Below are 48,959 nucleotides of genomic sequence, written 5' to 3' on the forward strand. Positions count from 1 at the left end.
GCGTACTCGACGCGCGGCGGCACGACGGGGTGCACCGTCCGCTCGACCAGTCCGTTGCGCTCCAGCATCCGCAGGTTCTGGGTGAGCATCTTGTGGCTGATGCCCTCGATCTCGTCCCGCAGTTGGTTGAACCGCAGGGTCCGCTCCCCCAGCGCCTCGACGATCAGCAGCGCCCACTTGTTCGCCAGGTCCGTGAAGATCTCCCGCGCCAGAGAGTCCGCGCGCCGCAGGTCCACCTCGTCGGGCGAGCCCGTGAACTGCTTGGTCACCATGAGGTTCCCCAGTCACTCATAAGTACGTTCTTCCACGTCAGCGCACACTCTCCTACGGTTCCTGAGTAACCGCAAGAAACCACACGGCCGTACGGTCGGTGGCAGTGAAGCCCTTGTGCTCACAGGAACGAGGAGGCTGACAGCATGGCCGTCGCACTGGTGAACCCCAGCGGACTGCCCGAGGTCGACGTCTACCGGCAGGTGTCGGTCGCCACCGGGACGCGACTCGTCTTCGTCGCCGGGCAGGTGTCCTGGGACGCCGACGGCAACACGGTCGCCGAGGGCGACCTCACCGGCCAGGTCGAGCAGTGCTACGTCAACATCGCCACCGCGCTCGCCGGAGTCGGCGCCTCCTTCGACGACATCGCCAAACTGACCGTCCACGTCGTCGACTGGACCCCCGACAAGATGCCCCCGCTGCTGGAGGGCATCCGGCGCGCCTCCACCAGGCTGGGCGTCACCTCGACGCCACCGGCCACGCTGCTGGGCGTCGCGGCCCTGTCCGTACCCCAGCACTTGGTGGAGATCGAGGCGACCGCGGTCCTCGACTGAACCCTCACGATGCACGGAGGCGGGCAGGACGCGGGTTGCGAGTGGCGTGGGGCGGGGACTTGGCGGTGCGGCGCTACTGGAAGCTGAGCCGGTGCGGGTGCGCCGGGACTGCGGGGCAGGTGTGGATCCGCATATGGCCCCGGCCGAGGTACACGCCGACCGGGTCCACGACACCGGGGTCCACGGCGCCCGGGGCGCCGGCCGTGGGGCGGTCCTCGACCGGCAGCCAGCTGCGCGAGGCACCGTCGCACTCCCACGTGGCGACGGTGAGCAGGGGAGGCATCGGCGTCCCGCACACACCGCAGTCCACGGGGGCCGGGTCGGTCACGTGCCAGGTGGCGAAGCCACCGACCTTCCAGCCTGGCGCGATGGACAGATCGCTCATGTAGTCGACCTCGTCCCGCCGTTCCGTGCGGGCGGCGGTGGCCATGGCCGCCTCGTACTCCTCGTAGGACCCGTAACTCCGCCCCTCGTCGCCCCCGCCGTCCTCGCCGTCCTCGCCGTCCTCGTCGTCCTCGTCGTCCTCGTCGTCCTCGTCGAGAAGAGCCTCCTCCCACTCGGCGATCTCCTCCTGGAGCTCCTCGCTCAGCAGACCGAGGTATTCGTACTCCACGACCTGCTCCGGGTGCACGACGCACGGAGTGGGCACGCACTCCTCGCGGCCCGCGACCGGCGGCTCGGGCTGCGGTGCGAGTACGGCGCGGACATCCGCCGCCCGGCGCCACTTCAGGACCACGTCGATCGTGCGGTCAGGCCCGTGCACCTCGAAGGGACACCAGAACACCTGCAGCAGGTCGCACCCTTCGGGCCCGACGAGATCCGGGACGTCGCGCGCGTGGAGCTGGGCGACGGCCAGCAGGGGAAGCGGGTCCTCGTCCCTCAGCTCAGGGGCGTGGGCACCGGCAGTCATCCCGTCGAGGAGGCGCCGCTCCTCCCCGGTCAACTCGCGCCCGCGCGCCGCCTCCTGGATGCGGCGTCGCAGGCGTATGTCGGAGAGGCGGTGACCGGTGCCCTTCGGATGCACGGCGGTGCAGACGGGCCACGGCTCTCCGACCGGCCACAGCAGGGGCCCGGCCACCGAACTGTCCTCCACCTCCGGCACACCGCGGCGCGGATGCAGCCGCGTCGCCGTCCGGCGGTGCGCGGCGAGTGCGGGAAAGACCTCCTCGACATCGAGGGGGCGCGGGGGCGTGGTACGGGTCATAGGGGGTCCTCCTGGCCGTTCGACGCGCCGATCGTAGCCACGCCCCCAGACACCCGCCCCGATCGGCTCCCGGCCCGATCGGCTCCCCGGCCCCGCACCGCAGCCACGAGGAGCACGTGCCTCGCCGCGTGTGCCGCACCGTTCCCCTCAGTTCGCGTGACGCGCGGCCGCCTCCGAAGCACCTGCCCGTGACGCCGTGCCGCGCAGGGCTGCGGACGCGACGGCGGCCAGGGGCTTGACGGCCGCGGTGAGGCCGGGACCGCGCCCGGCGGGTCCCGACCGGTCGGGTGTCCGCTCCGGGGCAGCCACGCGGACCGGCCGGTCGCGGCGCTGCTCGGCGAGCCGCACGGGTCAGCCGGGGCTCTCGACCGCCCGGGCGATGTCGGCGAGGTCCTTGGCCAGCGCGCGTGCGACGGCTTTCGAGCCGAGAGGGGCGGCGAGCCTGCCGAGGAGCCCGAGCGGGCGGCCGGAGGCGGCGCGGGCGGAGAAGGCCATCCGCAGGGTGGTGCTCCGCGGGCCGGCGGGAGACAGGCGGATCTCGGAGGTGTAGTGCATGCCGTGCGACGCAGCGACCGTCACATACCGCTCGGGCGGCTCGCTTTCGGTCACGGTGATCTCCTCGGTCGCCTTCTTGCCGAGCATCCGGCGGGTCTCACGCCAGCGGGTGCCCACCCCGAAGGGGCCTTCGGTGAGGACCTCGACGCCGACCACTCCGGTGAGGAGGCGCGGCATGTCCGGCAGGTCCGTCACGGCTTCCCAGACACGGTCCTGCGACGCGGCGATCCGGCGCTCGACGACGACGGTCTGCTCGGCGGAGGCGGCCATGCCTCCATGGAAGCACCACGCCCCGCAACCCGCGCGCGCTCGCCCGCGTCTCCCCTGCCATGACGGCCCCGGCATGCCCCGACTGCGGGCACACGATGAGCCCCCTGCCCGTACACCACCTGCGCAACAACCGTCCCGGCCGGCCGTCCCCGGCCCGCCCCGAGCAGTGGTTCGCGTGCGGTGACGGCTGCGGCCGCGTCGCCTACCGGCGCTCCGACGACGGCCCGCTCGTCCCCATGAGCCGTCTGACGGGGCCCGGCGGTCTGTGTCCCTACTGCGGTGAGGAGGACGAAAGCGTGATCAGCAGGCCGCGGGAGCGAGACGGCCGCTGGGAGTGGTGGGACGTCTGCCTGGCCTGCGGCACCGGCACCCCCTGCCGCCGGCCCGACCCGCCCGAGTGGCGCTGAGCTGATGCCGCCGGCGGCAGGTGCACGCCGGCGTGCGGCCGCCACGACGGGCCACGGGCGTCGAGGCACCGCACAGGAGGGACGACCGGGGTCTCCTCCCCCGACCACCGGCCTGCCCGAACCGGCGCCGCCCTCTGGCCGGATGGAAAGAACCAGACCGGCCGGCCGACGGGCCGAGGGCGCCCGGAACCGGCCCGTTTCCGGGCCGGGTGAGCGCGCTCCCGTGCAGCCCGCCCGGCTGCGCGGCGGCCCTGCCGCGGGCCGTCGCCCGTGTCGCGCGGACCGGGTAGCCCGTGTCGCGCGGACCGGGTGGCCCGTATCGCGCGGGCCGGGTGGTCCGACCGAGACCGGGCCCGGTCGAACCGGCGTCACATACCGCTCGGCACCACGTGCACGCGGTCGGCGTCACCGGCGGCGGATAGGGTGCGTCGGGTCGTGGCGGTGAGGAGAGTCGAACGGGGGCGGCTGTCGGTGTTCGCAGCACTGGAGGCGGGAGACCCGCGCCAGGTGGGCCGGTACCGGATCGTGGCGCGGCTCGGCGCCGGCGGGATGGGGCAGGTGTTCCTCGGGCGCTCCCCCGGTGGGCGGAGTGTGGCCGTGAAGGTCGTCCGGGCGGAGTTGGCCCAGGACGCCGGGTTCCGGAAGCGGTTCGCCCGCGAGGTGGCGACCGCCCGTCGGGTCACGGGCTTCTTCACCGCGGGCGTGGTGGACGCGGACCCCGACGGCTCCCCCGCGTGGCTGGCGACCGAGTACGTCCCCGGCATGGCGCTCGGCGAGGCCGTCGAAGCCCACGGCCCGTGGCCGGGGCGGAGCGTGCTCGCGCTGGGGGCGGGGCTCGCGGAGGCACTGGAGGCGATCCACGCCGCCGGGGTGGTGCACCGCGACCTGAAGCCGTCGAACGTCCTCCTCGCGCCGGACGGGCCGCGCGTCATCGACTTCGGGATCTCCGTCGCAGCCGAGGGCAGTGTGCTCACGCAGACCGGCATGGTGATCGGCACGCCCGGATTCATGTCGCCGGAGCAGCTGGTGGGCAGCGGTCAGGTGGGGCCGGCAAGCGACGTGTTCGCGTTCGGCGCGGTCCTGGCGTACGCGGCTGTCGGCACCGGACCGTTCGGCGGTGGCGCCGCGCACGCGCTGAACTACCGCGTCGTGCACGAGCAGCCCGACCTCCGGGGCCTGCCCCCGGAGGTCCGGGACGTGGTCGCGCGGTGCCTGGCGAAGGAACCGGGGCGGCGGCCGACGGTGACGGCGCTCATGACGGAGCTCGCCCATGCCCCCGGCGACGACAACGGATGGCTGCCGGCCCCGGTGCTGGAGGCACTGCGGTCACGGAGTGGTACGGGGGCCTCGGCGCCCGCGCCCGCGATAGGCCCCGGCGGGGACGCGTCCGCGGCCGCCGCACCGCAGCCGGCAGCCCCCATGCGGGGTCCCGGCCCGGACAGCGAGGGCCCCGCAATCCGCGGGGACGCGCCGCCGACGACCCCCGCCGCCGGATCGCCCGCACGGCCGCCTCCCCGGCGGCGGCTCCTGCCCCAGCCGACAGCGTCGGGGAGGGTGGCCCCGACGCCCCCGGACGCCCGGGCGACGCCGCGCCGGCGCCGGCGCGCCGGCGCCGGGGCGGACGCTGCCGAAGATCCGGGCGACGCCGCCGCGCGGCAGGCCGCGTCCCCAGGCGTCCCGACCGCCTCGGGCGACCAGGCCGTCGCCCGCCCCGGCACCCAGGAGTCGGCGCGGCGCCCCGGCGCCCGTACGCCGACCCCGCGGCCGCACATCGTGCACGACCGGGACATCGGCGCCCTCACCACTGCCCCGACACCCCCTCCGCCTTCCTCCGCTCCCACCCGCCGCCGGGCTCTCACCGCCCTCGCCGGGCTGGCCGTGGCGGGCGCCGCCTTCACGGCGTACAGGATGAGCGACGCGGCCGACCGGAGCCCGCAAGCCCCGTCGGCGAACGGTGCGGGCACGGGCGCCCGCGAGAACGGCCGACCGGCCCCCGGCACGGAGCTGTGGGTACGCACCGACTTCCCCGCCATGACCGCCGCCTCCTACTCCAGCCCCGCGAAGGCGCTCCTCATCGGCGGTGCCGCCGGCGTCCACGCCGTCGACCCGCTCACCGGCGACGACCTCTGGACCTTCACCACCGACGCCGCCCGTCCCACGGCGCCGGTGCTCGACGCCGCCGGCGGCACCGCGTACTTCGCCGGCGGCGACGGCACGGTCCACGGCCTCGACATCGCCGCCCGCACGGTCGACTGGACGTACCGCATGGGCGGCCGGGGCTCCCGGGCGGTGGTCCCCTCGGATCCGGAGCGCAACCGCAGCACGCTGTACCTCACCGGCAGCGACAGCAAGCTCCACGCCGTGAGCACCGCCACGGGCGTACTCCGCTGGACGGCCCCGTGCCCGGCGCAGCGCTGGCGCTCCCGTGTCCGTCCGGTGGCGAGCCTCAGGCAGGTCCACGTCGGGGGCGCCGACGGCCGCATCCACACCTTCGACGACAGCGGGGAGCCCCTCTGGACGTACGACACGGGGCGCCCCGTCCAGACGACCCCGGCGCTCGGCGGCGGTGTCCTCTGCGTCGGCAGCCTGCGGCGGGAGGTGCTCGCGCTGGAGCCCTCGACGGGGCGGAAACTCTGGTCCTTCGCCACACAGGAGGAGCCGGGGGCTCCCGTCGTCGACGGCAGCACGGTGTACGTCCACGACTACGGCGGCGCCCTGCACGCGCTGGACACGTCGAGCGGCGAACCGCGCTGGTCGTACCGGCTCGGCTCGGCGGTCGTGGCGGACCCGCTGGTGGACCGTGGCGCCGTGTACGTCGGCGCCAAGGACGGCACGCTGCATGTGCTCGACGCGAAGTCGGGGAAGGCCCGTTGGAGCGTCCGTGCCGACGCGGAGATCGTGACGGCCCCGAGGGTCTTCGGAGCCGCGGTGTACTTCGGCGTCAAGGGCTCGGAGCCGGGGCAGGGGCGGTTGTACGCCGTGAGCGTCTGAGCGGCCGGCCGTCGCCGCACCGCGTCGTGCGGGCGAGCGGCCGCCTTGCTGCGTGCCCGCGGCAGCGCACGGCACAGGCGGGCGCGAGGTGAAGGGGCACGCCAGGGGCGTGGGCCAGGGGCGCACCGGACGGGCCGGTGCGCCCCTGGTGCGGGCGCTCGTCTACGCCGACCGCGGCGGTACGGTCACGCCGCGTCCCAGCGGTCCGTACGGTGCTCGGCGTCGGCGGGATGCCGCAGCCGGGCCTCCACACGGCCGTGGCGCACCCGGGTGTCGAACGCCGGCTGCGGAGCCGTCGCGGGTCCGCGCACGTTCCACCCGTCCTCCAGCCGGAACACGCTCCCGTGCCAGGGGCAGCGCACGCAGCCGTCGCGCAGTTCCCCTTCCGACAGCGGTCCTCCCATGTGGCTGCAGTGCTCCGCGAGGACGCGGACCTCGTCGTCGGGCTCCCGCACCACCATGACCGCCACGTCCCCGATGTGGCGCCGGACGGCGCTGCCCACGGGAAGGTCCGCGAGCTCGCCGACCGGCTGCCAGCCCTGCTCCACGAGGTGGGACACCTGCTCGGCGTGGTTGGCTCCGGACGCCTGCCGGTAGGCGAGGTGGCCGCCGAGCGCGCCGCCCACGGCGACAGCGGTCAGCCCGGCCAGCCCCAGTGCCTTGCCGCGTACCGTCTGCCTGCGCCGGCGAGCGACGTACGAGGCCGCGTACAGAGCCACGCCCGTCACGTTGGCCGCCGCGTGCACGAATCCGACGCGCTGCTGTTCGCGCGGCAGCTCCGCCCAGTCCACCCAGCCGGCCACCGCCGCGGGCCCCGCTGCCGCCAGGCCGACGCCGACGAGGGTGCGCGCCGCCCGCCGGTGGCCCGGCAGGGCGTCCAGCAGGGCGGCGGAGAGCCATGTGCCCACGGGTACCTGCACCATCAGCGGATGCAGGGGATGGCCCAGCCAGCGGCCGTGCAGCGCGTCGCGCCCCCGCCCCAACGGGGCTGCCTTGACCGCCTTGCGCACGGCGTCCATCAGTCTGTCCGCCCCGGACCACCGCTCCAGCCCGTCCGCGCCGCGCAGCACACGGCCGGGGCCCTCCCTGGAAGGCAGCAGACGTGTCGCCGCCGTGTCACTGAGTGTGTGGGACCGATTCATAGGCGCCGGGTACCCGGCTCTCCCGAACGAAACGGCCGGACTTGTCGGGGCTCGGTCAGCCCACGCCCCGAAACCCTTCCCTCCGGTCCCGGAACGCCGCGCAGCGTCCCTCATCCCGCCGATGCGCGGAGCGCTCCCGCCGCCCCTGCCTCCGGCGGACGGCAGGGGCGACGCACGGCCGGTGCCTGGCGCCGACGGCCCGCCGGTCCGACGATGCCGGGAGCGCGTGCCGCGGCGGGCCGGGCCGCGGTGGCGATCGGCCTCCGCCACGGCCGCCCGGCGCGGGCTTTCCGGCGCCCGACGCCCGGTGCCCGGCGGCGCAGCCCGTCCCGCGACCGCCCGGCGCGCGGCGGCAAAGCCCGTCCCGCTCAGCGCATCACGCCCGGCCCGGCGCCTCGCCGTGGCGCGGGAGGTCAGGACGGCGTCTCCTCCCCGGCGGTCACTGCTGCCGTGTCGCCGGCCGCGATGAGGCGGGGTGCGCCAGCAGCCCTGCCGCGGCCCGCTCATGCAGGGCTTCCAGTGCCTTCCCCTGCTGCCGGGCCCGGTGCAGCAGCTGCTCCAGCCGCTCCGCGTCCAGGCGGGCTTCCTGCGGTGCCGCGGCGAGCAGGGCCTGCCACAGCAGCGCCTTCCCCTGTGCTGCCATCCTCAGCGCTTCCAGCTCGACCAGCAAGGACAGTCCCGAGCGGCGCAGCAGCCGGCCGTTGGGTTTCACCCGCCCGATCTTCTCGCCCAGCCACGCCCCGTAGAGCTTGTACCGCTTGACCGGTATGCCGAGGTCCGCCACGACCCGGAACAGGGACTGCCGGTCCTGCGCGATCTCCGCCGCCAGCGCCTTCAGCTCGTCGCCGTAGGGCGAGTCGCCGTGCTCGCTCACCATGCGCCGGACGAGCCCCGCACCGGCCGTACTGCCGGCCAGGTGATCGTTCAAGTAGATGTCCAGCCGGCTCTGCCGCGTCCGCCTGCCGCCGGCGCCTTGCACTGTCCCGCTCATCATGCCCCTGGAGGTCTCGTAGCTGCCGGCCTCACCGAGTGCCCAGGCTGCGGTGGTCCATCCCCGTCCAGAGCGGATCGGCCCGGCCGCCGGGTGCCTCAGGCCCCGGTCATCAGGCCGCCCTCCTGCACCGCTGCCAGGGACCGGCTGTGTCGCCGACGCCGGAGCGCACCTGCCGGCCCGAGCCGACGGCCTGCTGCCGGGTGCGCCGGTGGCGCCCTGCTCGCAGGGTGCGGCTCGCGGCTCGCGCGGCTCGGCGGTGGCTCTCCCGTGCCGGCCTGCCGCTGCGTCACCGCCCCGGGGCCCTCGCCCTCGGCCGTGGAGAGGGCACAGGCGCAAGGGAGTAGCGCGCATGCCCGACAGAGCTGGAGCAGCAGGGAAGTTGACGAACCATCGGCAATCGGGAGCAAAGGGGGTGATTAATGCCGTACCTGACGGGCACCCGCGTCGTCGTCAAGGTGCACGACCGAGCGAAAGGAGCAGTCATGGCTGCGTCCAGGAACTCCGGCAACTTCGCTGACGACCCGCAGCGCGCCTCGGAGGCAGGCCGCAAGGGCGGACACGAAAGCGGAGGCAACTTCGCCAACGACCCCCAGCGCGCCTCCGAAGCAGGCCGCAAGGGCGGACACGAAAGCGGAGGCGGCAGCCGGTGACGCTGCCGGGGCTCCGAGCGGAGTGAGCAGTACGGGTGTGGGTCCGGTTCCCTTCTCCAGGGGCCGGGCCCACCTCGTGTGTCGCCGGCCGATGTGGCCGTATCGGGCACCCGGAGCCTGCATGCAACGGACCGACGGTGGGACCTGACCTGTCATGCGAGGAATGCAGGGAATAGCAGCGGCTGCCGGGCGTTCCGCCGCGGCGACGTGGCGGAGCGTGCGGCGGGCCGTACGGGAGCCGGGACGGGAACGGGACGTGCTGGCACAAGCGGTGAAGGGTGCCTTCGCCGCCTGCGTGGCGTGGGCGGTGGCCGGCTGGTGGCTCAACGCCCCCATGGCGTTCATGGCGCCGTGGGTGGCGATCGTGCTGGTGGAGTCGACGGTCTACCGGTCCGTCCGGCACGGTCTGCAGCAGCTGGCGGCCATCGCCGTCGGCACCGCGGTGGCCACCGGCTGCGGCATGGCGCTGGGCTCCTCGATGGCGGCGATGGTCCTCGTGCTGCCGGCCGTCATGCTGCTCGGCCAGTGGAAGCGGCTGGGCAGCCAGGGGATCTTCGCGGGCACCGCCGCCCTGTTCGTCCTGACGACCGGGCCGGTCACCGTCGCCGCTTCGGCTTCCCGACTCGCCGAGGCGGGCTTCGGTGCCCTGGTCGGCATCGCGGTCAACGCGCTGATCCGGCCGCCGGTCTACCTGCGCGACACGCGGGCCGCCCTGCAGGACGCCGCGCAGGGGGCGCAGGAACTCCTCCGTGAGATCGCCCGGCGGCTTCCCCAAGGGCAGCCGGACGCCGACACCGCCGCCGACTGGCACGACGCGGCTCTGCGCGTCCAGCGGCTGGTCGACCAGGCCCGCTCCGCCGCCGACTGGCACCGGGAGAGCCTGTCCGCCAACCCGCGCCGCCGCGGCGGCGCGGTCCCCCAGGCGGGCGAGGACTACGACGACGCCGTCACCGCCCTGGACTACATCGCGCTCCACATCACCGACGTCACCCGCACCATGCTGGAGGCCTCCACCAGCGCACGCAGGCCCACGTGGCTCAGCCCCGACACCGCCGCCCTTTACGCGCGCTTCGTCGACAGCACGGCCCGAGCCGTCCGCCTCTACGCCCGCGACCGTCTCACCCCCGGTGCCGCCGGCCGGGAAGCCGACGGGGAACGGGGCGCGGCAGCCCAGGAGCTCGCAGCCCGGCTGCGCGAACTGCGGCAGCAACTCGCGGGCGCGCCCCCGTACGACCCCGACGCACTGGCCACCTTCGGATCCCTCCTCAGCCAGGCCCACCGGCTCACCGACCGCCTCACGCGCAGCTGAGGCCTCGTGGACAGCCCGGATTACCCCGCGCGCACCGCCACCGGATCCCTCTCGCCCCGCAGGGAGCGCCCCTGCGCCCGTGCGGCCGCCTCTGACGGCCGGGCCGGCCGCCCCTGACGGCCGGGCGCGCCGCCGCGACGCTGACGAAAAAACCAACAGGACCACGGGGAAGGCGGGGCATTGCGCAGACTGCCCAGCCGAGAAGGCCGCAGGGACAGACGGATGCGGGACAACTGCCGAGCCGGAGGCCGCAGGGCCAAGCGCCTTCGCGAGGCTGCCGAGCCGAAGGCCGCAGGGACAGACGGATCCGGGACAACCGCCGAGCCGAAGGCCGCAGGGGCGGGCGGATTCAGGAGGCTGCCTTGCCGAGGGCTTCGATGAGCTGGTCCTTGTTCATCTTGGACCGGCCGGCGATACCGCGCTGGGTCGCCTGCTCGTACAGTTCGTCCTTGCTGAGCTGCTCCAGCCGCTCCACCGGACCTCCCGACCGCGCCGGAGACGGTGCTTCCGCGCCCTTCTTCCCTCTTCTCTTCTGCTGCTTCCCCTCCCCCTTGCCACCCGCCGGGAGCCGCTTGGGAGTTCCGCGCTCCGCGGACGGCTGCTCGCGGCTTCCGCGGGACTGCTCGACGCTGCGCTGGAGGAGATCCATCAGGCTGATGACGTTGGTGGGCTCGGGCGGCGCCTCTTCGCTGACGATGTGCCGGCCCTTCGCCTTGGCGTCGACCAGTTCCCTGACCCGTTCCTCGTAGGTGTCGTGGTAGTCCTCGGGGTTCCAGTCCACGGACAGGGCGTCGATCAGCCGGCGTGCCGTGTCCAGTTCCCGGCTGGTGGCCTTGCTGCCCTCCGGCAGCACCGGCAGCTCCTCATGGGGGTCGCGGACCTCGTCGGCCCAGTGCAGGGTGTGCAGTACGAGCACGTCCTCCTGCGCGCGCAGCGCCACGAGGTGCTGCTTGCCGCGCATCACGAAGCTGGCGATGCCGGTCTTGTTCTCCTGATCCAGCGCCGAGCGCAGCACGTCGTAGATCTTGGCGTACTCCTCGCCTTTGGGCGCGAGGTAGTAGGTGCGGTCGAAGTACACCGGCTCGACCTGTTCGAGGTCGACGAAGCCGGTGATCTCCACGACCTGCGATTTGCCGGGGGCGATCTCGTCGAGTTCGTCGGGGTCGACCAGGACGTGGTCGCCGCCCCCCAGGTCGTAGCCCTTGACGATGTCGTCGTAGGCCACCTCTTCGCCGGTTCTCTCGTTCACCCGCTTGTAGCGGACGCGGTCGGAGGTGCCGCGCTGCAGCTGGCGGAAGTGCACGGTGTGGTCCTCGGTGGCGGTGAACAGCTGCACCGGCAACGTGACCAGGCCGAAGGTCAGCACCCCGCTCCAGATCGCTCTCGCCATCGCTCCTCCATGCCCTCCGTGCGTCACGCCTCGCGCCGGCCGTCGCCGGCGAGCTCCCGGGCGTGCGCGGCGGCGTCCTTCGCCCGCCGTCGGGCTTCGCGCAGGTCCCGGTCGGCCCGCCGGGTATGGTCGCGGGCCTTGCGGGCCGCTTCCCGCGCCCGCCGCTTGTCGCTCTCGGCGTGCTTGAGCTGCCGGGACAGCTCGGTGACGCGCTCCTCGGCCTGCTGCCGGTCGCGCTCCGCACGGCTCTGCTTCTCCTCGGCACGGGCCAGCTCCTCCTGCCGGCCCTGAAGCGCGCGCTCCGCGTCCGCGGCCTGCTGCCGAGCCCGTGCCAGCCGCTCCTGCTGCTCCCGGCGCCGTGTGCGCGCGGTGTCCAGATCGGCCACCTCACCCGTGCCCGCGGCGGCACGCAGGGAAGCCGGCCGGGGTGCCGGCTGTCCGCCGGAGGGGGCGGGGAAACCGACCGGGGCGCTGAGCGGCTTCGCCAGTCGGCCCTTCGCCCATTCGGCGGCCGCCTCGGGGTCGGCCAGAACGGCGTGGAGGGTCTCCTGCACCTCCTGGCGGGCGCCCTCGCCGATACGGTGCCCGGCCTCGGCCGTGAGCTGATCGGCCTGCCGGGCCAGGGCGAAGGTGAGCTGGTTCTGCTGCGCCGACAGTGCCTTCAGCTGCCCGCCGTCCAGGTCACGGTGGGCCCGCCGCAGCGCCTCACCCAGCTGCAGCAGGCGCTCGGCCTCCTCGGGCCGCCGGCGCACGAGTAGGTTGCTCGCCCAGGCCGCGAGAGTGGGGCGGCGCAGACGGCGGATCCGCTCGGCCAGCTCACGGTCGCCTGCCGACCTGGCAGCCTTGGCCCGCTGGTCGCGGGTGGCGGTGAAGTCACCCGGCGGCAGTCCGTAGAGCTCATCGGTGACAGCGTCCAGATCCACCCTGCCTCCCACGCACTCCCTGAATGTCGATTTTCTCATGATTCACAGGGGTACGTGAGGTGGCGGCGGTGTCAGCCCACGGGAACGACGCTCGCGCACGGCACCACCGGAACCGACGCTCGCGCACGGCAGGCCCGCCTCGCGGGCGCCTCACCGGAAGAGCCGCCTGGGGCGTCGGTGGGGGTGGTGTCAGGTGGTTGCTGTGGCGGGGAGTTGTGGGGGTGTGGGTGGGTGGCCGGGGGCTTTGGGGAGGGCGAGGACCATGGTGAGGCCGCCGCCGGGGGTGTCTTCGGCGGTGAGGGTGCCGCCCATGGCTTCGGCGAAGCCGCGGGCGACGGCGAGGCCGAGGCCGACGCCGGCGCCGCGCGGGGCGTCGCCGTAGCGCTGGAAGGGGGCGAAGACGTGTTCCTTGGCCTCGTCGGGGATGCCGCGGCCGCGGTCGACGACCCGTAGTTCCACGCGGTCGCCGAGGGTGCTGGCCGCGACGATGACGGGGATGTCGGGCGGGCTGTACTTGACGGCGTTCTCCACGATGTTGGCGACGGCGCGTTCCAGCAGGCCCCGGTCGACTTCGATCATGGGCAGGCTTTCGGGGATGTCCGGTTCGACGCTGCCCTCGGGCACGCCGCCGAAGGGCGAGGGCGGCACATCCGGAGCGCCGAACGGCGAGGGCAGCACGTCCGGAGGCCGGGGGATCGCCTGGCCGCGAAGGCGCGGCCTGTGATGAGGGCGGCGTCGGACACCCGGCGACCCAGGCCGGCGAGCGCCCCGGCAGCAGCCCGCGGAAGGAGCCCGCCGAAGCTCGCACGGGTGCCCGTCAGCGCCCGGTCAGGCCGTGGAAGCCGCCGTCCCCGTAGCTCCCCATGACCGGTCAAGGCGCGAGGAGCACGGCCTTCGTCTCCACCCGGCCTTCCGGTGAGCGCCGGCTCGAAGCCCGCGCGAGGCAGCCGCGGGGCTGGACTCGCAGGTGGCTGACGTACCGGAGCCCGTGTCGGCGGGCTTCAGGAACACGTGCCGGCGGGCTTCAGGAGCGCGTTCCGCCGACCTGGTCGACGGCAAGGCCCCAGCGCGGTTCCGTCGTGGTCCGCTCCAGGGGGTCCGCGCCGCGGAGAGCGTCCGGGCCGGGCCCGCGCTTCGGGTGAGGCGCCCATCGGGAGGGCACGGTCACGGGACCGGCGTGACGCCCTTGACCGCCCGCGCGAAGGCGAGGGCGGCCGGGGGGACATGGGAGCGGTGCCAGATCAACCCCATCTCGGAGGGGGGCAGTCCGTCGACCGGGATGAAGGTGAGAGAGCTGCGCCGCCCGTGGTAGTCGGCCGTGGACCGGCACAGCAGCATCGCGCCCCGGTCCGCCGCCGTCAGACTCAGCCCCTCCTGGAGGGTGTTGACCAGGGGACCCGCCGGGATCGGCCGCAGCTGCGGGGTGCGGTCCGGGGTCTGCGCCAGGCGCCAGTACGCGGGCGCGGGGCCTGGCTCCCCGCCCGCTCCCATGCCGATGAGCCGGCAGTCGGCCAGTTCCTCCGCCGCCACCGACTCCCGGGCCGCGAACGGGTGGCGGACGGAGACGGCAAGGGTCTGCGGCTGCCGGGAGAAGACCGGCCCGAGCACCAGGTCGTCCTCCCGTACGGGCAGGAGCACCACCGCGCAGTCCACCTCCTGGCGGCGCACCGGCCCGAAGGGGTCCGACAGCGGGATCTCCGTCAGTTGCAGGACGCACCCGGGGCACTCCTCCTCGAACAGGGCCATCGCCTGGGCGAGGTAGTCGTCGACGGTGCCCTGGAAGCCGATCCGCAGCACCCCGCCCGCCTCCGCACGGGCGGCGGCCCGCGCCTCGTCCAGGGTGGCGCGCAGGCCGTCGTACGCGGGCCGCAGGCTGCCGACGAAGGACTCCCCGAGCGGGGTCAGCCGCACCCGGCGGCTCGTGCGCTCGACCAGCGGGGCGCCGATCCGTCCCTCCAGGGCGCGCAGCAGCTGGCTCACCCTGCTCTGGGAGACGTACAGTCGCTCGCCCGCCCGGCCGAAGTGCAGTTCCTCGGCGAGGACGAGGAACGCCTCCAACTCGCGGATCTCGATACCGCCCACGGAATCCCGGCCTCCTTCATCCGATCGATTAATCCACCTCATGGAAGGATGAGCGATCGGCCGTTGTTCCCGAACGCCCCTGCGGGTTGGCTGGTTGCATGGCACAGACAGAGGAAATCGCAGGCAGGGCGCCCGGAGAGGGGCAGTCCGCACAACGAGGGGGCTGGCCCGCGGTCGTCGCCGTCGCCGGGGCGACGTTCACGGTGGTCACCTCCGAGATGCTGCCGGTGGGGCTGCTCACCCCCATCGGCGACGCGCTCCATGTGAGCGAGGGGACCGCCGGGCTCACCCTCACCATCACGGGTCTGGTCGGCGCGGTCTCCTCGCCGCTGCTGACGCCGCTGCTCGGCCGGCTGCCCCGCCGGACGCTGCTGTGCTCCATGATGGCGCTGCTCGCGCTGGGCAACCTGCTCGCGGCGTGGGCCCCCGGCTTCGGGGTGATGGTGGTCGCCCGCGTCCTCGTCGGCATCGGCATGGGCGTGGTCTGGGCGGTCGCCGCCGGTCTCGCCGTACGGCTCGTGTCCGGCTCCGCCGTCGGCCCGGCCACGTCACTCATCTTCAGCGGCATCGCGGTGGCCTCGGTCCTGGGTGTCCCGGCCGGTACGTACATCGGTGAACTGGCCGACTGGAGGACGGCCTTCGTCGTCATCGCCGTCCTCGCCGCGTTGGTCATGATCGCGCTCGCGGCCCTGCTGCCACCGCTCCCCGCCGAGCAGGACATCCGGCTCGGGGGCGTGCTGAAGCTGCTCGGCAACCCGCGGGTGGCGACCGGGCTCGCCGTGGTGGCGCTCCTGGTCACCGGGCACTTCGCCGCCTACACCTACGTGCGGCCCGCGCTGGAGGACATCTCCGGGGTCAGCCCCACGATGATCGGCACCCTGTTCCTCCTCTACGGCGTCGCCGGCGTCCTCGGGAACTTCGCGGCCGGCGCCGGGGCGGGTCGCTCCCCGCGCGGCACGCTCCTGGTGATCGCCCTGGTCCTGTCCGCCACGGTGGGGCTGCTGCCGCTGCTCGGCGGGTCGGTGCTGACGGCCGGTGTGCTCCTCGCGGTGTGGGGCGTCTCGTACGGCGGTGTGTCGGTGAGCACCCAGACCTGGCTGCTGGCCGCCGCGCCGTCGGCCCGCGAGGCGGCGTCCTCCCTCTTCGTGGGTGTCTTCAACGGAGCGATCGCGCTGGGCGCCCTGGTCGGCGGTCTCACCGCGGACGGCGCCGGGATCGAGGCGGTGATGTGGCTGGGCGGCGGCCTGGCGCTGGCCGCCCTGGCGGTGGCCGCCCTCGGCCGGGCCCCGGAGAGCGGCCGGCTCGGCTGAACCGCCGGGCCGGCCGCCCTCGCGCCTTCGAGCCGGGACCGGACCGCCGGGCCGGGCCGCTCGGTCGGCCCGGCTTCGACTCCCCGGGCCGCGTCACCCCCGTACGCGGCCCGGGGCCTCCTCCCCCGATGTCAGGAAGTCCCGGATCAACGCCGCCCAGGCAGCCGGCTCTTCGGCGGCGATGGCGTGGCCGCAGTCCAGGGCCGCCAGCCGGGCACCGGGTATGCCGTCCGCCAGTTCCCGGGAGTGAAGGGGAGTGACGAGCAGGTCCCGCAGCGGGGAGACCACAAGGGTCGGCACCGAGATCCGGGCCAGGTCCGCACGTACGTCGATGTGGTCGAACAGGGCGAGTTGGGCGTCGGTCCCGGGCGGCAGTGCGCCGGCGAAGAGGGTGAGCTGCTCCTCGATCTCCTGGCGAGCTGCGACAGCAGCTGACCCGCATCCTGCCGGGCCTCGCCTCGGCCCCGGTGGACGCCGCCTGGACGGCCCCGGTCGAGTACTCGGTGTCCTCGCTGCCCTTCGCGGGCCGGTTGAAGTCCGTGCCCGGTGCCAGCTACGCCACCGGCTACTCCGGCGACGGTGTCGGCCCCTCGCGCCTGATGGCGAAGGTTCTCGCCTCCATGGTCCTGGGCACCAACGACGAGTGGTCCCGGTCGGCCTTCACGCGCCACCTCTCGGCGTGGATCCCGCGCGAGCCCCTCCGCTATCCGGGCTCCCTCCTCGCCCTGCCCGCGCTGCGCGCGGTGGAGCGCCACGAGGACTCCGGCCGGACGGTGCCGCCACTGCTGAAGCGGCTGGTGTCGGTGGACCCGTCGATGTTCCGCCTCTGAGCGCCCAGGCCGTCCAGGCGTGCACCGGACGGGTCATTCGCTTGGTTCAGTGGTCGTCGGCAGTCAGGGGGCCGGGCTTCCGGGCGGGGCGGCGGTCCCGGTGCGGACCGACGGGCCCGCCGTGGCGGGGGTCCCCAGTGAGGCCGCGGCCGGGACGGGCCGCCTGGCGCCTCTTCGTCGGCCGGGTGGCGGTCGTATGGCCGGTTGCCGCACCCGTGGTGGTGCCGGATCGCGGCGGCCGGAGCGAGGACGCGCTGCGGGACACGGACGGCGGCACCTTCAACGTACCGGGCACCACGCCTCCCGGGGCCAGGTCCGTGAAGCCGACGGCCGCAACGCCGAGCCCAGCGCGCTTGATCGATACACGGTCTGTCAGTACGGCCGTTCGGCAGGCGACCGTCAGCCCGCCCATCGGCCGACGCAAGGCCATGGAGCGATGTACGCCTGGCGGAACCCCGCGGGTGGCTCATCCGGAGCTCTCCGCGCGAACGGAGGCGATCCGTCGAACGACTTGCCCCTCCACGCGGTGGGAGGTCGTCGGCCACGCCGCGGAGTGGCCCTCAGCCCGTGCCGGTAGGGGGCTGGAGAACCGGTACTGCCGGGCGCGTGGGCTGCGACCAACCTGCATAACGCGAAATGCCGGCCGGGATCGCTCCCGACCAGCATTCTGCTCGTACGTAGGTGGTGTCCGAGGGGGGACTTGAACTCTCCTCTCGGACACCAGCTCCCAACCGCTCTGATCTGGGGAAACGCCCGTCGACAGGCTTGATTTCGGCGGGCGTTTCTCCTGTTCTTTCCTGCTGTTTCAGGCCCTCTCGGGCCCCTGTTGGTCATGCGTTGGTCACGTGACCAACCCTCGGCCCTGGCCCTGATCAGGACTTTTCGATGACCTCGAAGATATCGGCGTCGGTCTCCTGCTGCCACGCCGGGAGGTCGGGCCAGTCAGCAACGTACCCCGGCTTGGGGTCCTCGAAGTGCTTGAACATCTGCGCTGTCCAGCACACCGCCACGAACCGGCCCTTCTGCTCACGAGACAGGTTCGCCGTGTGACCGCCGCTGATCTCGATGAACCGGCGGACCTGCTCATACACGGCGCCTGCGGCCTCGCGCTCCCACTGGGGCGTGTCCTCCCAGGGGGTGACGTACCCGGGCTTCGGCTCCCCTGGGAAGTGGCGGTGCACTCCTTCGATCCAGGCTTCCCGGAACACTCGTGCGCCATCGACCTGCGACATGCCAACCCCTCTCGTCACGGCGTGCTCAGCGTGGCGATCTCCGCCCCCAGCTCCGCTACCCGGCGGTCTCTGCTCAGGGGGCCGAACTCATCGCACAGGGCTTGGAGTCTACGGGCGACGTACCCGGACGATGATGCTTGGGCCAACCGGATGGCTTCCCGCCCGTACGCGACGACTTGTTCGGGGTCACGCCGCTTCGCCCCGACGGCGGCAAGGTCGGCCAGTACGGCACCCCTGCGCCGGTACGACTGCCCGGAGGCAAGGGCGGTCTGGGCCAGTGCCTGCTTCAAGGTCTCTTCTGCCAGGTCGAGGCGGCCGAGCTGTACGTAGCGCGCTCCCCGTTCCTCGGCCAACCGCGTGCCGTCGAAGCGCAGCCAGCCCCCGTTGGCGCTGTCCGTGCCCAGTTCCAACACCCGCTCGGCCTCATCCAGCGCGCGCTCACACGAGGCCAGGTCACCCATGCCGGCGTACGCCTCGGCCTGGACAGCGGCGACCCAGTGACGGGTGGCGAGGCTGCTGTCTCCCCGCTGGGCCAGTCTCTCCGCCGCTCCGAGGATCTGTGCCGCCTGCTCGTATCGGTGTTCGTACACGTCCACGTAGGCGTGCCGCACGAGGGCACATGCCCACAGGTCGAAGGCTCGGGCGTCCTTGCTGACGGATGCCGCCAGGGAGTAGGACGATGCCGCGTCGGTGTATCGGTTGGCGTCGAAGGCGACTTCTCCGGCGAGCTGGAAGAGATCGGCTGCCGCGTTCAGGAGAGGGCGGGAGTTGCCTCGGGTGTCCGCCAGGGCTTCGTTCAGTGTCGAGAGCTGGTCGCGGACGATGGGGTAGACGGAGCCTTTTGAGCGGGCTAGCTGGTAGACCTGCCACAGGTGGCTGTTCATCCGTGTGAAGTCGGCGGGTGCGCCCCTGCGTACTCCCTCGGTGAGGGCTTCCGCCTCATCCAACGGCAGGGCGGTGAGGGCTCCGCTGACGGTGAGGATGCGGAGGAATTCGCGGCGGATCATTTCGTCGGGGTCTCCCGCGCCTGGGTGGTCACTGGACTGGTGCCCTGTGGCCTCCTGGCTGACTGCTCGTGGCTGCGTCAGGAGGGCGTCAAGCTCGGTGAGAGTGACTTCGAGGGCGATGGCCAAGCCCCGTCGCTGCGGTGGCTGAGGTTTGATCCTGCCGCTCTCCCAGCGCCCGACCGTGGTGCGGTCCACCCCGAGTAACTCGGCCAACTTCTCCTGACTGTAGCCCAGGGCCTTGCGCCGTTCAGCCAGTCCCATGACGGCCCCTTCCCCTGACCTGAACGTGTGGCACCCCCGTGCACGGAGGTGCATCAAGACTGCCGCATTGATGCCGTGGAGCGCTTGGACTCCCTCCGCTTTTCTTGGGGTTGTCGCAAACGGACACGGTGGTGAACCTGCGGAGGCGTGCGGACATGGCAGCGGAGAACGACGTGGATCTCGGGTCCGGCCAGGCCAAGGGTCGGCATCGCGGGGAACGGCACGACCCCATCGGATCGGCACTGACCGCCACCTGGGCGCTGGGCCACGTCCTGGCTCTGTTCCTCCTCGGTGTCACCGTGACTCAGCACAGCGAACTGGAAGACCTCGTGTCGCCCCTGGTCGATCGGTCGGTACCGGACCAGGAAACGACCGGCTGAGGGACCTGCGCGGATCACCAAGCGATCCGGCCCACGCTCCTCCCGGGCCGCAGCACTCGCACCGGGAGGTTGTACCACCGTGGCGGGGACGCCACCCCTCCACGCCCTACGGATTTCGGACGGAGGTGAACACCATGGAGAGCCGCTCTCAGCTCGACACCGAGCCGGAGGAGGAGGTCGTGACCCTGGAGGACGCGACGCGTCTGACGAAGGGCAACACCAACTCCAGCGTGGAGAACAAGCGCTCGCCCTACGGGGCCTGACGCCCGGCGGCGGCATTCCTGCGGGGGTGCCGCCGCGCCCTTTCCCACTCGCAGAAGGAGGTGACGGCATTGCATTGGTTCGGCGGGACACTCGCCCCTTATGGCAAGGCCCCGAGACCCGTGGGTGCTCATGCCCTATGGCAGAAGCCGGACGCTTGGACCGTGGGCACTACGGTGCGCCAGGCGGAGAGCAAGGACGGGCGGAGGTTGGCGGTGTTCGGCCCGTGCGGAGCGACGAACCCGGAACTGGAGCGGCTGGCCCGCTCCACGGACTTGCGAGACTTCGACGCGGCGGCATCGGCCTGGTCTGGCTCCTATGCCCTTGCCCTGGACGACGGCGCGGGATCGTTCACCCTGTGGGCTGACCCGGCAGGCTCCTGCCCCCTGTACGTGGCAGAAGTCGATGGCGTGCCCGTGTGGGCCTCCAGTTCCTTGGCGCTCGCCTCCCTGTTGGGGAGTCGGCCGGACACGGCTTGGCTGGCAGCCCACCTCGCACACCCGACCGCTTGTGTCCCGGGGCGGTCGGCGTGGACGGGCGTAGCGCAGATACCGCCGGGCCACCGGTGGACCGCTCCGCGTGACGGGTCGCCGTTCTCCGTGCCGTACTGGCGGCCATGTTCTTCCACGTGGTCGGAGGCGGTGGAAAGGTTACGACTCGACCTGTCGGACGGCGTGCTGATCCGGGCGAGCGGGCGGGAAGTCTCCTCTGACCTGTCCGGCGGCCTGGACTCCAGCACTCTCGCGGCCTATGCGGCGCAGTGCGGACCAGTCCTGGGGGTCACCTTCCACCCCAAGGACCGGGAGTCGGGTGGAGACGTGGACCACGCGCGCACTGTCGCCCGCGCTTTTCCCTCCATCCGGCACCGGTTCATGGCCCTGGGCCGCGAACACCTTCCGTTCACCGACCTGGACGCCTTGGTCCTGACCGACGAGCCGGCACCCTCCGCCGTGACCGTCGCGCAGCTCTGCCACGAGTTCGCTCTACTGGCGGAAGAGGGTGCTTCCGTGCATCTGACCGGGGATGGCGGCGACACCCTGTTCATGCCGCCGCCGGTCCACCTGGCAGACCTAGTCCGCTCCGGCCGCCTTGTCCGCCTAGCGCGTGATGCTCAGGCGTGGGGCCGCCTCTACCGTTCGAGCCCCTGGCCTGCCGTGACAGCGGCCTGGAGCGCGCCCGATCGGCTGGCAGGCGTGGCGCTCCCGAAGCCCTGGCTCACCCACCAGGCGACCACCCTGGCCGCGTCGGTCATCTCGCCGGAGACGGACGTTGACGGCTTGGGCTACGCCGACCGCCACCTTCTCGCCGAAGCACGGTACGTCGGCCGTACCGCCGCGACGGAGAACCAGCTTGCCGGGGCGTACGGCATCGAGATGCACAACCCGTACACGGACGCCCGGGTTCTGGAAGCGGTGATGTCGGTCCCTGCCTCGGACCGATGGTCGGCCCGCCGGTACAAGCCGCTGCTTGCCGATGCGGTCGTGGGCCTCCTGCCCGGGGAGGTTGTGCGGCGCGGCTCCAAAGGGCTGTTCGCGGTGGACCACCACCACGGCCTACGCGCTAACCAGGCGAACGTCCTGGAGTTGGCTGACGGGCACCTGGCGGACCTCGGCCTGGTACGTCCGGCAGTCCTCCGCTCCCTTCTCCGGCGCGCGGTGCTCGGGGTGGACGTCCCCTGGGGACTAATCGAACCGCTGCTCGGCACCGAGCTATGGCTACGTGTCAGCGACACCGCGACCGAACGAGTCCGCTGGGAGGACAGGCCGTGAACGTCCCCGCTCCGAGCCGTCACACCCGTACCGCACTGACTGGAGCGGCGGGCGTAGTCGTCAACTACCAGACCGGAACAACCGTGGTCCTTACCGGCGATTCCCTCTCGCGCTGGCTCGACCGCCTGGAACACAGCGAAGCACCGGCCCCTGTCACAGTCCGTCCCTCGGAAACCTCATGGGGGACGAGTGAGTCATCCGCTCGGCTGGACGCTCCGGCGCCGCCCCCGTGGTCGTGGCGCATCGCGGCGAGCGTGCTTCTCGCGGGCACCCTCGCAACGCGCCATCTGGGACGAGGGCGCACGAGCTTCGGTCGCCTGGTACGGCTGGCAGAAGCAGGCCGCAACCTCCCTCGCCCGACCCGGGCGCACGCCAGCCTGGCAGTCCGGTCAGTCCGCTGGGCCGCGCGCCTGTTCCCCGCCCGTGTCGCATGTCTGGAGGAGTCCACGACAGCCGCGCTCCTGCTGGCGGCTGGCGGTCGTGGAGGAGCCTGGCGGCACGGCGTCGCCACCGATCCGATTCGGATGCACGCGTGGATCTGTGACGTTCACGGTCAGCCCATCGAGGAACCGGCTCAGACTGGGGACTACTCGCCCATCAACGGGCCAGAGCCAACGTCGAAGAGGTATCGATGACCGACCCGTACATCCTGCTCCCGGGCCAGCGCGTCAGCCTGGCCATGCCGGACCGCGACCACCTGCCCGACTACCACCGCTGGGAGAACGACCCCGGCACGATCCTGGGCTTCGGGACACAGGTCCCCCAGTCCTGGGAGGTCCGTGCCGGCGGATGGGAAGCGGCCGGACGGAACCGGGATTTCCCCCAGTTCGAGGTGATCACGACTGAGGAGCGCACTCCGGTCGGTCTCACAACGCTCCAGATCGACTCAGCCGTACGGACCGCCGAGTACGTCATCCTGCTCGCGCCGGAAGCGCGAGGCAAAGGGCTGGCCACGGAGGCGACGGCCCTGACGCTGCGGTGGGCATTCGAGTACGCCGCGCTGCGGATGGTCTGGCTGAAGGTACTGGAGCCCAACGCAGCAGGGCTCACCGCCTATGAGAAGGCCGGGTTCAAACCCGCCGGGCGCCTGCGCCAGTCCGGCTACTGGCGCGGTCGCCCCTGCGATGAACTCCTGATGGACGCGGTAGCGGAAGAATTCCCCGCTGCCCCCTGACGTGACGAACTGATCCCGGAGCCCCGGCGGGCTTCCCTCCGCCGGGGCCTGGCGTCCGGCTTCCGTACCCCTGTGCGCCTGTCTCAGGCGTTCTCACCGATGTGCCGGTACAAGGTGGCCCGGGAGATCCCCAGGGCCTTGGCGATGGCCGTGACGCTCTCGCCCTTGGCGTGCCGGGCACGGGCTATGGCTAGCTTGTCGTCATCCACGACGGAGGGGCGTCCACCGTGGTTGCCCTTACGGGCCGCAGTGTCCAGCCCCTCCAACGTCTTCTCCCGGATGCCTTCCCGCTCCACCTCGGCGGCCACGGCCAGGACGGCGAACACGATGGCTCCCGCCCCGTTCGGGTCGTACACGCCCTGCAAGGGACCGGAGAGGAGTTCCAGTTGGATGCCGTCCGCTTGCAGGGTGGAGGACAACGTCATGAGTTCCGCCGCGTTGCGGGCAAGACGCTTCATCTCCACCACCGTCAGGATGACGGGCTGGTTCGGTGCGGCTGTCTTGATCTCCCGTGCCAGAGCCAACGCCTTCTCCAACTCCGGCCGCTCCTTCACACGCGTACTGATCTTCTCCGAGAACACCCGCGTGCAGTCGGCACGGGCAAGCATGTCCAACTGGCTCTGGAGTTCCTGCCCGACCGTGCTGCACCTGGCATAGCCCAGTCGGATCGCTGCGCCCGGTACGGCTTCGGACACCACGGGTACCGGATCACCCTGTACCCACCGCTTACCGGGGTTACGGTCGGCCGGGGTCTTCACGGTGAGTTCCGCCTTCAGGGACGGCACGAGGGCGAAGCGCCCCGTGTGGTAGCTGGCTGCCACCTTGCCCGCTCCCGTACGGCAGGGGCTACCGGCAGGGGCTTCGCACTTCGGGCAGGGGTGACGCTCGACCTGATCGGCCGGGTTGTTCGTGGTCATGATCAGAACGTCTCATAAACATGTCTCGAAAGCCAGTGGTGAGGCGGATCTTTTGAGACGGGTTTCGAGACGCGAGAGTGAGGGCGAAACGGACACGGCCCGATGCCGCGCCGAGCGTCTCACTATCGACGGTTTTTGAGACGCCCGGTCGTGATCACTCTCCGCGTTGCCCGTGGTCCTGGTGCTCGTGCTCGGCACCTTCGGCAGTGAGGCGCTGGTGCGCCCTGCCTTGGACTTGCCCTCTGTCCTGACTGCCTGCCCGCCGTGAGGCTGTGCGCCTGCCTCCCTGCCTGCCGCTTCGCTCTCGACTCCTCGCCAGTCGTGCGGCCTGTCGGCTGCTCACAGAGACGCACAGCCGGTCGCCTGTCAGTGGCACGGGCAAGCCTGTCAACGGCGGAGGGAAGACGGAGTCCTTTGCAGGGGCGACGGCGAGGCGGACAGCCGAGACGCAGCGAGGCGACGGCGAAGGGGTGGGGGTATGACCCCCTGAAGGGGCCTTGCCCGACCGCCATGTCTTGGCAGCTCAGATCCTGCCACGGTTCCAGACCTCGTCAGGGCGGTGGCGAGGTAGGGCAGCGGCGAAGAAGTAGCAGGTGGGAGCACTGCCCTTGGCCTGGCCGGCACTCGGGGCCCGCATGAGAACGAGGGCTTTCGAGGGTTGCCGTAAGTGGCTTCGCCCTGTGGCCGCGCAAGCGGCCCACTCCCCTTGCTGCAAGTCGAAGGGGCTTCGCGCTATGGGGGCGCGGCAGCGCCCCACCTGGCTGGCTTCCTGGTCTTCCTGTTGTCGGCCCCTTCGGGGCCGCTGTGTCGAAGCGGCTTCCGACTGTGCGGCCGAACGGCCGCCCTCCCTGCTCACGCTCTCGCCGCTGGGTCTTCGCCCATGGGGGCGCTGCCGCGCCCCTCCTTCGCTTCGCCGCTGCACGTAAGTGGCTTCACGATGTCGGCCCCCTTCGGGGCCGCTCATGACGTAGACCCTTCACCTTGCACCTGTACGTCTCGCTGTTGACGTACGTGCGTAAGTCGCTTCGCCCTGTCGGCCCCGGCAGGGGCCGGGCATCAAGGCCGATGAGGCTAAGAACCTGCTGAGATAGATAAAGAGCAGCGAACGTTTTCGCAGGTCAGATGGCGTACCACGACACGGGCGGCGTTTCCCTCCGCCACGCCTGGCGTGTACGTTCCGCGTGTTTGTACACCTGGCGTGTGTCGGTCTGGAGGGCGGGCGTTCAGGAAGCCCGCGCCCAGGGCGTGGCGTCACCGTGCACGCTGCACTTGCGGCCACCCCGGCCGCCCTTCTGGAAGTGGCGGTGGGGCAGGGTGAGGCATCGGACGGTTGAGTCGTGCCCGATGAGGTCCAGTGCCTTGGCTCGCCCGACCGCGTTCGTGACGCTCTGCCTGGACGGGATGACTCCGCCCTCACCGGCGAGGATCGTGGCGAGTTCACCCATGCGGAACTCGGCGTGACCTATCTGGTTCGCCTTCCACAGGGCGGAAAAGTACACGCGGTATGCCAGCGGGTGCCGGTCGTCCCTGGCCATGAGTTCGCACTGCGCCTGAGAGAGGCCGCCCCACTCGATGCCGGGTCCGAAGTCGATGCGCACTGATCTGTGGTCCTTCCCATGGGGCGCGGTGTGCGCCGGTAGTCGGTGGTTCGCATGTGCTCCCTTCTGGTAGGCACTGCCAGCCATCGGACTGGCTTCGGGTTGGGACTCAGATCAGGCAGCGGCCCGGCACTCCTGCTCAAGCCAGCGCTCTACATCAGATGGCCGGAAGCGGAGGTGTCCGCCGATCTTGCAGGCGGGGATGTTGAGTGCTCGGTGGTTGTTGTAGACCCACGCGGGCGTCACGCCCAGGTACTCGGCCAGGTCGGTGACGCTCATCAGGCGGGTGTTCTGCAAAGGACGGCTCCTCGGTTAGCGGAGGGGGCGGTTCCCCCTCGGGCTGCCCATCCTGAGTTATCAGTCCGGTTCAGTCAAACCCGGATGTGTCACATCCTGACTTGCCTGTTGCGGTTGAGTTCCGTACGTTGTCGGCCATGACGAACACCAACGATCACGTGGGCGGCGCTGCGCCCCGTGCGGGCGTCGAACAGGTCCAGCGCATCGGGGCGTGGAAGGTCACCATGTGGCTTCCGCTGGACTCCACCTCGGGCAACCCCCGCGAAATCCGGATCGAGCCGCACGAGGAAGCCGACCCGCAAGAGGTAGCGCGCGGCATCACCAGCACGGTCCTGCGACAGATCGACACGGCCGCGTTCGCGGAAGAGGTGGGGCCGCTGGCGAAGCAGGCTCTTGCTGGCCAACACCAAGTCGAGGAGTTCCGCGAGAAGCTGGCCGGCCTGCCCAAGGGGCTGTCGGACGAGTACCTCGCGTTCCTCTCCGCCTTCTACGTGCGCGTGGTTGAGATCGGCGAACGTGCTCCCATTCAGTCACTCGAATACGTCACCGGTACCAAGCAGGCCACGTTGAAGGGCCACCTTCGAGCGGCGCGACAGCGCGGCTTCCTGACCAAGGTCGAAGGCAAGCCGGGCGGACAGCTCACGGACAAGGCGGCCGAGATTTTGAAGAGGACCAGTGTCAGCAACGTGCGACAGCCGTAGCGGCTGGGACAGAGCGAGGGGGAACTAGCCGGGTGGCAAAGCGCGGCAACGGGCTCGGTGGGACTCCGGTGGAGATCCCGCGCACGGGCCGACCGAACACCTGGGGTGTGCGTACGCCCCTGCACTTCGACCCGGCGACGGGCAAGAAGGGGCGCTACTGGATAGGCCGGGAGTACAAGACCAAGACGGAGGCGGAACGGGCGCTGCGCAAGTGGCACAGCGACCACGAGGCAGGCACCCTCACGCCCCGTTCCGGCATGACCATGGGCGAGCTCATGGACGGGTGGCTTGCCAAGCATCGGGGCGAGGACACCACGAGGGAGGGGTACGAGCCGAAGATCCGGCTGCACATCAAGCCGCACATAGGCAAGGTCAAGGTGGTGGAGGTGACGGACGAGCGGCTGGACGAGCTGTACCGGCTCTTGGAGAGCACGCCCATCGAGGCGAACGGCAACAAGCCGCTCGGCCCCAAGAGCGTCCGTCACATCCACAACATCATCTCGGCGGCGCTGGACTCTGTGACGGGACCGAGGAAGCTCCTCACGGTCAACCCGGCCCACACGGCGAACCCGCCCACGGAACGGCAGATCAAGGCGGCACAGCCGGACTTCCCCACCCTCAACGATCACGAGACGGCGCACTTCCTCAAAGAGATATGGACGCCGTGCGGCAACCGGGCGTGCGACGGGGGACTGACCCACCACTGTCTTCGGGACGCCCCGCTGTGGACCGCCTACGCGGCCACCTCATGCCGCCGCAGCGAAGTGCTGGGGTGGAAGTGGTCGCTCATCCACTGGGATGAGTGCGCCATCGAACTGGCCTGGGTCGTGGTCGAGGAAGGCAACACCTACCGGCTGCGCAAGCTCACCAAGGACGGAGACGACAACGCGATCATCTACGTAGACCAAGCCCTGATGAACGTCCTCAAGCGGCAGAAGGAACGCCAGGACGCGGAGCGGGAACGCCTCGGGGATCTCTGGGTGGACCATGACCTCGTGTTCGCCCGAGACGGCTTCAAGCTGTACCGGGGCGAGGCAGGCGGACCACAGGACCCCGAGAAGGTGTCGGCCCGCTGGCGGACGGCACGCAACCGCCTGCACCTGCCGGACAACTTCCGGCTGCACGACTGGCGGGCGTCGAAGATCACGAACGATCTCGACAATCACGAGAACCCGGTAGAGGTCTCGGCCAACGCTCGGCACCACTCGCCGGGCTACACCATGGCGCGGTACGGCAGGCGTCGCGCCGAAGGGGCGAAGAAGCTGGCTGCTTCCAGCGCTGCCCGTCTCGGCCTGTCATCCCTGGTCTGACCAGGAAGTTCGCTCGGCTGTTGGTCACGTGGTTGGTCACGCCACAGCCGGAGAAACAGAAAAACCCCAGGTCAACTGGGGTCTCTGCTGGTGTCCGAGGGGGGACTTGAACCCCCACGCCCGATAAAGGGCACTAGCACCTCAAGCTAGCGCGTCTGCCATTCCGCCACCCGGACCAGGTGTCTTGCCGCTTTGCGGGGTGTCCCCCGCGGCGACATGGATAACTCTACCAGGCGTTCGACGTGCTCTTCACCTGCATATCCCGTGGTCAGAGCCCTTGCGTGCGGATGGTGACGGGCTGCTTACGCAAGCGTCAGGGGACGTGGACGACCTGGCCGGCGTAGGAGAGGTTGCCGCCGAAGCCGAAGAGGAGGGCGGGGGCGCCGGAGGGGATGTCGCCGCGGGCGACCAGCTTGGACAGGGCCATCGGGATGGAGGCGGCGGACGTGTTGCCGGACTCCGTGACGTCCCGTGCGATGACCGCGTTGACGGCGCCGATCTTCTGGGCGACCGGTTCGATGATGCGCAGGTTCGCCTGGTGGAGGACGACCGCGGCCAGGTCCTCCGGGGTGAGGCCGGCGCGTTCGCAGACGCGGCGGGCGATGGGCGGGAGCTGGGTGGTGGCCCAGCGGTAGACGGACTGGCCTTCCTGGGCGAAGCGGGGCGGGGTGCCCTCGATGCGGACGGCGTGGCCCATCCGGGGCAGGGACCCCCAGACCACGGGGCCGATGCCCGGGGTGTCCGCCGCCTCGACGACCGCGGCGCCCGCGCCGTCGCCGACCAGGACGCACGTCGTGCGGTCGGTCCAGTCGGTGATCTCGGTCATCTTGTCGGCGCCGATGACCAGGGCGCGGCGTGCCGACCCCGCCCGTACCGCGTGGTCGGCGGTGGCCAGGGCGTGGGTGAAGCCGGCGCAGACCACGTTGAGGTCCAGGGTGGCGGGGGCCTCCATGCCGAGGCGGGCGGCCACCCGGGCGGCCGTGTTCGGTGAGCGGTCGATGGCGGTGGAGGTGGCGACCAGGACGTAGTCGATGTCGCCGGGGGTCAGGCCCGCGGCCGCCAGGGCCTTGGCCGCGGCGTGGGCGGCCATCTCGTCCACCGTCTCGTCGGGCCCCGCGACGTGCCGGGTGCGGATGCCGACCCGGCTGCGGATCCACTCGTCGCTGGTGTCGACCAGGGCGGCCAGGTCGTCGTTGGTCAGCACCTTCGCGGGCTGGTGGTGCCCGAGCGCGGCGATTCGCGTGCCCGTCATCACGGGTGGAACCCCCTCTGTTCTTCGCGGTTCGTGAGTGCCTCAGTCTGGTCAGCGACTGGTGGGTAACCCGTGGCGTGATCCCACAGGATTCCCGCCCGCCACTTGGAGGGACCGCAACATCGCCGGGCGGGGGGCGGCGCCGCGGCCCGGTGAGGGGGCGCGTACCGTGCGGGACAATGGGGTGATCGTGCCGTCGACAAGGGAAATGCGGGGCTGGGCGGACATGGGACGGGTCACGGAGCGGCGCCGCGTCATCCGGGTGCGGGACGGCGTCGTGTCGGCCCGGCCGGACACGCTGGTCGCCGAGGAGCCCCTGGAGATCCGGCTGAACGGCAAGCCGCTGGCCGTCACCATGCGCACGCCCGGCGACGACTTCGCGCTCGCCGTCGGGTTCCTGGTCAGTGAGGGCGTGCTCGCCGCCGCGTCGGACGTACGGAACGTGGCGTACTGCGCGGGCGCCGCCGAGGACGGGCGCAACACCTACAACGTCGTGGACGTGCGGCTGGCACCCGGCGTACCGGTGCCCGACATCACGCTGGAGCGGAACGTCTACACCACGTCGTCGTGCGGATTGTGCGGCAAGGCCAGCCTGGACGCGGTGCGGACGACCGCCCGCTTCCCGCTGGACGCCGCCCGGCCTCCCGTACGGGTGGGCGTGGACGTGCTGGCCGGGTTGCCGGACCGGCTGCGGGCCGCCCAGCGGGTGTTCGAGCGGACCGGGGGCCTGCACGCGGCCGCGCTGTTCTCGCAGGGCGGCGAGCTCCTCGACGTACGGGAGGACGTGGGCCGGCACAACGCCGTGGACAAGGTCGTCGGGCGGGCCCTCCGGGAGGGGCTGCTGCCGCTGAGCCGCGCCGTGCTGCTCGTGTCGGGGCGGGCGTCGTTCGAATTGGCGCAGAAGGCCGTCATGGCGGGCATCCCCGTGCTGGCGGCGGTGTCCGCGCCGTCGTCGCTGGCGGTGGACCTCGCCGCGGAAACGGGGCTGACCCTGGTGGGGTTCCTGCGCGGCGGCGACATGAACGTGTACGCGGGGGCCGAGCGGATCACCGGCCTGTCCTGACCGGGCGGCGGAGGGGCCGGACTGGTACGGGGACGGGCGCGGCCTGTACGGGGACGGGCGCGGCCTGTACAGGGTCGGCGGTACGGGGCCGGGCCGGTACGGGACCGGGCCGTCGGCGCGGCCTCGTGCGCCGACGGCCGTGGAACGGCGGCTGACTGGGGCGTGAGGGGCGAGGCGTGCTGACCGCGCGGGCTGCGGGGGCGGTGGCGTGGGTCTGTGCACCGGACCCCGAGGCCCCGCTACCGGCGTCGGGTCGGCTCGGGTGGGTCGACCATCTGCAGCGTCAGCGTCGCCGGCGGTTCCGCCACGCCGGGTCCGCCCGCCGCCACCCAGGCGAGGATGTCGTCCAGGCAGTCGTCGTCGAGCGCCCAGCCGATCCAGGCCGCCCGTGCCCCGCGGCGGCGTGCCTCCGTGGAGGGCTGCACCACCACGATGTTGGCCTGCCCGCACGGGCCCAGGCAGTCGCTCGTGCGGACCGCGAGGCGGCCGCCGGAGGCTGCGGCCGCCTCGCGGAGCCGTTCCAGCTGGCCGGCGTGGTCGGTGCCGGGGTGCTTGTCCGCGTTGCCGCAGCAGCAGCCACGGCAGACCACCAGCGAGCAGGGGCGCCCGGCGCCGGGGCGTATCCAGGGGCGGCGGGGAGTCGTCACCGGGCACCGCCGGGGCGCGCGGGCGCGGCGGCGCGGAATCGTGTGGGCATGACATCACCGTAGCGGGCGTGATCATGGGCTGGGGAGGTCAGGGGCGGGTTCTCGCCAGCACGCGGGCGGGTCCGGCGGCAGTCTCGGGCCGCGCCTCCTGGGGCGGGCCCCGCGGCCGGCCACCGGTGGCGGCCCTCACGGCGCGGGGCGGGGGCGCCGGGGTCAGTCCTCCGCCCCCGCCCCGCCCCCGGCGCGGGCTGGGGCCCCGCGGTCAGTCGGCGGTCGCGTCCGCGCCGCGGCGGCGAGCGATGACCGCGCAGACCATCAGCTGCATCTGGTGGAAGAGCATCAGCGGCAGGACCGCCAGGGACGCCTGCGCACCGAAGAGGACGCCGGCCATCGGCAGCCCGGCGGCGAGGCTCTTCTTGGAGCCGGCGAACTGGATCGCGATCCGGTCCTCCCGCCCGAAGCCCAGCCGTGCGGAGCCGTACCACGTCAGGGCCAGCACGGCTGCGAGCAGCACGGCCTCGACGCCGAGCAGCGCGGCGAGCCGCCCGGGCGTGGCCTCGTGCCACACCCCGCGCACCATGCCCTCGCTGAAGGCGGTGTAGACGACGAGGAGGATCGCGCCGCGGTCCACGTACGAGAGGGTCTTGCGGTGCCGGCCGACGAGGCCCGCGATCCACCGGCGCGCCGCCTGGCCGGCCAGGAACGGCACGAGGAGCTGCGCCACGATCCGCAGCAGCGCGTCGGCGGAGAGGCCGCCCGCCGTGCCGCCCAGGAGGAGCGCCGCGAGCAGCGGGGTGAGGGCGATGCCGGCCAGGCTGGAGAAGGAACCGGCGCAGATCGCGGCGGGGACGTTGCCGCGGGCGAGCGACGTGAACGCGATCGAGGACTGGACCGTCGACGGCACGAGGGTGAGGAACAGCAGCCCGGAGGCCAGCTGCGGGGTGAGGAGCAGCGGGCCGAGGCCCTTCGCCGCGGCGAGTCCGAGCACGGGGAACACCACGAAGGTGCAGGCGAGGATGGTGAGGTGCAGTCGCCAGTGGCGCAGGCCTTCCAGCGCCTCGCGGGTGGAGAGGCGGGCTCCGTAGAGGAAGAACAGCAGGGCGATGGCGGCGGTGGATGCCCCGCCGACGGCCTCCGCCGCCGTGCCCGACGCGGGCAGCAGGGCGGCGAGCCCGACGGTGGCGAGCAGCGCCAGGACGAAGGGGTCGACGGGCAGGCCGTTCAGCCGCCGGAGGCTGCCGAGGTTCGTCGGCAGGCGTCGCCGGGCCGGCCTGGGGCCTTCCGGGCCGGAGGGCGGCGGAGGGTCCTGGTGGCTCTTGTGCGTGGGCTGCATGGGCGGGGTGCTTCCGGTCGGGTCGCGCTGGGTCCATCTTGCCCGGTGGGGCGGCGGAGACCGGACGCGGGCCCGCTCGCCCGGATGCGGGCCCGCTCGCCCGCCCCGCGGCCCGCAGCCCGCAGCCCGCCGCCTCTGACCCCTGACCCGCCTCGCCCCGCGGCCCGCAGCCTCTGACCCCTGACCCGCCGCGCCCACCCCCGACCCGACCCGCGACCCCGCCCCGCCACGCCACGCCTCGCCCCACGGCCGCAAGGCGCCTCGCTCCGCCCCGACCCCAAACCCGTGACCGGCCCCGCCCCGCCACCCGCAACCCCTGACCCAAACCGCCCCGCCACCCGCAACCAACACCGCCTCGCCCCGCGAGCCCTTGCCCTTCTCCGGGCGGCCGGACGGGCGGGCGCGTGCCCGGCGCCGCTCTCGCCGCGCCGACCGGTTCGCCGTGTGGCCGGATCGTCGCTGTGCGTGCGTGGTACGGATTCCGTGGAGATTCCGGCCGGCCCGCTCTTTACCCGCGGCTCAGTAGCCGGGGCCCGGAACCGCCGTGACCATGGGGTTGCCGCTCTGACCTGTGGTGATGTGGGGATTCCGAGGGCTCCACCGACCTTCCGGCGGAACTCTGCGTGGGGTACCGTCACTCTCCGCTGTGCTGAGCGCCACAAGGAGCAGGCCCGTGCGCGAGTTGACAGTCCCCCCTCTGCTGACGGAACCGCTGGTCGGCGGACTGGCCGACGCGGTGTTCGACCACGCCGCGAGCGATCCGGACCGCGTCGCCCTCGGGCGCAAGGACGCGACCGGGCGGTGGACGGACGTCACCTCCGCGCAGTTCCGCGACGAGGTGCTGGCCCTGGCGAAGGGGCTGCTGGCGCACGGGGTGCGGTTCGGTGACCGGGTCGCGGTGATGTCCCGCACGCGCTACGAATGGACGCTGTTCGACTTCGCGCTGTGGACCGTCGGGGCGCAGCCCGTCCCCGTGTACCCGACGTCGTCCGCGGAGCAGGTCCGGTGGATGCTGCACGACGCCGCCGTCACCGCCTGCGTGGTGGAGCACGAGGACCACGCGATGACCGTCGGCTCGGTGGTGGACCGGCTGCCGCAGCTCAAGCAGTTGTGGCAGTTGGACGCCGGGGCCGTCGACCGGCTGGTCGCGGACGGGGCGCGGATCGACGACGAGGTGGTGCAGCGCCACCGGCGGGCGGTGACGCCCGACTCGGTCGCCACGGTCATCTACACATCGGGCACCACGGGCCGCCCCAAGGGCTGCGTGCTGACCCACGCCAACTTCATGTTCGAGGCGGACACCCTCGTGGGCCGCTGGGACCCGGTCTTCCGTTCGCTGTCCGGCCGTGAGGCCTCCACGCTGCTGTTCCTGCCGCTGGCGCACGTCTTCGGGCGCATGGTGGAGATCGCGGCGGTGCGGGGCCGGGTGAAGCTGGGCCACCAGCCGGCGCTCACGGCGGAGGTGCTGCTGCCGGACCTGGCGGCGTTCCGGCCGACGTTCGTGCTGGCCGTGCCGTACGTCTTCGAGAAGGTGTTCCGGGCGGCGCGGCGGGCGGCGGAGGCCGAGGGGCGGCTCGGCATGTTCGACCGGGCCGTGGAGGTGGCCGTGCGGTACGCGGAGGCGCTGGAGCAGCGCGCGTTCGGGCTGGGGCCGGGCCCTTCGGCGGCGCTGCGGGTGCAGCACCAGTTCTTCGAGCGGGCGGTGTACGGCAGGGTGCGGGACGCGTTCGGGGGGCGGGTGCGGCACGCGATGTCGGGCGGGTCCGCGATGGAGCGGCGGATGGGGCTGTTCTTCGCGGGTGCGGGTGTGACGGTGTTCGAGGGGTACGGGCTGACGGAGTCGGCGTCGGCGGCCACGGCGAACCCGCCGGAGCGGACGCGGTACGGCACGGTGGGCAGGCCGGTGCCGGGCACGTCGGTGCGGATCGCGGAGGACGGGGAGGTGTGGGTGCGGGGGCGGAACGTCTTCTCCGGCTACCTCAACGCGCCGGAGGCCACCGCCGCGGTCCTGCGGGACGGGTGGCTGGCGACGGGTGACGTGGGGCGCCTCGACGCCGACGGCTATCTGACGATCACCGGGCGGAAGAAGGAGATCCTGGTGACCACGAGCGGCAAGAGCGTGGCGCCGCTGGCCCTGGAGGAGCGGGTGAGGTCGCATCCGCTGGTCGCGCAGTGCGTCGTGGTCGGCAACGACCGGCCATATATCGCGGCGCTGGTCACGCTCGACCGGGAGGCCGTGGAGCACTGGCTGGCGATGCAGGGGCGGGCGTCGATCCCGTCGGCGCGGCTGGTGCGGGACCCGGCGTTGGAGAAGGAGATCCGCAGGGCGGTGATCGCCGCCAACACGCTGGTGTCGAAGGCCGAGTCGATCCGTACGTTCCGGATACTGGCCCATCCGTTCAGCGAGGAGCACGGGCTGCTGACGCCGTCGCTGAAGCTGAAGCGCCGGGCGATCGAGGCGGCGTACGCGGACGAGGTGGACGCGCTGTACCGCTGAGGCGGCGCGCGCCGCGGCCGCCTTCCCGTGTGCCGGGTGCACCGGGGGGCGGCCGCCGCGCGGATCGGTGCTACCGGTTGCCGGGGGTGCCTCCGGGCCCGTGGGTGGGGCGGCCGCCGCCGCGGGTCAGGGTGTAGCCCCAGACACCGGCCAGCGCTGCGAGGGCGGCGCCGCCTGCGGTCCACAGCCAGCGGGCGGACCACCAGCCGAAAGACCAGCCGTCTTCCGGTTCCACCGTCGCCGCGGACCCCTGCACGAGGGGGGCCGCGAGCCGGCCGTCCGTGTCGGCTGCGGAGCCCGCCTCGTCGAGGGACACGTCCAGGGCCGCGCGGAACGGCAGGCCGATGTCGGAGGCGCCGAGGTCCACCGCGGTCAGCCGCACGTGGTACGCACCGGGCAGCGGGTCGTTCGACCAGGGTTCGGCCCAGCCCCGCACGGTCCGCAGGTGGCAGGTGAGCTGCACGGTGGAGGCCGCTGCGGCGAGGGTCGCGCGGTCGCTGCCGTAGCGGCAGGCCTGGCGGCGGCGCAGCCCGTCGTACACATCGATCCGCCAGGTGGTGGCGGCGGCGCGGGCGGAGGTGTCGGGCAGTTCGACGGTGGCCCGGACGGTGGCGCGGTCGCCGGTGTCGGCGGGGAACTGCCAGTACAGGTAGTCGCCGGTCGACGCCTGGGCGGTGGCCTGCTGCCCGGGGCGTACGGCGGTGGCCGTGCGGAACGACGTGCCGGCCTCGGTGGGCGCGGGCGGTTCGCCGTCGGAGCCTGCGGAGGCGGTCGGCGCGGGCGTGTCGGCCAGCGCCGTGCCGGGGCGGCGGCGGGGCCGAGGAACGCGGCGGCGAGCAGGGCGGACGCCGTGAGCAGTCGGAGTCGGGCGGGTCGCATCAGTTGGTCCTCCAGACGGTGACGCGCCAGCGGGACACCCAGCCCCACAGCAGTCCGGCGACGAAGCCGGCGGCGGCGAGGAGGGCGAGGAACCACCAGCCGCGGCCCAGGCCGAAGAAGGCGGTGTCGTCGGCGTCGGCGGGGGCGTCGACCACGGCGATGCTCAGTTCGACGGGCATGCCGGGGGTCGTCTTGACGTTCGCGGGCGCCGAGAAGGAGTTGCTGACGCGCAGGCAGACCGTCTCGGCGGCGGGCTTGCCGTCGCCGCCGGCTCCGTCCGTGCCGGGTCCGTCGTCTTCGGGTTTCGGGTGGCGCAGGCCGGTCGAGACGACGTCGGTGCGGCCGTCCCCGGCCGCCTCACCCCGTACGAGTTCGCGGCCGGCGAGGGTGGAGGCGCGCAGCATGACCCCGTAGTCGCGGTTCACGGCGCGGTCGGCGGCGACGCTGACCGCGGCGCGCAGCTCCTGCCCGGGCAGCAGTTCCACGCGGTACCAGCGGTGCTGGCCGAACTCCTCGCGGTCGCTGTACAGGCCGGGGGTGAGGACCGGGGCGGCGTCGCACCGGTCGGTGCCGCGGGTGGCGACGGGCTTGACGGTGGGCTTGGCGGCGCGGTCCACCAACTGGCTGACGCGTTCGGACAGTTCGTCGGTGTGCTGGACGGACGTGTAGGTGCCGCCGGTCGCCTCGGCGATGCAGATCAGCTGGGCGCGCGTCTTGGCGTCGGGGACCAGGCCGAGCGTGTCGATGGTGAGGTGGATGCCCTTCGCGGCGATCTCCCGGGCGACCTCGCACGGGTCGAGCGGGGCGCAGGTGTCCTCGCCGTCCGTGATGAGGACGATCCTGCGGGTGGCGTCGCCGCCTTCGAGGTCCTCGGCCGCGCCGAGGAGGGCGGGGCCGATGGGCGTCCAGCCGGTGGGGGTGAGGGTGGCGACGGCGGTCTTCGCCTCGGTGCGGTCGAGCGGGCCGACCGGGTAGAGCTGCCGGGTGTCCTTGCAGCCGCGCTTGCGGTCCTCGCCCGGGTAGTCGGCGCCGAGGGTGCGTATGCCGAGCCTGACCTCCTGCGGGACGGCGTCCAGTACCTCGTTGAACGCCTGCTTGGCGGCGGCCATCCGGGACTGCCCGTCGATGTCGCGGGTCCGCATGGATCCGCTGACGTCCAGGACCAGTTCGACCTTGGGTGCTTCCTTCGCGGCGGGCTCCGACGCGCCGTCGTCGGCCCAGGCGGGCGCCGCGGAGAGCCCGCCCGTCAGGCCCGTCAGTGTGACCAGCAGGCCGCACACGGCGGCCACCAGTCGCTTTCGTGTGATCATCGCCGGATCATATTGACCGCGCTCGCCCCGCCCCAACTCGCCTCCGGGGCGGGTGGTGCGCCGCGAGGCGGCCGGGCAGCCGGTGCATGCCGGAGGCGGGAAGCGCCGGGTACACGACCGCCTCGGACGGCAACTCCCGCTCGTACAGGAGCCGTAGGACGACATGGGCCGCGAGGCGCGCCTGACGGGCCGTCAACGTCCGCACGTCCTGGTCCGGATCGCCCGGGAGCCGTACGGCGGCGGGGGCCCGGGCGGGACAGCTCGGCGGACTGCCGGACCCCCGGCCCCCCACCGAGGGCAGCCGGGACGGCCGCAGGGGGCGGCCGTCCTCCTGTCAGGCGGCGCGCCGGGCCGTGTGGACGGTGCGGGCGGTGAGCAGGTGGATGTCGGGGCGGTGGTACAGGGACGCCGGGTCGTCCGGGTCCGTGAGGCGGGCCAGGGCCGCCTGGTCGTCCTCGGACAGCCGGTCGTCCAGGGACTCGTTGCGGCGGGTGAACTCCGTGACGACGTGGTCCCGTACGGCCTGCGGGACGGGGGCCGGGATGTCGAGGAGGAACGAGCGCGTGCCACTGGGGGCGAGGCCGGCGGCGGTGAGCAGCGCCCGCCAGTCCTCGGCGGCCTGCCGGCTGCCGGGGAGCGCGGCCCGCATGTCCGCGAACCACTCGGCGGCCGCCGCGTCCAGGCGGGCCTCCAGGTCGGGGCGGCCGAAGCCGATGTCCCGGGGCAGGCGGCGGGTCGGGAGGCCGCCTTCCACCAGGGCGAGCAGCCCGCCGGGCCGCAGCAGCCCCGCCAGGCCGGACAGGGCGGCCGCCTGGTCGCCGAGGTGGTGCAGGGACTCCCCGGCCCAGATCAGGTCGGCCTCGCCCAGCCGGTGCAGGTCTGCGGGCAGGTCGGCGAGCAGGGTCGTCACGCCCCGGGTGCGGGCGCGCTCCAGGAGTTCGGGGGTCGCGTCGACGGCGACGACCTCGGCGTACGGGAAGGCCTCGGCGAGCAGGGCGGACACGACGCCGGGGCCGCTGCCGACGTCGAGGACGCGGCGGACCGCGCCCGCCGGCAGCAGGTCGGCGAGCCAGGCGAGGGCCTGCCGGTACATCGGGGTGCGGAGCTGCGCGCCGCCCTCCAGCAGGGGGAGGAGGGCCGTCCAGTCCATGTGGGCGGTGTGGTCGTGCGTGTGGGGGCGGGTCGCCTCGGTGTGCGTCATGGGGACAGGGTGCTGGCCGCCGTGCGTCCGGGCGAGTCAGCGTGCCGTTCCGGCACGGACGGGTTGCGGCGGGCCCCGGTCCGGTAGGCGTGGGGGCTGACGCCCCGCTCCCGTTTGAAGGCGGCGCTGAACGCGAAGGCGCCGCCGTAGCCGACCCGCCGGGCGACGGCCTCGACGGTGGCGTCGGTCTCCCGCAGCAGGTCGGCGGCGACGGTGAGCCGCCAGCCCGTCAGGTACGCCATCGGGGGCTCGCCGACCAGTTCGGTGAAGCGGCGTGCGAGGCCGGCGCGTGAGACGCCCGCCCTCGCGGCGAGCGAGGCGACGGTCCAGGGGTGGGCGGGGTCGTCGTGCAGCAGCCGCAGGGCGGTGCCGACGACCGGGTCGCCCAGGGCACGGTACCAAGCGGGGGCGGCCGCCTCGGGGCGGGCGAGCCAGGCCCGCACGGAGGCGATGAGCAGCAGGTCGAGGGTGCGGTCGAGGACGACGCTCTGGCCGGGTTCGTCGCGGCTGATCTCGTCCTCGAGGACGGGCGTGAGGGGGCAGTTCCAGGAGCCGGCGGGGAGGTGCAGAAGCGGCGGCAGGGCGTCGAGGAGCCGCCGGCCGACCTCGCTCTCCAGCCGGTAGGTGCCGACGAGGAGGGTGTCGGGGCCGCCGGGGGCGTTGCCCCAGGTCCGCACGCCGAGCCGCATGCTCTCCTCCAGCGGCTCCCCGTGCAGGGTGCGGCACGCCCCGCCGGGTTCCACGACGGCCTGCGGCGGGGTGTCGGGGGCTCCTGCGACGGTGTAGGGGTGCGGTCCCCGGACGACCGCCAGGTCGCCCGGTCCCAGCCGCACGGGGCCGTCGGCGCCGGGATGGCCGGGGGCGATCCACGCCTCGCCGCCCGTGACGCACAGCAGGCACAGGGGGGCGCGGTCCTCGATCCGCACCGACCACGGCGGCGCCATCACCATCCGCAGCAGGAAGGCCCCGCGGGCCCGCGGTCCGTCGAGCAGTCCGGCCAGTGCGTCCATGCCGTCAGCGTAGACGCACGCACAGGGAAGTGAGCCTCTGGCGCATGGAGCGTCCAGGCGCGGACGGCGAAGCTCGTGTCCATGGACGAGAACACGAGCAGGAAGACGGGTACCGGCATGGGCGGCACGGCGGCGGGCACGACCGGGGGCGCGGGGGCGCCGCTGACGGTGCTGGTGACGGCGGCGACCGGGAAGACGGGCCGCCGGGTGGCGGGGCTGCTGGACGGGCGGGGCGTGCAGGTGCGCAGGGGCTCCCGGAGCGGGGGCACGCGCTTCGACTGGGAGGACCCGGCGACGTGGGGTCCCGCGCTGCGGGGCGCGGACGCGGCGTACGTCGCCTACTACCCCGACCTGGCGGCGCCGGGCGCGGTGGAGGCGCTGCGGGAGTTCGGTCGGCTGGCGGCGTGGGAGGGCGTGCGGCGGCTGGTGCTGCTGTCGGGGCGCGCGGAGCCGGAGGCCGCGCGGGCGGAGCAGGCGCTGCGGGACGCGGTCGCGCCGGGCGGGGAGCTCGCCGTGGTGCGTGCGGCGTTCTTCACGCAGAACTTCACCGAGGGGCTGATGGCGGAGGGGGTGGCGGCGGGGCGGATCGAGTTCCCCGCGGGTGGCATGCCTGAGCCGTTCGTCGACGCCGGCGACGTGGCGGAGGTGGCGGTGGCGGCGCTGCTGGAGGACGCGCACGCGGGCCGGGTGCACGAGGTGACGGGGCCGCGGCTGCTGACGTTCGCGCAGGCGGCGGCGGAGCTGGCGGCGGCCGCGGGCCGCGAGGTGGCGTACGTGCCGGTGTCGGCTGAGGAGTACGCGGAGGGGATGCGGGCGTACGGGCTGACGGCGGAGGAGGCCGACTGGCTGGCGGGCCTGTTCGCCGGGCTGCTGGACGGGCGGAACGCGTCGGTGGCGGACGGGGTGCGGCGGGTGCTGGGCCGTGAGCCGCGGGACTTCGCGGAGGGAGTGAAGGAGGCGTTCACGCCCGTGGCGTGAGCGCGCGCGCCTGAGCGGGGCCCCGGGTGCCCGAGCGGCCGGCCTGAGCGCCCCGGGCCTGGATGACCCCGGGCCCCCGGGCCGGTTGAGGTGAGCCGGGTGAGCCGGGTGAGCCGGGGACGTGCTGCGACCGGTCAGCCCGGAGCGCCACGCCCGGGCTGGACCCGACCGGGTACGGCTTGCGGGGCGGAAGGCCGGGGCGTGGGCGGGTGCGGCTTGCGGGGCGGCAGTGCGCGGCGCGCCCGACCGGGTGGGGCCTGCCGCGGTGTCAGTGCGCGGCGCGCCCGGGCCCGGTGCGGCCTGCGGGGGTGTCAGGCGGCGCCGTGGGTGGCCGCGATGGCGTCCACCCGGGACGCGAGTTCGAAGTCGCGGTCCGTGACGGCGCCGCCCGCGTCATGGCTGTGCACCGACAGGGCGACCGTGTTGTAGCCGAGGGTGAGGTCGGAGTGGTGGTTCAGCTCGTCCTGGATGCGGGCGACGTGCACCACCATGGCGGTGGCCGCGAAGTGGGTGGAGAGGCGGTACGTACGGGTGATGCGGTCGTCCGCGAGGGACCAGCCCGGCAGTTCGCGCAGCCGGTCCTCGATCTCCTTCTGAGACAGCGGTTCCGTGGGCATGTCCCTGCTCCCTTCCGTTCGGTCCCGTCCGACCTTACGGTCCCGGGGCCGGTGCCCCTGGTCAACACGGCGGACTGGGCTACCGTCTGCCGTATGACAACGGTTGCGGCGAGCACGGGAGTAGGGCCGCTGCTGCGGCAGTGGCGGGAGCAGCGGCGGCTGAGCCAGCTGGAGCTGGCCCTGCGCGCCGGTTCGTCGGCGCGGCACATCTCGTTCGTCGAGACCGGGCGGTCCCGGCCGAGTCAGGAGATGGTGCTGCGCCTCGCCGAGCAGCTCGACGTACCGGTGCGGGAGCGCAACGCCCTTCTGCTGGCGGCCGGTTACGCGCCGCTGTACGGCGAGTCACCGTTGGACGCCCCGGAGCTGGGGCCGCTGCGGGAGGGCATGGAGCGGCTGCTCACGGGCTACGAGCCGTATCCGGCGCTCGTGGTCGACGGCTCGTACACGGTGCTCGGGGCGAACCGGGGCATCACGATGCTGCTGGGGGGCCTGCCGGAACACCTGCTGGCGCCGCCGCTCAACGCGATGCGTGTCACCCTGCACCCGGAGGGGCTGGCCCCCCGGATCCGGAACCTGCGGCAGTGGCGGGGCCATCTGCTGGCGCAGATGGAGCGGCAGCTGGCGCTGGTGAGGTCGGAGCCGCTGCGCGCGCTGTACGAGGAGGTCGCGGCGTACCCGCTGCCCGAGCCGGTGGCGGGGGGTCCCGAGGCGGATACCGACGCACCGTATCCGTACTTCGCGCTTCCGCTGCGCATCGAGCACGACGGGCGGCTGCTGTCGTTCGTGTCGTCGGTCTCGACGTTCAACACCCCGCTGGACGTGACGGTCGCCGAGCTGGCGATCGAGACGCTGCTGCCGGCGGACCCGGAGACGGCCGCGTACCTCCGGTCACTCGGGTCGCTCCAGGGGGCGTGAGTCCCGAGGCGGTTGTCCGGCGCCCGCCGTCCCACGGCCGGAATCGCGACGGTCCGGCGCTACGGCGGCACGGCGTGCCCGGGGGCCGCGGCCGCGTTTGAGTGGTGCCGCCGCCGTCTCCTTGCCGGTGCGGCGGCCCCGCGGCCCGGCACGCCCGATCAGCGCCGGTCGGCGCGCAGGGCGGACCACTGGAGCGCGGCGAACGCCGCGACGGTGACGGCCTGGGCCGGGATCCAGACGGTGCCCGCGGTGGTGGGCTCCAGCCAGGCCGCGAGCGCGACGACGCTGAGGACGGCCCAGAGGGCGTTGGCGTCGACGATCACCTTCACGGCCGTGGCGGACGGCAGGGGCCGGGACGCGGCGAGGCCGACGGCCGTGCCGTACAGGACGAGGAAGACGCCGAGGCCCAGCAGGAGCGTGGCGTCGACGCCGAGCAGCCGGCTCAGGGGGCCGGAGGCCACCGCGTAGGCGAGCCCGTTCGCCCCCGTGACGACGGCGTCCAGCGCCAGGAAACGGCGCAGCATGGTCCGCGGCTCGGTGGTGCGGGCGAGTCCGGCGAGCAGGGCGTGGGACATGGCGGATCAGCCTCCTGCGAGGTCGTACGGGCTGGTGGACCCGGCCGCCGGGGCGCTCTTCCCCCTCGGGTGGCGGCCCGGCGTCCGGTACGGACACCTTGCCGGGCGGCCGGGGGGCGGGTCGATTACCGCGGAGGTAATGGACGGTGAGAGGGGGAACGGGCGTCGGCTGTCGTGCCCGGGCCGGTGTGGGCCGTGTCCGGGCGGGCGTTGTGCCGGGCGGGCAGGGGCCACCGCCGGGGACCGCCGCTCGGGTGGGCGGGGCCGGCGCCGAGGGCGGGTGCCGGGGCCGGTCGGCGTGGGGGCGGAGGGCCTCCGCCGCGGGCAGCCTCGGGGCGCCGCGCGGGTGGTGGCGGGTGACCCGTTCGGTGGGGCGCGGGGGCGTGGCGGCGGGGCGTGTGAAGCTGGGCTGTTGGACCGGTTAAGAAAACCTCGATGGACGGCGGGCGCCCCACTCGGCAGATTGGTCGCATTCACCACTCCCCTTCCCCTGTCTCCCGCATGGAGTCGCCGCGATGAAGGCCCTTGTCAAGCAGAACGCCGAGCCCGGTCTGTGGCTCATGGACGTCCCGGAGCCCGAGTACGGCGCCGGCGAGGTGCTGATCAAGGTGTTGCGTACCGGCATCTGCGGCACCGACCTGCACATCCGGTCCTGGGACGGCTGGGCGCAGCAGACCGTGACGACGCCGCTGGTGCTGGGCCACGAGTTCGTCGGCGAGGTCGCGGCCGTCGGCGCCGACGTGCAGGACGTGGCGGTCGGCGACCTGGTGAGCGGCGAAGGGCACCTGGTGTGCGGCAGGTGCCGCAACTGCCTGGCCGGGCGGCGCCACCTGTGCCGCGCCACCGTCGGATTGGGCGTGGGCCGGGACGGGGCGTTCGCGGAGTACGTGGTGCTGCCCGCGTCGAACGTGTGGGTGCACCGCACGCAGGTGGACCTCGACATCGCGGCGATCTTCGACCCGTTCGGCAACGCCGTGCACACGGCGCTGTCGTTCCCCCTCGTCGGCGAGGACGTGCTGATCACCGGCGCCGGTCCGATCGGCATCATGGCGGCGGCCGTCGCGAAGCACGCGGGCGCCCGGAACGTCGTGATCACCGATGTGAGCGAGCCGCGCCTGGAGCTCGCGCGCAAGGTCGGCGCGACCCTGGCGGTGAACGTCGCCCGGAGCAGCATCGGGGACGCGCAGCGGCAGCTCGGTCTGCGTGAGGGCTTCGACATCGGCCTGGAGATGTCGGGCCGCCCCGAGGCGATGCGGGACATGGTGGCGAACATGACCCACGGCGGCCGTATCGCCATGCTGGGGCTGCCGGCCGACGAGTTCCCCGTCGACTGGGCCAAGATCGTGACGTCGATGATCACGATCAAGGGCATCTACGGCCGGGAGATGTTCGAGACGTGGTACGCGATGACGGTGCTGCTGGAGGGCGGGCTCGACCTCAGCCCCGTGGTCACCGGGAAGTACGCGTACAAGGACTTCGACGCCGCGTTCGACGAGGCGGCCACCGCCCGCAGCGGCAAGATCATTCTCGACTGGACCGTCTGACCGACCCACCCCGCCCGTCCTGCTAGGAGCAGCTTCCATGTTCGCGTCCGTCCGTGACGAACTCCGCGCCGCCCTCGACGAGATCCGCGACGCGGGCCTCTACAAGCCCGAGCGGGTCATCGGCACCCCGCAGTCCGCGTCCGTCGCCGTCACCGCGGGCGGTGCGCCCGGGGAGGTGCTGAACTTCTGCGCCAACAACTACCTGGGGCTCGCCGACCATCCGGAGGTGGTGGCCGCGGCCAAGGAAGCCCTGGACCGGTGGGGCTACGGCATGGCGTCGGTGCGGTTCATCTGCGGCACCCAGGACGTGCACAAGGAGCTGGAGCAGCGGCTGTCGGCGTTCCTCGGCCAGGAGGACACGATCCTCTACTCCTCCTGCTTCGACGCGAACGGCGGTGTCTTCGAGACGCTGCTCGGCCCCGAGGACGCGGTGATCTCCGACGCCCTGAACCACGCGTCGATCATCGACGGCATCCGTCTTTCGAAGGCGGCCCGCTACCGCTACGCGAACCGCGACCTGGGCGAGCTGGAAGCCCGGCTGGTGGAGGCGGCGGGGGCGCGGCGCAAGCTGATCGTCACCGACGGCGTGTTCTCCATGGACGGGTACGTCGCCCCGCTGAGGGAGATCTGCGACCTCGCCGACCGCTACGGGGCGATGGTGATGGTCGACGATTCGCACGCCGTCGGCTTCGTCGGGGCGGGCGGCCGCGGCACCCCCGAGCTGCACGGGGTGATGGACCGGGTGGACATCATCACCGGCACGCTGGGCAAGGCGCTGGGCGGGGCGTCCGGCGGCTACGTCGCCGCGCGGGCGGAGATCGTGGAGCTGCTGCGGCAGCGGTCGCGCCCGTACCTGTTCTCGAACTCGCTCGCCCCGGTGATCGCCGCCGCCTCGCTGAAGGTCCTCGACCTGCTGGAGTCGGCGGGCGACCTGCGGGAGAAGCTGGACGCGAACACGAAGCTGTTCCGCACGCGGATGGCCGAGGAGGGCTTCGAGATCCTCCCCGGGGAGCACCCGATCGCCCCGGTGATGATCGGGGACGCGGCGGAGGCCGCCCGGATGGCGGAGCTGCTGCTGGAGCGCGGCGTGTACGTGATCGGGTTCTCGTACCCGGTGGTGCCGATGGGGCAGGCCCGTATCCGGGTGCAGCTCTCCGCGGCCCACTCCGCGCAGGACGTCGAGCGGGCGGTGCGGGCGTTCGCGGACGCGCGTGCCGCGATGAGCGCCTGAGTCGTCCCGGCCGGCGCACCGGGAGCGTCTGAGTCGTCCCGACCCGCGTGCCGGGTTCTGTCCCCGGGCCTGGTCCTGGTCCTGGCCCCGCTACGGCTCTGCCCTCGCCCTCGGTTGCGGGCCCGGCCTCGGTCTGGGGGCTGCCCCTGACCTCGGTGGGGCGGCTGCCCCCGGCCTCGGTGGGGCGGCTGCCCCCGGCCTCGATGGGGCGGCTGCCCCGGCCTCGGTCAGAGGGCTGCCCCCGGCCACTGCTGTGGGGCTGGCCCCGGTTCCGGATGCGGGGCTGGGCCCGGTTGCCGATGCGGGGCTGGCCTGGTTCCTGAGCTGGGGTCTGGTCTGGTCCTGGTTCCCGATGCGGGGCTGGGCCCGGTGGTGAGCTGCGGGGCTGGGCCTGGTCAGTGAGCTGGGGCTGGTTCTGGTTTCGGTTCCTGGCGTGCGTCGGCGCCCGCTCCTGCCCTGTCCTGGCCCCGGCGACGGGTCCCGAGTCGCCCCTGCCCCGCTCCCGGGCGGGCTCCGACACCCGGCCGCGGTCGGCCCGCTGCCGGTCGGCCCGTACGCCGGCTTCACGGCCGGTCGGGCCGGGCCGGTCGGCGTCTGCGGGCGTCCCGGTGACCTGGGCCGCCGGGTGACAATGGCAGGGTGATCGACCCCCGCCGGCTGCGCATCCTGCGGGCCGCGGCGGACCACCGTACGGTGACCGCCGCCGCCGCAGCGCTGTATCTCACGCCGTCCGCCGTCTCCCAGCAGCTCGCTGCCCTGGAGCAGGAGACCGGGCACACGCTGCTGACCCGCAGCGGCCGGGGCGTCCGGCTGACACCGGCGGGGGAGATCCTGCTGGAGCACGCCAACGAGGTGCTCGCCCAGCTCGAACGGGCCGAGGCGGAGCTCGCCGCGTACGCCGACGGCACGGCGGGTGAGGTGCGGGTCGCGGCGTTCGCGACCGGCATCGCGGAGGTGCTGGCCCCGGCCATCGCGCGGCTCGCGCGGCGCCACCCCGGCATCCGCCCGCGGGTGCGGGACGCGGAGGGCGACGCCTCGCTGCCGATGGTGCTGGACGGCGAGGCGGACCTGGCCCTCGCCGTGGAGTACCGGGGCGCGCCCCGCGAGGACGATCCGCGGCTGGCCCGTGTGCCGCTGTACGCGGAGCCGTTCGACGCGGTGCTGCACGCGGGCCATCCGCTGGCTCAGGCCCCTGAGGTGGCGCTCGCGTCGCTCGCCGACAGCGACTGGATCGGCCAGTCCACCGGCAACCCGTGCCACGACATGGTGCTGCTCGCCTGCGAGCTCGCGGGCTTCGCGCCCCGGCTGGTGCACGTGTCGGACGACTTCCGGGCCGTGGCCGCGCTGGCGGGCGCGGGTGCCGGGGTGGCGCTCGTGCCGCGCTCGGCGCTGCGCGGCATCGAGCTCAAGGACGTCGTGGTCCGCCCGGTGGCGGGGCCGGCCGCGTTCCGGCGGGTGTTCGCGGCGGTCCGGCGGGGCGGCGAGGGCCATCCGCTGATCCGGCCGGTGCTGGACGCGCTGGCGGAGTCGGCCGCGGGCCTCTCCCAGCCGGACACCGCCTGAGCGGGGCGCGGCAGGCTCCGCGCCGGCCGGGCGGGCGGGGACGCGACGGGCGGTGGGCGGCGCGTGCGCGCGGCAGGCCGGCGCGGAGCGGGCGGCGGGTCACGAGTCGGTGCGGCGGGGCCCGGTGGGGCCGTCGTGGGCGGGCGCGGCCGGGGGTGCGGTCGCGGGGGCGGCCGGTGCGGCCGGTGCCTGCTGGTCGCCGCGGGGCTGCTGCGCGTCGGGGGCGCTGCCCCGGGTGGCTTCCGCCCGTACCAGGGCGGCCAGGGCGGCGAACGGGTCGATGGGCATGGTGGCTCCTCGGACGGTGCGCTGGTGGGGGACTGCGGGTGCCGGGCTGCCGGTCAGCAGCGGATCACCACGCAGCGCACGGTGCGGAGCGTCGGGTGCGGGCGGCCGGGGGCCGCGGGGTGCGTCCGGGCGCGGGACGGGGACGGGCGGGCGCGGCGCTTGGGCCCGGAGGCCGGGCAGGCGGCGCGGGCGCGGTCCCGGGACCTGGCCGACGCGGCGGGCTCGTTCTCCGCGGGCTCCTGTGCGGCCCCCTCCCCTGCCGGTTCGGGGATCGCGGGCGCTGAGGCGGGCAGGGGCTCCGCCTCGGGGGACAGGGCCGCGGCGCCCGGGGCCAGGCCCAGGAGCGCGGCGAGGGCCAGGAGCGCCACCAGCATGCCCAGCCGCCGGGCGCGGTGCCCGATGCGCGCGGCGGCGGGGATGCTGGGGATCATGGGCGCGGACCTCCTGGACAACGGTCCTGTGCCCCGCCCGGCTGTGCCGTCGGCGGCCGGGGGGCGAGATCCGCCCGCTCGGCGTAGCGCGTTACGCCGGGCGCGGGCGTGCCGCGCTGCCGCTACGTGCCGTCGGCCAGCACGAAGGGCACGTGCCCGCCGCGCGGCACGCCGTTCACCTGGAGCCGTACGAGGTGGACGCCCGGGTGGTAGCGGCGGGTGGTGATCGGCCGGAAGGAGTGGCGGCGGGTGGCCGTCCAGCGCTCGCCGGGGGCGAGGGTCCTGGTGGTCAGCTTGAACACCTTGGGCGTGCGGGTGCCGTTGGCCTTGACGTGGTGGATGACGTAGTCGACGACGACGGAGGCGGGCCGCTCGCCGGTGTTGGCGACGGTGTAGTCGAAGACGAGGTGGTCGCCGACCCGGAGTTCGGTCGTGTGCAGGAGCGGGCCGGTGACGTCGACGGGGGCGTCGGGGGCGTGGCCGAGGAGGGTGAGCGCGGCCGGGTCGCCCGCTTTGACGAGGGTCCGCAGCCCGTGCCGGACCAGGCGCTCGGTGTCGCCGCCGGTGGCGGCGGTCAGCCAGCGGCCCGCGGTGGCCACGGCCTCGGCGGGGTGGTCGCGGCTGATGTCGTTGAGGTGGTTGGCGACGGACCGGCGCACGTAGGCGGACGGGTCGCGGTGCAGCGCGTCGAGCAGGGGCAGTGCGGGTGCCGGGTCGGCGATGAGCTCGGGGAGGCGCGGCGCCCAGGGGAGCCTGGGGCGGGTGCCTTCGCTGACGAGCCGTCTGACGTGGGCGTCGCCGTCCTCGGTCCAGGGCGTCATGACGCTCAGCGCCCGGTGGAGGTCGGCGCGCAGGAACGGGCGCACGGCTGTCTCGGCGGTGAGCCGCGGGGTGAGTGCGCCCAGCAGGCGCAGTGCGGGTTCGAAGGCGTCGGGGGCGGCGAGGCCGTGGACGGCGACGGCCTCGTTCACCGGGTAGGTCATCCACCCGGTGAAGTCCGGGTCCTCCAGGGCGGTGCGCAGGACCCGTTCGGCGTCCGGCCAGCGGTCCGGGAGGTCGCTGAGGACGGCGTCGCGGACGGCGGCGGTACGGGAGCTGAAGCTCAGGCCGCGGAGGGAGGCGCCGCACCGGCTGACGGCCTGCGCGGGCCGACCGCCCAGCGCACGGCCGAGGCGGTCGGCGAGGGCGTCGACGGTGTCGGCACCGAGCAGTTCTTCGGCCAGGGGCACGGCGTCTCCTCGGGGTGGCGGGGCGGCGGTCAGCCGCGGTCGGCGGAGTGCAGCACCTCGGCGTGCCGCATCTCGTGAACGGTACCGATGCGGCCGAAGAAGCCGGCGGCGGCCGGGTCTCCGGGCATCTCCTCGGCAGCCCGGGCGGCCGCGTCGGGTGAGGCCCACAGGAGCAGGTCGGCCAGGCTGCCGTCGTCGAAGCGGACCAGGTGGGCGCCGAGGAAGTCGGCGCCGTACCGCTCCCTGAGCCGGTCGATCAGCGCGTCCCGCTGGGCGGTCAGCCCGGCGACGTCGTCGGTGTCGAAGCGTACGTACTCGATGGTGGCGCTCATGGCGGCGTTCCTTCGGGAGAGCAGCATGCTCACGGTTTCGGCATGCCGAATCCGTGATCGATTGAGTGAGCGCAACCTATCACGGGTTCGCGCACCGCAAGCCGTGAGTGGGCTAGATTGGGAGGCATGACGATCAAGAGCCTGCGCACGATGCCGTGGATCGGCGATGACCCGGTGCTCGACCTGGCCAACACGGTCGTCCGGGAGGCCGGCCCCGGGCGGAAGGACGTCGACTTCTTCGCCGACCCGGACCTCGCCGAGCAATGGCGGGCCCGC

General features: G+C 73.3%; 47 protein-coding genes, 1 tRNA gene and 2 pseudogenes (1 of these 50 only partly in view). 21 read left to right on the forward strand and 29 right to left on the reverse strand.

Going from position 1 to position 48,959, the window contains the following annotated elements:
- On the reverse strand, positions 1–272 hold the 5' portion of the coding sequence (locus tag L6E17_RS15180; protein ID WP_236241294.1) for a helix-turn-helix domain-containing protein. Its footprint begins 109 nt before the window's first position; the window shows 272 of its 381 coding nt (coding positions 1–272); the start codon lies at positions 270–272; its stop codon lies off the left edge, out of view.
- 144 nt (positions 273–416) lie between these two features.
- On the opposite strand from L6E17_RS15180, the gene L6E17_RS15185 reads away from it, so the two are divergent.
- A complete protein-coding gene (locus tag L6E17_RS15185; protein ID WP_236241295.1) occupies positions 417–824 on the forward strand; it encodes a RidA family protein in 408 nt (135 codons plus the stop codon).
- Positions 825–897: 73 nt separating this feature from the next.
- Here the strand turns inward: L6E17_RS15185 and L6E17_RS15190 are convergent, their stop codons facing one another.
- Both L6E17_RS15190 and L6E17_RS15195 read right to left on the reverse strand, forming a co-directional pair.
- The gene (locus L6E17_RS15190) at positions 898–2,028 is read right to left on the reverse strand and encodes a hypothetical protein (RefSeq protein ID WP_236241296.1); all 1,131 of its coding nucleotides are present in this window, start codon (positions 2,026–2,028) and stop codon (positions 898–900) included.
- A gap of 351 nt (positions 2,029–2,379) precedes the next feature.
- The gene (locus L6E17_RS15195; RefSeq protein WP_236241297.1) at positions 2,380–2,853 is read right to left on the reverse strand and encodes an SRPBCC family protein; all 474 of its coding nucleotides are present in this window, start codon (positions 2,851–2,853) and stop codon (positions 2,380–2,382) included.
- Positions 2,854–2,912: 59 nt separating this feature from the next.
- Between L6E17_RS15195 and L6E17_RS15200 the strand changes: the two genes are divergently transcribed.
- Both L6E17_RS15200 and L6E17_RS30545 read left to right on the forward strand, forming a co-directional pair.
- Positions 2,913–3,260: a hypothetical protein gene (locus L6E17_RS15200; protein ID WP_236241298.1), complete on the forward strand. Its 348-nt coding sequence runs from the start codon at positions 2,913–2,915 to the stop codon at positions 3,258–3,260.
- 435 nt (positions 3,261–3,695) lie between these two features.
- Entirely contained in the window at positions 3,696–6,251 is a 2,556-nt protein-coding gene (locus L6E17_RS30545) for a PQQ-binding-like beta-propeller repeat protein (RefSeq protein WP_308315879.1), read from the forward strand.
- Positions 6,252–6,436: 185 nt separating this feature from the next.
- Here L6E17_RS30545 and L6E17_RS15220 read toward each other — a convergent pair whose 3' ends face one another.
- Entirely contained in the window at positions 6,437–7,393 is a 957-nt protein-coding gene (locus L6E17_RS15220; protein ID WP_236241299.1) for a Rieske 2Fe-2S domain-containing protein, read from the reverse strand.
- Positions 7,394–7,832: 439 nt separating this feature from the next.
- Complete coding sequence (locus tag L6E17_RS15225) at positions 7,833–8,321, reverse strand: hypothetical protein (protein WP_308315880.1); 489 nt, start codon at positions 8,319–8,321, stop codon at positions 7,833–7,835.
- 548 nt (positions 8,322–8,869) lie between these two features.
- On the opposite strand from L6E17_RS15225, the gene L6E17_RS15230 reads away from it, so the two are divergent.
- The gene (locus tag L6E17_RS15230; protein ID WP_236241300.1) at positions 8,870–9,037 is read left to right on the forward strand and encodes a general stress protein; all 168 of its coding nucleotides are present in this window, start codon (positions 8,870–8,872) and stop codon (positions 9,035–9,037) included.
- 163 nt (positions 9,038–9,200) lie between these two features.
- Entirely contained in the window at positions 9,201–10,346 is a 1,146-nt protein-coding gene (locus L6E17_RS15235) for an aromatic acid exporter family protein (protein ID WP_236241301.1), read from the forward strand.
- A gap of 349 nt (positions 10,347–10,695) precedes the next feature.
- Here the strand turns inward: L6E17_RS15235 and L6E17_RS15240 are convergent, their stop codons facing one another.
- From L6E17_RS15240 to L6E17_RS15255, 4 genes and pseudogenes are all read right to left on the reverse strand, one after another.
- Positions 10,696–11,736 carry a Ku protein gene (locus L6E17_RS15240; RefSeq protein WP_236241302.1) on the reverse strand — a complete coding sequence of 347 codons (1,041 nt, stop codon included), beginning with the start codon at positions 11,734–11,736 and terminating at the stop codon, positions 10,696–10,698.
- Positions 11,737–11,759: 23 nt separating this feature from the next.
- On the reverse strand, positions 11,760–12,659 hold the full coding sequence (locus L6E17_RS15245; protein WP_236241303.1) for a hypothetical protein: 900 nt from the start codon (positions 12,657–12,659) through the stop codon (positions 11,760–11,762).
- A 189-nt stretch (positions 12,660–12,848) separates the two neighbouring features.
- Positions 12,849–13,301 (reverse strand): annotated as a pseudogene (locus tag L6E17_RS15250) (sensor histidine kinase); the annotation flags it as partial.
- A gap of 522 nt (positions 13,302–13,823) precedes the next feature.
- The gene (locus L6E17_RS15255) at positions 13,824–14,741 is read right to left on the reverse strand and encodes a LysR family transcriptional regulator (protein ID WP_236241304.1); all 918 of its coding nucleotides are present in this window, start codon (positions 14,739–14,741) and stop codon (positions 13,824–13,826) included.
- Between the two features lie 98 nt (positions 14,742–14,839).
- Here L6E17_RS15255 and L6E17_RS15260 point away from each other — a divergent pair, with 98 nt between their 5' ends.
- A complete protein-coding gene (locus tag L6E17_RS15260; RefSeq protein ID WP_236241305.1) occupies positions 14,840–16,051 on the forward strand; it encodes an MFS transporter in 1,212 nt (403 codons plus the stop codon).
- A 93-nt stretch (positions 16,052–16,144) separates the two neighbouring features.
- Here the strand turns inward: L6E17_RS15260 and L6E17_RS15265 are convergent, their stop codons facing one another.
- Positions 16,145–16,351 carry an alpha/beta fold hydrolase gene (locus L6E17_RS15265; protein ID WP_236241306.1) on the reverse strand — a complete coding sequence of 69 codons (207 nt, stop codon included), beginning with the start codon at positions 16,349–16,351 and terminating at the stop codon, positions 16,145–16,147.
- Between the two features lie 167 nt (positions 16,352–16,518).
- Here L6E17_RS15265 and L6E17_RS15270 point away from each other — a divergent pair, with 167 nt between their 5' ends.
- Positions 16,519–16,881: a hypothetical protein gene (locus L6E17_RS15270; RefSeq protein WP_236241307.1), complete on the forward strand. Its 363-nt coding sequence runs from the start codon at positions 16,519–16,521 to the stop codon at positions 16,879–16,881.
- 872 nt (positions 16,882–17,753) lie between these two features.
- Here L6E17_RS15270 and L6E17_RS15275 read toward each other — a convergent pair.
- Together L6E17_RS15275 and L6E17_RS15280 are read right to left on the reverse strand one after the other, a co-directional pair.
- Positions 17,754–18,113 (reverse strand): hypothetical protein, encoded by a 360-nt coding sequence (locus L6E17_RS15275; RefSeq protein WP_236241308.1) that lies wholly within the window; start codon positions 18,111–18,113, stop codon positions 17,754–17,756.
- A gap of 14 nt (positions 18,114–18,127) precedes the next feature.
- Positions 18,128–19,381: a helix-turn-helix transcriptional regulator gene (locus L6E17_RS15280; RefSeq protein WP_236241309.1), complete on the reverse strand. Its 1,254-nt coding sequence runs from the start codon at positions 19,379–19,381 to the stop codon at positions 18,128–18,130.
- 155 nt (positions 19,382–19,536) lie between these two features.
- Here L6E17_RS15280 and L6E17_RS15285 point away from each other — a divergent pair, with 155 nt between their 5' ends.
- The 5 genes from L6E17_RS15285 (at position 19,537) to L6E17_RS15305 (ending at position 22,965) form a co-directional block, all read left to right on the forward strand.
- Positions 19,537–19,761: a hypothetical protein gene (locus tag L6E17_RS15285; RefSeq protein ID WP_236241310.1), complete on the forward strand. Its 225-nt coding sequence runs from the start codon at positions 19,537–19,539 to the stop codon at positions 19,759–19,761.
- A 134-nt stretch (positions 19,762–19,895) separates the two neighbouring features.
- Positions 19,896–20,024, forward strand: a complete 129-nt coding sequence (locus tag L6E17_RS15290; protein ID WP_236241311.1) for an albusnodin family lasso peptide — start codon at positions 19,896–19,898, stop codon at positions 20,022–20,024.
- Between the two features lie 120 nt (positions 20,025–20,144).
- Positions 20,145–21,791, forward strand: a complete 1,647-nt coding sequence (locus L6E17_RS15295) for an albusnodin/ikarugamycin family macrolactam cyclase (protein WP_236241362.1) — start codon at positions 20,145–20,147, stop codon at positions 21,789–21,791.
- Positions 21,734–22,426: a lasso peptide biosynthesis B2 protein gene (locus tag L6E17_RS15300; protein ID WP_175410124.1), complete on the forward strand. Its 693-nt coding sequence runs from the start codon at positions 21,734–21,736 to the stop codon at positions 22,424–22,426. The genes L6E17_RS15295 and L6E17_RS15300 overlap by 58 nt, the downstream gene beginning before the upstream one ends.
- Positions 22,423–22,965: a GNAT family N-acetyltransferase gene (locus L6E17_RS15305; RefSeq protein ID WP_236241312.1), complete on the forward strand. Its 543-nt coding sequence runs from the start codon at positions 22,423–22,425 to the stop codon at positions 22,963–22,965. The genes L6E17_RS15300 and L6E17_RS15305 overlap by 4 nt, the downstream gene beginning before the upstream one ends.
- Positions 22,966–23,048: 83 nt before the next feature.
- On the opposite strand, the gene L6E17_RS15310 is transcribed toward L6E17_RS15305, so the two are convergent.
- From L6E17_RS15310 to L6E17_RS15320, 3 genes are all read right to left on the reverse strand, one after another.
- On the reverse strand, positions 23,049–23,786 hold the full coding sequence (locus tag L6E17_RS15310) for a recombinase family protein (RefSeq protein WP_236241313.1): 738 nt from the start codon (positions 23,784–23,786) through the stop codon (positions 23,049–23,051).
- A 1,319-nt stretch (positions 23,787–25,105) separates the two neighbouring features.
- Positions 25,106–25,480 (reverse strand): hypothetical protein, encoded by a 375-nt coding sequence (locus L6E17_RS15315; protein ID WP_236241314.1) that lies wholly within the window; start codon positions 25,478–25,480, stop codon positions 25,106–25,108.
- Positions 25,481–25,594: 114 nt separating this feature from the next.
- On the reverse strand, positions 25,595–25,777 hold the full coding sequence (locus L6E17_RS15320; RefSeq protein ID WP_236241315.1) for a helix-turn-helix domain-containing protein: 183 nt from the start codon (positions 25,775–25,777) through the stop codon (positions 25,595–25,597).
- A 137-nt stretch (positions 25,778–25,914) separates the two neighbouring features.
- Between L6E17_RS15320 and L6E17_RS15325 the strand changes: the two genes are divergently transcribed.
- Both L6E17_RS15325 and L6E17_RS15330 read left to right on the forward strand, forming a co-directional pair.
- On the forward strand, positions 25,915–26,478 hold the full coding sequence (locus L6E17_RS15325) for a hypothetical protein (protein WP_175410120.1): 564 nt from the start codon (positions 25,915–25,917) through the stop codon (positions 26,476–26,478).
- A gap of 107 nt (positions 26,479–26,585) precedes the next feature.
- On the forward strand, positions 26,586–27,788 hold the full coding sequence (locus L6E17_RS15330) for a site-specific integrase (protein ID WP_236241316.1): 1,203 nt from the start codon (positions 26,586–26,588) through the stop codon (positions 27,786–27,788).
- Between the two features lie 88 nt (positions 27,789–27,876).
- On the opposite strand, the gene L6E17_RS15335 is transcribed toward L6E17_RS15330, so the two are convergent.
- Both L6E17_RS15335 and L6E17_RS15340 read right to left on the reverse strand, forming a co-directional pair.
- A tRNA-Leu gene (locus tag L6E17_RS15335) sits at positions 27,877–27,964 on the reverse strand.
- Between the two features lie 137 nt (positions 27,965–28,101).
- Positions 28,102–29,040, reverse strand: coding sequence for a beta-ketoacyl-ACP synthase III (locus L6E17_RS15340; RefSeq protein WP_236241317.1), 939 nt, complete (start codon positions 29,038–29,040; stop codon positions 28,102–28,104).
- 226 nt (positions 29,041–29,266) lie between these two features.
- Here L6E17_RS15340 and fdhD point away from each other — a divergent pair, with 226 nt between their 5' ends.
- Positions 29,267–30,103, forward strand: a complete 837-nt coding sequence (gene fdhD / locus L6E17_RS15345) for a formate dehydrogenase accessory sulfurtransferase FdhD (RefSeq protein WP_236241363.1) — start codon at positions 29,267–29,269, stop codon at positions 30,101–30,103.
- Positions 30,104–30,342: 239 nt separating this feature from the next.
- Here the strand turns inward: fdhD and L6E17_RS15350 are convergent, their stop codons facing one another.
- Positions 30,343–30,750, reverse strand: coding sequence for a (2Fe-2S) ferredoxin domain-containing protein (locus L6E17_RS15350; protein WP_236241318.1), 408 nt, complete (start codon positions 30,748–30,750; stop codon positions 30,343–30,345).
- A gap of 262 nt (positions 30,751–31,012) precedes the next feature.
- Positions 31,013–32,083, reverse strand: coding sequence for a bile acid:sodium symporter family protein (locus tag L6E17_RS15355; protein ID WP_236241319.1), 1,071 nt, complete (start codon positions 32,081–32,083; stop codon positions 31,013–31,015).
- Between the two features lie 673 nt (positions 32,084–32,756).
- Between L6E17_RS15355 and L6E17_RS15360 the strand changes: the two genes are divergently transcribed.
- Positions 32,757–34,580, forward strand: coding sequence for a long-chain fatty acid--CoA ligase (locus L6E17_RS15360; RefSeq protein ID WP_236241320.1), 1,824 nt, complete (start codon positions 32,757–32,759; stop codon positions 34,578–34,580).
- A gap of 70 nt (positions 34,581–34,650) precedes the next feature.
- On the opposite strand, the pseudogene L6E17_RS15365 reads toward L6E17_RS15360, so the two are convergent.
- The 4 genes and pseudogenes from L6E17_RS15365 to L6E17_RS15380 form a co-directional block, all read right to left on the reverse strand.
- A pseudogene (locus tag L6E17_RS15365) lies at positions 34,651–35,459 on the reverse strand (hypothetical protein).
- Complete coding sequence (locus tag L6E17_RS15370) at positions 35,459–36,769, reverse strand: VWA domain-containing protein (protein ID WP_236241321.1); 1,311 nt, start codon at positions 36,767–36,769, stop codon at positions 35,459–35,461. Before L6E17_RS15370 ends, L6E17_RS15365 begins: the two are co-directional and overlap by 1 nt.
- A 334-nt stretch (positions 36,770–37,103) precedes the next feature.
- Positions 37,104–37,970: a class I SAM-dependent methyltransferase gene (locus tag L6E17_RS15375; RefSeq protein WP_236241322.1), complete on the reverse strand. Its 867-nt coding sequence runs from the start codon at positions 37,968–37,970 to the stop codon at positions 37,104–37,106.
- Positions 37,967–38,980, reverse strand: a complete 1,014-nt coding sequence (locus tag L6E17_RS15380; RefSeq protein ID WP_236241323.1) for an AraC family transcriptional regulator — start codon at positions 38,978–38,980, stop codon at positions 37,967–37,969. The genes L6E17_RS15375 and L6E17_RS15380 overlap by 4 nt, the downstream gene beginning before the upstream one ends.
- Before the next feature lie 81 nt (positions 38,981–39,061).
- On the opposite strand from L6E17_RS15380, the gene L6E17_RS15385 reads away from it, so the two are divergent.
- A complete protein-coding gene (locus tag L6E17_RS15385; protein WP_236241324.1) occupies positions 39,062–39,958 on the forward strand; it encodes an NmrA family transcriptional regulator in 897 nt (298 codons plus the stop codon).
- A gap of 311 nt (positions 39,959–40,269) precedes the next feature.
- Here L6E17_RS15385 and L6E17_RS15390 read toward each other — a convergent pair whose 3' ends face one another.
- A complete protein-coding gene (locus L6E17_RS15390; RefSeq protein WP_236241325.1) occupies positions 40,270–40,575 on the reverse strand; it encodes a 4a-hydroxytetrahydrobiopterin dehydratase in 306 nt (101 codons plus the stop codon).
- 93 nt (positions 40,576–40,668) lie between these two features.
- Here L6E17_RS15390 and L6E17_RS15395 point away from each other — a divergent pair, with 93 nt between their 5' ends.
- Entirely contained in the window at positions 40,669–41,490 is an 822-nt protein-coding gene (locus tag L6E17_RS15395) for a helix-turn-helix domain-containing protein (protein ID WP_236241326.1), read from the forward strand.
- Between the two features lie 158 nt (positions 41,491–41,648).
- Here the strand turns inward: L6E17_RS15395 and L6E17_RS15400 are convergent, their stop codons facing one another.
- Positions 41,649–42,065 carry a hypothetical protein gene (locus tag L6E17_RS15400; RefSeq protein WP_236241327.1) on the reverse strand — a complete coding sequence of 139 codons (417 nt, stop codon included), beginning with the start codon at positions 42,063–42,065 and terminating at the stop codon, positions 41,649–41,651.
- Positions 42,066–42,580: 515 nt separating this feature from the next.
- On the opposite strand from L6E17_RS15400, the gene tdh reads away from it, so the two are divergent.
- The 3 genes from tdh to L6E17_RS15415 all read left to right on the forward strand — a co-directional run bounded on the left by tdh (position 42,581) and on the right by L6E17_RS15415 (position 46,403).
- Positions 42,581–43,609, forward strand: a complete 1,029-nt coding sequence (tdh, locus tag L6E17_RS15405) for an L-threonine 3-dehydrogenase (protein ID WP_236241328.1) — start codon at positions 42,581–42,583, stop codon at positions 43,607–43,609.
- 37 nt (positions 43,610–43,646) lie between these two features.
- Positions 43,647–44,840 (forward strand): glycine C-acetyltransferase, encoded by a 1,194-nt coding sequence (locus tag L6E17_RS15410; RefSeq protein ID WP_236241329.1) that lies wholly within the window; start codon positions 43,647–43,649, stop codon positions 44,838–44,840.
- A 639-nt stretch (positions 44,841–45,479) separates the two neighbouring features.
- Positions 45,480–46,403: a LysR family transcriptional regulator gene (locus L6E17_RS15415; RefSeq protein ID WP_236241330.1), complete on the forward strand. Its 924-nt coding sequence runs from the start codon at positions 45,480–45,482 to the stop codon at positions 46,401–46,403.
- A 99-nt stretch (positions 46,404–46,502) separates the two neighbouring features.
- Here the strand turns inward: L6E17_RS15415 and L6E17_RS15420 are convergent, their stop codons facing one another.
- The 4 genes from L6E17_RS15420 to L6E17_RS15435 all read right to left on the reverse strand — a co-directional run bounded on the left by L6E17_RS15420 (position 46,503) and on the right by L6E17_RS15435 (position 48,683).
- Positions 46,503–46,691, reverse strand: a complete 189-nt coding sequence (locus L6E17_RS15420) for a hypothetical protein (protein WP_236241331.1) — start codon at positions 46,689–46,691, stop codon at positions 46,503–46,505.
- 53 nt (positions 46,692–46,744) lie between these two features.
- Positions 46,745–47,122 carry a hypothetical protein gene (locus L6E17_RS15425; protein ID WP_236241332.1) on the reverse strand — a complete coding sequence of 126 codons (378 nt, stop codon included), beginning with the start codon at positions 47,120–47,122 and terminating at the stop codon, positions 46,745–46,747.
- A gap of 122 nt (positions 47,123–47,244) precedes the next feature.
- Positions 47,245–48,351: a DNA alkylation repair protein gene (locus L6E17_RS15430; protein ID WP_236241333.1), complete on the reverse strand. Its 1,107-nt coding sequence runs from the start codon at positions 48,349–48,351 to the stop codon at positions 47,245–47,247.
- A 29-nt stretch (positions 48,352–48,380) separates the two neighbouring features.
- On the reverse strand, positions 48,381–48,683 hold the full coding sequence (locus tag L6E17_RS15435) for a hypothetical protein (RefSeq protein ID WP_236241334.1): 303 nt from the start codon (positions 48,681–48,683) through the stop codon (positions 48,381–48,383).
- Positions 48,684–48,959 lie beyond the last annotated feature (276 nt).

Origin of the sequence: Streptomyces sp. CC228A, from assembly GCF_021390935.1 — a bacterium.
GTDB lineage: Bacteria > Actinomycetota > Actinomycetes > Streptomycetales > Streptomycetaceae > Streptomyces.

Coding starts and splice junctions, on each gene's coding strand:
- fdhD (WP_236241363.1), top strand. CDS start 29,267: ATGGGACGGGTCACGGAGCGGCGCCGCGTCATCCGGGTGCGGGACGGC.
- L6E17_RS15410 (WP_236241329.1), top strand. CDS start 43,647: ATGTTCGCGTCCGTCCGTGACGAACTCCGCGCCGCCCTCGACGAGATC.
- L6E17_RS15200 (WP_236241298.1), top strand. CDS start 2,913: ATGACGGCCCCGGCATGCCCCGACTGCGGGCACACGATGAGCCCCCTG.
- L6E17_RS15190 (WP_236241296.1), bottom strand. CDS start 2,028: ATGACCCGTACCACGCCCCCGCGCCCCCTCGATGTCGAGGAGGTCTTT.
- L6E17_RS15370 (WP_236241321.1), bottom strand. CDS start 36,769: ATGATCACACGAAAGCGACTGGTGGCCGCCGTGTGCGGCCTGCTGGTC.
- L6E17_RS15340 (WP_236241317.1), bottom strand. CDS start 29,040: ATGACGGGCACGCGAATCGCCGCGCTCGGGCACCACCAGCCCGCGAAG.
- L6E17_RS15390 (WP_236241325.1), bottom strand. CDS start 40,575: ATGCCCACGGAACCGCTGTCTCAGAAGGAGATCGAGGACCGGCTGCGC.
- L6E17_RS15235 (WP_236241301.1), top strand. CDS start 9,201: ATGCAGGGAATAGCAGCGGCTGCCGGGCGTTCCGCCGCGGCGACGTGG.
- L6E17_RS15300 (WP_175410124.1), top strand. CDS start 21,734: ATGGCTACGTGTCAGCGACACCGCGACCGAACGAGTCCGCTGGGAGGA.
- L6E17_RS15285 (WP_236241310.1), top strand. CDS start 19,537: ATGGCAGCGGAGAACGACGTGGATCTCGGGTCCGGCCAGGCCAAGGGT.
- L6E17_RS15425 (WP_236241332.1), bottom strand. CDS start 47,122: ATGATCCCCAGCATCCCCGCCGCCGCGCGCATCGGGCACCGCGCCCGG.
- L6E17_RS15280 (WP_236241309.1), bottom strand. CDS start 19,381: ATGGGACTGGCTGAACGGCGCAAGGCCCTGGGCTACAGTCAGGAGAAG.
- L6E17_RS15275 (WP_236241308.1), bottom strand. CDS start 18,113: ATGTCGCAGGTCGATGGCGCACGAGTGTTCCGGGAAGCCTGGATCGAA.
- L6E17_RS15385 (WP_236241324.1), top strand. CDS start 39,062: ATGGACGAGAACACGAGCAGGAAGACGGGTACCGGCATGGGCGGCACG.
- L6E17_RS15195 (WP_236241297.1), bottom strand. CDS start 2,853: ATGGCCGCCTCCGCCGAGCAGACCGTCGTCGTCGAGCGCCGGATCGCC.
- L6E17_RS15185 (WP_236241295.1), top strand. CDS start 417: ATGGCCGTCGCACTGGTGAACCCCAGCGGACTGCCCGAGGTCGACGTC.
- L6E17_RS15375 (WP_236241322.1), bottom strand. CDS start 37,970: ATGACGCACACCGAGGCGACCCGCCCCCACACGCACGACCACACCGCC.
- L6E17_RS15220 (WP_236241299.1), bottom strand. CDS start 7,393: ATGAATCGGTCCCACACACTCAGTGACACGGCGGCGACACGTCTGCTG.
- L6E17_RS15435 (WP_236241334.1), bottom strand. CDS start 48,683: ATGAGCGCCACCATCGAGTACGTACGCTTCGACACCGACGACGTCGCC.
- L6E17_RS15400 (WP_236241327.1), bottom strand. CDS start 42,065: ATGTCCCACGCCCTGCTCGCCGGACTCGCCCGCACCACCGAGCCGCGG.
- L6E17_RS15380 (WP_236241323.1), bottom strand. CDS start 38,980: ATGGACGCACTGGCCGGACTGCTCGACGGACCGCGGGCCCGCGGGGCC.
- L6E17_RS15420 (WP_236241331.1), bottom strand. CDS start 46,691: ATGCCCATCGACCCGTTCGCCGCCCTGGCCGCCCTGGTACGGGCGGAA.
- L6E17_RS15240 (WP_236241302.1), bottom strand. CDS start 11,736: ATGGCGAGAGCGATCTGGAGCGGGGTGCTGACCTTCGGCCTGGTCACG.
- L6E17_RS15230 (WP_236241300.1), top strand. CDS start 8,870: ATGGCTGCGTCCAGGAACTCCGGCAACTTCGCTGACGACCCGCAGCGC.
- L6E17_RS15325 (WP_175410120.1), top strand. CDS start 25,915: ATGACGAACACCAACGATCACGTGGGCGGCGCTGCGCCCCGTGCGGGC.
- L6E17_RS15395 (WP_236241326.1), top strand. CDS start 40,669: ATGACAACGGTTGCGGCGAGCACGGGAGTAGGGCCGCTGCTGCGGCAG.
- L6E17_RS15260 (WP_236241305.1), top strand. CDS start 14,840: ATGGCACAGACAGAGGAAATCGCAGGCAGGGCGCCCGGAGAGGGGCAG.
- L6E17_RS15355 (WP_236241319.1), bottom strand. CDS start 32,083: ATGCAGCCCACGCACAAGAGCCACCAGGACCCTCCGCCGCCCTCCGGC.
- tdh (WP_236241328.1), top strand. CDS start 42,581: ATGAAGGCCCTTGTCAAGCAGAACGCCGAGCCCGGTCTGTGGCTCATG.
- L6E17_RS15305 (WP_236241312.1), top strand. CDS start 22,423: ATGACCGACCCGTACATCCTGCTCCCGGGCCAGCGCGTCAGCCTGGCC.
- L6E17_RS15290 (WP_236241311.1), top strand. CDS start 19,896: ATGGAGAGCCGCTCTCAGCTCGACACCGAGCCGGAGGAGGAGGTCGTG.